The 55,906-nt window shown below is 72.1% G+C and carries 56 protein-coding genes and 1 pseudogene (1 of these 57 cut by a window edge); 24 read left to right on the top strand and 33 right to left on the bottom strand.

Annotated elements, in window-relative coordinates:
* The 9 genes from ACWDAK_RS25810 to ACWDAK_RS25770 all read right to left on the bottom strand — a co-directional run.
* Positions 1 to 300, bottom strand: partial view of an HIT family protein gene (locus ACWDAK_RS25810; protein WP_427394743.1) — the beginning only. Its footprint begins 807 nt before the window's first position; the window shows 300 of its 1,107 coding nt (coding positions 1-300); it begins with the start codon at positions 298 to 300; the stop codon falls past the left edge of the window.
* The gene (locus ACWDAK_RS25805; RefSeq protein WP_427394744.1) at positions 297 to 941 is read right to left on the bottom strand and encodes a RapZ C-terminal domain-containing protein; all 645 of its coding nucleotides are present in this window, start codon (positions 939 to 941) and stop codon (positions 297 to 299) included. The genes ACWDAK_RS25810 and ACWDAK_RS25805 overlap by 4 nt, the downstream gene beginning before the upstream one ends.
* A 121-nt stretch (positions 942 to 1,062) precedes the next feature.
* Positions 1,063 to 1,560, bottom strand: coding sequence for an AAA family ATPase (locus ACWDAK_RS25800; RefSeq protein WP_427394745.1), 498 nt, complete (start codon positions 1,558 to 1,560; stop codon positions 1,063 to 1,065).
* A gap of 26 nt (positions 1,561 to 1,586) precedes the next feature.
* On the bottom strand, positions 1,587 to 2,075 hold the full coding sequence (locus tag ACWDAK_RS25795; protein WP_427394746.1) for a hypothetical protein: 489 nt from the start codon (positions 2,073 to 2,075) through the stop codon (positions 1,587 to 1,589).
* Between the two features lie 123 nt (positions 2,076 to 2,198).
* A complete protein-coding gene (locus ACWDAK_RS25790; protein WP_427394747.1) occupies positions 2,199 to 2,597 on the bottom strand; it encodes an RRQRL motif-containing zinc-binding protein in 399 nt (132 codons plus the stop codon).
* A 20-nt stretch (positions 2,598 to 2,617) separates the two neighbouring features.
* Positions 2,618 to 2,788 (bottom strand): hypothetical protein, encoded by a 171-nt coding sequence (locus tag ACWDAK_RS25785; protein ID WP_427394748.1) that lies wholly within the window; start codon positions 2,786 to 2,788, stop codon positions 2,618 to 2,620.
* A 78-nt stretch (positions 2,789 to 2,866) separates the two neighbouring features.
* Positions 2,867 to 3,613, bottom strand: coding sequence for a hypothetical protein (locus tag ACWDAK_RS25780; RefSeq protein ID WP_427394749.1), 747 nt, complete (start codon positions 3,611 to 3,613; stop codon positions 2,867 to 2,869).
* A 14-nt stretch (positions 3,614 to 3,627) separates the two neighbouring features.
* The gene (locus tag ACWDAK_RS25775; RefSeq protein ID WP_427394750.1) at positions 3,628 to 3,870 is read right to left on the bottom strand and encodes a hypothetical protein; all 243 of its coding nucleotides are present in this window, start codon (positions 3,868 to 3,870) and stop codon (positions 3,628 to 3,630) included.
* A 135-nt stretch (positions 3,871 to 4,005) separates the two neighbouring features.
* On the bottom strand, positions 4,006 to 4,470 hold the full coding sequence (locus tag ACWDAK_RS25770; RefSeq protein WP_427394751.1) for a hypothetical protein: 465 nt from the start codon (positions 4,468 to 4,470) through the stop codon (positions 4,006 to 4,008).
* 85 nt (positions 4,471 to 4,555) lie between these two features.
* Between ACWDAK_RS25770 and ACWDAK_RS25765 the strand changes: the two genes are divergently transcribed.
* The gene (locus tag ACWDAK_RS25765; RefSeq protein WP_427394752.1) at positions 4,556 to 4,786 is read left to right on the top strand and encodes a hypothetical protein; all 231 of its coding nucleotides are present in this window, start codon (positions 4,556 to 4,558) and stop codon (positions 4,784 to 4,786) included.
* 15 nt (positions 4,787 to 4,801) lie between these two features.
* On the opposite strand, the gene ACWDAK_RS25760 is transcribed toward ACWDAK_RS25765, so the two are convergent.
* The 13 genes from ACWDAK_RS25760 to ACWDAK_RS25700 form a co-directional block, all read right to left on the bottom strand.
* Complete coding sequence (locus ACWDAK_RS25760; protein WP_427394753.1) at positions 4,802 to 5,368, bottom strand: hypothetical protein; 567 nt, start codon at positions 5,366 to 5,368, stop codon at positions 4,802 to 4,804.
* 111 nt (positions 5,369 to 5,479) lie between these two features.
* Positions 5,480 to 5,665 carry a hypothetical protein gene (locus ACWDAK_RS25755; RefSeq protein ID WP_427394754.1) on the bottom strand — a complete coding sequence of 62 codons (186 nt, stop codon included), beginning with the start codon at positions 5,663 to 5,665 and terminating at the stop codon, positions 5,480 to 5,482.
* Between the two features lie 90 nt (positions 5,666 to 5,755).
* Positions 5,756 to 8,071 carry a hypothetical protein gene (locus ACWDAK_RS25750; RefSeq protein WP_427394755.1) on the bottom strand — a complete coding sequence of 772 codons (2,316 nt, stop codon included), beginning with the start codon at positions 8,069 to 8,071 and terminating at the stop codon, positions 5,756 to 5,758.
* Positions 8,072 to 8,147: 76 nt separating this feature from the next.
* On the bottom strand, positions 8,148 to 8,570 hold the full coding sequence (locus ACWDAK_RS25745) for a conjugal transfer protein TraB (RefSeq protein ID WP_427394756.1): 423 nt from the start codon (positions 8,568 to 8,570) through the stop codon (positions 8,148 to 8,150).
* 14 nt (positions 8,571 to 8,584) lie between these two features.
* A complete protein-coding gene (locus ACWDAK_RS25740) occupies positions 8,585 to 10,927 on the bottom strand; it encodes a hypothetical protein (protein WP_427394757.1) in 2,343 nt (780 codons plus the stop codon).
* A 126-nt stretch (positions 10,928 to 11,053) separates the two neighbouring features.
* Complete coding sequence (locus ACWDAK_RS25735) at positions 11,054 to 11,257, bottom strand: hypothetical protein (RefSeq protein WP_427394758.1); 204 nt, start codon at positions 11,255 to 11,257, stop codon at positions 11,054 to 11,056.
* Positions 11,254 to 11,808: a hypothetical protein gene (locus ACWDAK_RS25730; protein WP_427394759.1), complete on the bottom strand. Its 555-nt coding sequence runs from the start codon at positions 11,806 to 11,808 to the stop codon at positions 11,254 to 11,256. The genes ACWDAK_RS25735 and ACWDAK_RS25730 overlap by 4 nt, the downstream gene beginning before the upstream one ends.
* A gap of 154 nt (positions 11,809 to 11,962) precedes the next feature.
* The gene (locus tag ACWDAK_RS25725) at positions 11,963 to 13,681 is read right to left on the bottom strand and encodes a DUF2637 domain-containing protein (protein ID WP_427394760.1); all 1,719 of its coding nucleotides are present in this window, start codon (positions 13,679 to 13,681) and stop codon (positions 11,963 to 11,965) included.
* Between the two features lie 81 nt (positions 13,682 to 13,762).
* Positions 13,763 to 14,011, bottom strand: coding sequence for a WhiB family transcriptional regulator (locus ACWDAK_RS25720; protein WP_427394761.1), 249 nt, complete (start codon positions 14,009 to 14,011; stop codon positions 13,763 to 13,765).
* A gap of 37 nt (positions 14,012 to 14,048) precedes the next feature.
* Positions 14,049 to 14,489: a hypothetical protein gene (locus tag ACWDAK_RS25715; protein WP_427394762.1), complete on the bottom strand. Its 441-nt coding sequence runs from the start codon at positions 14,487 to 14,489 to the stop codon at positions 14,049 to 14,051.
* A gap of 87 nt (positions 14,490 to 14,576) precedes the next feature.
* Complete coding sequence (locus ACWDAK_RS25710) at positions 14,577 to 15,071, bottom strand: ATP-binding protein (protein WP_427394763.1); 495 nt, start codon at positions 15,069 to 15,071, stop codon at positions 14,577 to 14,579.
* 347 nt (positions 15,072 to 15,418) lie between these two features.
* Positions 15,419 to 15,619: a hypothetical protein gene (locus ACWDAK_RS25705; protein WP_427394764.1), complete on the bottom strand. Its 201-nt coding sequence runs from the start codon at positions 15,617 to 15,619 to the stop codon at positions 15,419 to 15,421.
* 105 nt (positions 15,620 to 15,724) lie between these two features.
* The gene (locus ACWDAK_RS25700; protein WP_427394765.1) at positions 15,725 to 16,573 is read right to left on the bottom strand and encodes a hypothetical protein; all 849 of its coding nucleotides are present in this window, start codon (positions 16,571 to 16,573) and stop codon (positions 15,725 to 15,727) included.
* 437 nt (positions 16,574 to 17,010) lie between these two features.
* Between ACWDAK_RS25700 and ACWDAK_RS25695 the strand changes: the two genes are divergently transcribed.
* The 11 genes from ACWDAK_RS25695 (at position 17,011) to ACWDAK_RS25645 (ending at position 28,123) form a co-directional block, all read left to right on the top strand.
* Positions 17,011 to 18,165, top strand: coding sequence for a helix-turn-helix domain-containing protein (locus ACWDAK_RS25695; RefSeq protein WP_427394766.1), 1,155 nt, complete (start codon positions 17,011 to 17,013; stop codon positions 18,163 to 18,165).
* A 19-nt stretch (positions 18,166 to 18,184) separates the two neighbouring features.
* Positions 18,185 to 18,748 carry an isochorismatase family cysteine hydrolase gene (locus ACWDAK_RS25690; RefSeq protein ID WP_427394767.1) on the top strand — a complete coding sequence of 188 codons (564 nt, stop codon included), beginning with the start codon at positions 18,185 to 18,187 and terminating at the stop codon, positions 18,746 to 18,748.
* Entirely contained in the window at positions 18,745 to 19,656 is a 912-nt protein-coding gene (locus ACWDAK_RS25685; RefSeq protein ID WP_427394768.1) for an FAD-dependent oxidoreductase, read from the top strand. Before ACWDAK_RS25690 ends, ACWDAK_RS25685 begins: the two co-directional genes overlap by 4 nt.
* A gap of 143 nt (positions 19,657 to 19,799) precedes the next feature.
* Complete coding sequence (locus ACWDAK_RS25680) at positions 19,800 to 20,585, top strand: GntR family transcriptional regulator (RefSeq protein WP_427394769.1); 786 nt, start codon at positions 19,800 to 19,802, stop codon at positions 20,583 to 20,585.
* Positions 20,582 to 21,121 (top strand): GNAT family N-acetyltransferase, encoded by a 540-nt coding sequence (locus tag ACWDAK_RS25675; RefSeq protein ID WP_427394770.1) that lies wholly within the window; start codon positions 20,582 to 20,584, stop codon positions 21,119 to 21,121. Before ACWDAK_RS25680 ends, ACWDAK_RS25675 begins: the two co-directional genes overlap by 4 nt.
* Before the next feature lie 1,132 nt (positions 21,122 to 22,253).
* Positions 22,254 to 23,501: a hypothetical protein gene (locus ACWDAK_RS25670; RefSeq protein ID WP_427394771.1), complete on the top strand. Its 1,248-nt coding sequence runs from the start codon at positions 22,254 to 22,256 to the stop codon at positions 23,499 to 23,501.
* Between the two features lie 37 nt (positions 23,502 to 23,538).
* A complete protein-coding gene (locus ACWDAK_RS25665) occupies positions 23,539 to 24,378 on the top strand; it encodes a DciA family protein (RefSeq protein ID WP_427394772.1) in 840 nt (279 codons plus the stop codon).
* Positions 24,379 to 24,496: 118 nt separating this feature from the next.
* On the top strand, positions 24,497 to 25,057 hold the full coding sequence (locus ACWDAK_RS25660) for a Uma2 family endonuclease (RefSeq protein ID WP_427394773.1): 561 nt from the start codon (positions 24,497 to 24,499) through the stop codon (positions 25,055 to 25,057).
* 165 nt (positions 25,058 to 25,222) lie between these two features.
* Complete coding sequence (locus ACWDAK_RS25655) at positions 25,223 to 26,827, top strand: zinc finger domain-containing protein (protein ID WP_427394774.1); 1,605 nt, start codon at positions 25,223 to 25,225, stop codon at positions 26,825 to 26,827.
* 116 nt (positions 26,828 to 26,943) lie between these two features.
* Positions 26,944 to 27,231 (top strand): hypothetical protein, encoded by a 288-nt coding sequence (locus ACWDAK_RS25650; protein WP_427394775.1) that lies wholly within the window; start codon positions 26,944 to 26,946, stop codon positions 27,229 to 27,231.
* Positions 27,232 to 27,322: 91 nt separating this feature from the next.
* Complete coding sequence (locus ACWDAK_RS25645) at positions 27,323 to 28,123, top strand: DUF6042 family protein (RefSeq protein WP_427394776.1); 801 nt, start codon at positions 27,323 to 27,325, stop codon at positions 28,121 to 28,123.
* A gap of 46 nt (positions 28,124 to 28,169) precedes the next feature.
* On the opposite strand, the gene ACWDAK_RS25640 is transcribed toward ACWDAK_RS25645, so the two are convergent.
* The 3 genes from ACWDAK_RS25640 to ACWDAK_RS25630 are packed head-to-tail and all read right to left on the bottom strand — an operon-like array spanning position 28,170 to position 29,275.
* Entirely contained in the window at positions 28,170 to 28,388 is a 219-nt protein-coding gene (locus ACWDAK_RS25640; protein WP_427394777.1) for a hypothetical protein, read from the bottom strand.
* Positions 28,385 to 28,948: a hypothetical protein gene (locus tag ACWDAK_RS25635; RefSeq protein WP_427394778.1), complete on the bottom strand. Its 564-nt coding sequence runs from the start codon at positions 28,946 to 28,948 to the stop codon at positions 28,385 to 28,387. The genes ACWDAK_RS25640 and ACWDAK_RS25635 overlap by 4 nt, the downstream gene beginning before the upstream one ends.
* A gap of 48 nt (positions 28,949 to 28,996) precedes the next feature.
* Positions 28,997 to 29,275 carry a hypothetical protein gene (locus ACWDAK_RS25630; protein ID WP_427394779.1) on the bottom strand — a complete coding sequence of 93 codons (279 nt, stop codon included), beginning with the start codon at positions 29,273 to 29,275 and terminating at the stop codon, positions 28,997 to 28,999.
* 359 nt (positions 29,276 to 29,634) lie between these two features.
* On the opposite strand from ACWDAK_RS25630, the gene ACWDAK_RS25625 reads away from it, so the two are divergent.
* The gene (locus ACWDAK_RS25625) at positions 29,635 to 29,760 is read left to right on the top strand and encodes a hypothetical protein (RefSeq protein ID WP_427394780.1); all 126 of its coding nucleotides are present in this window, start codon (positions 29,635 to 29,637) and stop codon (positions 29,758 to 29,760) included.
* A 111-nt stretch (positions 29,761 to 29,871) separates the two neighbouring features.
* Here ACWDAK_RS25625 and ACWDAK_RS25620 read toward each other — a convergent pair.
* From ACWDAK_RS25620 to ACWDAK_RS25610, 3 genes and pseudogenes are all read right to left on the bottom strand, one after another.
* Positions 29,872 to 29,973: pseudogene (locus tag ACWDAK_RS25620) on the bottom strand (ribosome hibernation-promoting factor, HPF/YfiA family); the annotation flags it as partial.
* A gap of 707 nt (positions 29,974 to 30,680) precedes the next feature.
* Positions 30,681 to 31,046: a hypothetical protein gene (locus ACWDAK_RS25615; RefSeq protein WP_427394781.1), complete on the bottom strand. Its 366-nt coding sequence runs from the start codon at positions 31,044 to 31,046 to the stop codon at positions 30,681 to 30,683.
* 172 nt (positions 31,047 to 31,218) lie between these two features.
* On the bottom strand, positions 31,219 to 31,536 hold the full coding sequence (locus ACWDAK_RS25610) for a tetratricopeptide repeat protein (RefSeq protein ID WP_427394782.1): 318 nt from the start codon (positions 31,534 to 31,536) through the stop codon (positions 31,219 to 31,221).
* A 219-nt stretch (positions 31,537 to 31,755) separates the two neighbouring features.
* Here ACWDAK_RS25610 and ACWDAK_RS25605 point away from each other — a divergent pair, with 219 nt between their 5' ends.
* A complete protein-coding gene (locus ACWDAK_RS25605; protein WP_427394783.1) occupies positions 31,756 to 32,487 on the top strand; it encodes a phosphotransferase family protein in 732 nt (243 codons plus the stop codon).
* 62 nt (positions 32,488 to 32,549) lie between these two features.
* Here the strand turns inward: ACWDAK_RS25605 and ACWDAK_RS25600 are convergent, their stop codons facing one another.
* From ACWDAK_RS25600 to ACWDAK_RS25590, 3 genes are read right to left on the bottom strand one after another with little or no spacing between them, the layout of a single operon-like run.
* Entirely contained in the window at positions 32,550 to 32,807 is a 258-nt protein-coding gene (locus tag ACWDAK_RS25600) for a hypothetical protein (protein ID WP_427394784.1), read from the bottom strand.
* Between the two features lie 34 nt (positions 32,808 to 32,841).
* A complete protein-coding gene (locus ACWDAK_RS25595) occupies positions 32,842 to 33,327 on the bottom strand; it encodes a hypothetical protein (RefSeq protein WP_427394785.1) in 486 nt (161 codons plus the stop codon).
* Positions 33,324 to 33,833: a hypothetical protein gene (locus tag ACWDAK_RS25590; RefSeq protein ID WP_427394786.1), complete on the bottom strand. Its 510-nt coding sequence runs from the start codon at positions 33,831 to 33,833 to the stop codon at positions 33,324 to 33,326. The genes ACWDAK_RS25595 and ACWDAK_RS25590 overlap by 4 nt, the downstream gene beginning before the upstream one ends.
* 313 nt (positions 33,834 to 34,146) lie before the next feature.
* Between ACWDAK_RS25590 and ACWDAK_RS25585 the strand changes: the two genes are divergently transcribed.
* Positions 34,147 to 35,385 (top strand): hypothetical protein, encoded by a 1,239-nt coding sequence (locus tag ACWDAK_RS25585; RefSeq protein ID WP_427394787.1) that lies wholly within the window; start codon positions 34,147 to 34,149, stop codon positions 35,383 to 35,385.
* A 52-nt stretch (positions 35,386 to 35,437) separates the two neighbouring features.
* Here ACWDAK_RS25585 and ACWDAK_RS25580 read toward each other — a convergent pair whose 3' ends face one another.
* On the bottom strand, positions 35,438 to 35,887 hold the full coding sequence (locus ACWDAK_RS25580) for a hypothetical protein (protein WP_427394788.1): 450 nt from the start codon (positions 35,885 to 35,887) through the stop codon (positions 35,438 to 35,440).
* Positions 35,888 to 36,411: 524 nt separating this feature from the next.
* Here ACWDAK_RS25580 and ACWDAK_RS25575 point away from each other — a divergent pair.
* The 7 genes from ACWDAK_RS25575 (at position 36,412) to ACWDAK_RS25545 (ending at position 50,687) form a co-directional block, all read left to right on the top strand.
* Positions 36,412 to 37,956, top strand: coding sequence for a replication-relaxation family protein (locus tag ACWDAK_RS25575; RefSeq protein WP_427394789.1), 1,545 nt, complete (start codon positions 36,412 to 36,414; stop codon positions 37,954 to 37,956).
* Between the two features lie 1,168 nt (positions 37,957 to 39,124).
* Complete coding sequence (locus ACWDAK_RS25570; RefSeq protein ID WP_427394790.1) at positions 39,125 to 41,899, top strand: DUF6603 domain-containing protein; 2,775 nt, start codon at positions 39,125 to 39,127, stop codon at positions 41,897 to 41,899.
* Positions 41,900 to 42,013: 114 nt separating this feature from the next.
* The gene (locus ACWDAK_RS25565) at positions 42,014 to 44,275 is read left to right on the top strand and encodes a hypothetical protein (protein WP_427394791.1); all 2,262 of its coding nucleotides are present in this window, start codon (positions 42,014 to 42,016) and stop codon (positions 44,273 to 44,275) included.
* Positions 44,276 to 44,332: 57 nt separating this feature from the next.
* On the top strand, positions 44,333 to 47,812 hold the full coding sequence (locus ACWDAK_RS25560; RefSeq protein ID WP_427394792.1) for a hypothetical protein: 3,480 nt from the start codon (positions 44,333 to 44,335) through the stop codon (positions 47,810 to 47,812).
* Positions 47,813 to 47,883: 71 nt separating this feature from the next.
* Positions 47,884 to 49,041, top strand: a complete 1,158-nt coding sequence (locus ACWDAK_RS25555) for a hypothetical protein (RefSeq protein WP_427394793.1) — start codon at positions 47,884 to 47,886, stop codon at positions 49,039 to 49,041.
* A 362-nt stretch (positions 49,042 to 49,403) separates the two neighbouring features.
* Positions 49,404 to 50,186 carry a hypothetical protein gene (locus ACWDAK_RS25550; protein WP_427394794.1) on the top strand — a complete coding sequence of 261 codons (783 nt, stop codon included), beginning with the start codon at positions 49,404 to 49,406 and terminating at the stop codon, positions 50,184 to 50,186.
* A gap of 198 nt (positions 50,187 to 50,384) precedes the next feature.
* Entirely contained in the window at positions 50,385 to 50,687 is a 303-nt protein-coding gene (locus ACWDAK_RS25545) for a hypothetical protein (protein WP_427394795.1), read from the top strand.
* A gap of 326 nt (positions 50,688 to 51,013) precedes the next feature.
* On the opposite strand, the gene ACWDAK_RS25540 is transcribed toward ACWDAK_RS25545, so the two are convergent.
* On the bottom strand, positions 51,014 to 51,877 hold the full coding sequence (locus ACWDAK_RS25540) for a replication-relaxation family protein (RefSeq protein WP_427394796.1): 864 nt from the start codon (positions 51,875 to 51,877) through the stop codon (positions 51,014 to 51,016).
* 686 nt (positions 51,878 to 52,563) lie between these two features.
* Here ACWDAK_RS25540 and ACWDAK_RS25535 point away from each other — a divergent pair.
* Positions 52,564 to 54,183: a replication-relaxation family protein gene (locus ACWDAK_RS25535; RefSeq protein ID WP_427394797.1), complete on the top strand. Its 1,620-nt coding sequence runs from the start codon at positions 52,564 to 52,566 to the stop codon at positions 54,181 to 54,183.
* A 431-nt stretch (positions 54,184 to 54,614) separates the two neighbouring features.
* Positions 54,615 to 55,457: a hypothetical protein gene (locus tag ACWDAK_RS25530; protein ID WP_427394798.1), complete on the top strand. Its 843-nt coding sequence runs from the start codon at positions 54,615 to 54,617 to the stop codon at positions 55,455 to 55,457.
* The last annotated feature ends 449 nt before the right edge of the window (positions 55,458 to 55,906 follow it).

Below are 55,906 nucleotides of genomic sequence, written 5' to 3'. Positions count from 1 at the left end.
CGGGACGGTCTGCGTGGCCTCGGTGCCGACGCTGGTGATGAGGTTCGCCGCGCCGCCGGCGCTCTGCGCGAGTTCGGCGGCCCGGCGCATCGTCAGGCCGGTGACGACCGGCTCGGACGCGGCGTCGGGGACGTGGCGGGTCGGCAGGATGATGACGTGCCCGTCGGTGACCGGGTCCAGCGGGACGATGGCGATCGTCTCCGGCCAGCGGCGCACCACCTGGGCCGGGGCGAGGCCCGCGCTGATCGCGCAGAACACGCACCCGCCGCCGACGACGTCCTTCGCGGTGGTGGCGGTCACCGGGCGTTCTCCACGACGGGCAGGTGAACGTGGCGGTGCGTCACGCTGACGCTGGCACCCTGCGCCTGGCAGAGCTCACCGACCGTGCGGGCCAGGGCCACACTGCGATGGCGCCCACCACGGCAGTAGACGTGCAGGACGACCGGCTCTTCGGGCACGGCGGCGGCCTGGGCCAGGACGCGCAGCACGGTCCGCTCGGCGATCTCCAGGGCGCCGGGGGTGGCCAGGACGTAGTCGTAGACGACCTGGTCCAGGCCGGTGGAGGCGATCATCACGTCCCGGACCTCGGGGTCCTCCGGCGGATTCCGCAGCGCGGTCGTCAGGTCGAGCGTCAGGGCGTCCCCGGCCGGCGGGTCCTGGTGCAGGACGCCGTAGCTGGTGATCTCCACGCGGGCGTGCGGGGCGATCAGCGAGCCGAGCAGCCCGGTGGCCGTGTGGATGTTGTCGCGAATCCAGCTGGCAACGAACGCCGCGCTCTGGTGGGGGTAGTGGGCCAGGCTCTGCTCGAGGCCGGGGCGCTCCCCGGCGGTGCGCAGGTGGCTGATGGCAGCGGCGAGCTGGGTGATCAGCGGGGACTCCATCTGCGCCAGGCGCCGGGCGTAGCGGTCGCAGGACTCGGGTGTGGTGGTCTCGGGTGCCACGGTTCTCCGATCAACGGGGTTGGGGTCCGGCCGGGCGGCCGCGCCGCGCACCACTGCGCCCGTCGCCCGGCCTGGCTGGCTCGGGACGACGGGCGCGGTGGTGGGCAGCGTGATGGCCCGGTCAGGCGGTGCGGTGGTGGCGGATCTCGTCGAAGCCCTCGCCGGGCAGGCTCTGGCGGGCGGAGCGTGCCATCGCGTGCTGCCAGCGCACGACGTCCTCCGGGACACGCTCGTGGTCGGGGCGCGCGGCGTTGCGAGCGAGACAGGTCGGCAGAGGGGCGTCCACCCAGGCCGCAACCACGCGGCGGCCGTACTGGTGCGCCAGCTCCACCAGCTGCAGCCGGTGGAGCTGCTGGACGCTCGTGTTGTCCACGACCACCGTCTTGGCGCGTCGCAGGCGCATCGCAAGGATCTGGTGCTGGAGCAGGACCGCGTCGGCGGTACTGTCCTGGTCGCCCGGCTCGGACGCCACGGCGCGAAGCCGGTCCAGACTGACGATCTGGTGCACAGGGACGGAGCGCAACAGGGTCGACTTGCCCGACCCGCTGGCCCCGATCATCACGACCAGGGCGCCCGGTTCAACCGGGCCGAGCAGGGCTTCGGTGGTGGTGTGGTTCATGGGCTGGCCTTCCGGTGCCGGGGCTGTCAGCGGGCGAGGACGGCGGCGGAGACGGTCTCGAAGGCGTGGTGGACAGCTCCGTCCATGCAGTACGCGCCATTCATGCCGTGGTCGGCCAGGCGGAAGAAGTTGCCCTTGCCGGTGGCGTCGGCGAACCGCTGGAGCAGCCCGCCCGGCACCCTTCGATCAATGGCGTAGTGCGTCAGCCCGCTGATCGCGAGGGCGGCGGCAACCTGTCCCGGGCGCAGCTGCAGGCCCAGCGAGCGGGCGCCCAGGAGAAGGGCCGCGGCCTGGGTCGCCGAGTAGGTCAGGCAGTGGACCGCACAGGCACGGCGACCGGCGGCGGTGCCGTGGACGGTGCCGTCGTCGCCGGTGACCGGCGCCGCGTCCGTGGCGCCCTTGGTCCGGGCACAGAAATCGGACTGCACGAGGTGATCACCGACATCCGCCCCGACGCGCATCAGGGCGTAGGCGGCGGCGAAGCGGGCGGTGCGGGTGGACTGGGCAGTGTTCACGGGGTACCTCCGGGATCGGGCTCCGGCCGGGCGGCCGCGCCGCGCACCACGGCGCCCCGCTGCTCCGGCCTGGCTGGCCGGCGGGCGGGGCGCGGTGGTGGGCAGCGTGATGGCCCGGGCGGGTCAGGCGCTGGTAAGCGCGGTGAGCTGTTCGCGCTCCTCGTCGGTCAGCTCGGAGCAGGGCAGGCAAGAGCCGAGCGTGCGCAGCGGGAGGCAGTAGTCGTAGGTGACCTGGCACAGCGGGCAGGTCGACCTGGCCCTCATCGCGGCGGCCAGGGCGCGGGCGCGGGCCGGGGTCATCGGCCGTACCGGCTTGGCTCCCGCGACGGAGAAGAGGTGGCCGACACGGGTGCCGCCCCGGCACACAACCTGAGCGGCAACGGCTTGGCCGCCAGGGCGCAGTCCCATCTCGCGCAGCTGGCGGCGGGTGGCCATCCGGCTCTTCTCCGGGCCGAATCTCCACGGGTAGGTGGGGGTCCCGCCGTTCTTCTCGCCGGTCGGGTCGAGGTCGATCGCGCGCACTGCGCTGTCTCCTTCCTGGGTCAGACGGTGGTGGCGGCCCGCTGCTCGAAGTGGTCGGCGAGGTGGCGCAGGATGTCGGTCACGGTGGCGGCCGGGACCCGGCCGTGGACCTCGGCGACGCTGTTCTTGTCGACGGTGATGATCAGCGGGTAGTCGTCGGTGTTGATGACCTTGACGTCGAAGTCGGGCATGGCTGCCTCTCGGTGGTCTGGTCCGGGGGAACGGGTCGGCCGGGACCGCGCGGTCGGTCCCGGCCGAGGTGGGACGGGTCAGCGGTCGTCGTCGCCGTACGGGTCGTCGTCGGCCGGCTCCGGCCGGGCCGCCGGGGTCTCGACGGTGATCTGCGGCTTCACGCGGACCCGGACCGGGACGATCAGCGTCGGGCGCAGCCGCAGGCCGTGGAGGGCGAGGGTGCTGAGCAGCAGCCAGCAGGCGATGGCCAGGGCGGTGGCGACGGGCCGTCCGGTGTCCGGGGTGGCGGCCCAGACCATCGCGGTGGTCGCCGTGCCGTAGCCGACCCACAGGACGCGGAGGCTGGTGAAGCCGATCGCGGCGCCGATGAGCAGCGCCGGTCCGGCGATCTGCCACAGCGCCCATACGGTGGCCGTGTCGGCGGGCAGGCCGGAGTGGGCGGCGAGGTAGTCGTGGACGGGCCGGGTGATGGTGGCGAGGACGCCCTGGTGGTGCTCGCCGACCATGGTGTGCTGCCAGAAGCCGACCGCCAGCGGGGTCAGGCTGCCGACCATGCCGAACGCGAGCGCCAGGGCGGTGAAGTAGGCCGCGGCGCGCAGCCAGGCGGCGGTGGCGTCCCAGCCGCCGAGCAGGGCGGCCTCGATGTCGCGGCCGCGGCGGCGCAGCCAGGGCAGCGCGTACTCGGTGGTGAAGTCGGCGAGCGCGTCCAGGACGCGCTCCAGGCGGCCGTCGGGGGTGGCGGCCGGGTCGTGGGTGAGCTTCACCAGCTGGCCGTACTGCTGCTGGCGGTGCTGCTGGGTGCGGTCGGTGTGCTCGGTGGTCATGGCTGGTGTGCTCCTCAGTGCTGGGCGCCGGTGGGCGCGGGCGTGGGGCTGGCGGTGTGCGCGGGGCGGAGGCCGGGCGGGCAGGCCGGGGTGGCGTCGGCGGCGACGCCGAACTTCACGGCGAGCCAGAACCCGGCGATGACGCCGATGGCGAGCAGGACGAGGTGCCGGTTGCTCTGCCACCAGGTGGGCGGCGGCGGGGGGCCGGTGAGGACACCGATGACGGGCGGGGGAGCGGGCTTGCGCCACAGCGCCAAGGCGGGGCCTTCCTGGGTTCGGGAACGGGAGGGTGGTGCGTGCGGTGCGGGCCGGTCGGCCTGTCCCGACGCCACGGCGCCCGCCCTGCCGGGTCGGCGGGGCGGGCGCGGTGGAGACGAGGCGGAGCGGCCGGATCAGCAGCCGGCGGCCCGGGCGGCGGTGAACCAGGGCCGCAGGTGCGGGTGGCCGCGGAAGGCGTTGGTGCCCTCCTCCTCGATCGCGGTCTCCAGGACGCCGGCCTTGCGGCCGGTGCGCAGGATCCGCTCGATCAGCTCGGCGGTCTCGGGCTGCTGGAGCGCGGCGGGCAGGTCGGTGAGCAGGACCCGCACGGCGGGCTCGGCCTGGTGCAGGCCGGCGGCGAAGGCGGCGTCCTGGCGCTCACGGATGAGGTCGTTGGCGTCCTGCAGCATGGCGAGGGTGGCGTCCACGCCGGGGGCGTGCCGGTCGACGTGGGCGGCCAGGTCGTGGTGGTGCTCGCCGGGGTCGGCCAGCCACACCTTCGAGCCGTCGGTGCGGGAGTCGGCGACCAGGGCGTGGAGGTCGGGGCGGCCGGAGTCGGTGGCGGGCGCGGTGTGGACGGTGTGCTGGGGCTGGTTCACGGGGAACTCCTTGGGGTGAATGGGCTGTGCGGACCCCTGGCGGTGCGTCAGGCTGGTGCCCGCGCAGGGAGAAGAGGGGAGTGTCATGGGGTGGCTTTCGCCGCGTTGGGAGCCGGACTTCACGTTCGACGCCGTGGTGGCGGGCGGGATCGCCTACGACGTGTGGACCGACGAGGACGGCGTCGTGCACCTGGACGAGGACTACGACCCGGACCTGGTGATCGTCCCGGACGGTGTGGTGATTGGGGACTTCGTCTACCCGGCGTACCTGGGCGACGACGGCCGGCTCTACCTCGACGAGGACGACGAGGACTGAGCACCACGCGCACCGTCACTTGACGTTGTTGGTGACGCTGCCCTTCCACCCGGCGGACTGCTTGCCGATGTTGACGTCGGTGTGCCGGTGGAACAGCGCGTTGATCACGGTGCCGTCGCCGGTGGTCGCGGTGGTCATCTTCGACTTGAGCGTGCGGGCCGCCACGAAGGTCACGCCGACGGCGGCCGCGAGGAACAGCGCCGCCGCCCCGAGGAACTTGGCACCTTCGTGGAACCACGGCCCGGCCAGCTGCAGGCCCGCGCCGGCGAGGTAGAGCGCGCCGCCCGCCGCCAGCATCCCCATCGAGGCGATGCCGCCCAGGACCACGCTCTGGCCGACCAGGGGGCTGACGCCCTGCCAGGCCGGGGGCGCGGTGGCGGGGATCGGGTCGGGCTGCTCGGCGGCGTACCGCTGCGCCCGCTCCAGCAGGCTCGGCTCGGGCCCCGGCTGCGCGGGCGCGGTCAGCGGCGGCTGCTCCTGGGTGCGGATCGCGACGAGCTGGCCGGTGGCCGGGTCGAGGGCGGTGATGTAGCCGGGCGGCAGGATCAGGGCGGACTCGGCGGTGGCGGGGTTGGTGTTCATGGCGGCCTCCGTGGCTGCGGTGGGGCGGGCGAGGGGAAGCGGTGCTGCGGCGTCTTCTCCGGTCCTCGCACCGGCGGGCGGGGGCGAGGACCGGGGGAGGCGTCGCGGCGGTCAGACGATGTTGCCGAGCGCGGTGCCGATGCTGGTGATGAGGTTGGAGATGGTCGGCGCGAGGGTGCTGGAGGCCATCAGGAACCCGGCGACGAACGCGACCAGGGCGGCGGCGACGGTGGTGCGGCCCATGCGGACCAGGACGATGGTGAAGACCAGGAAGACCAGGGCGGCGGAGACCGTCATGGGAATGTGCTCCTTCGGGGTTGGGGTGCGGCGGGTGTGGCACAGGCCGCCGCCGGGATGTCCGGCGGCGGCCTGCCGAGTGGTGCGGGGTCAGTCCTCGTAGCCGTCGTAGTCGTCGTAGTCGTGTTCGTTGGTGCGCTCGATGCGGCGCCACACGCCGCGGCTGACCGGCTCGGCCAGGCCCTTGTCGCGCAGGGCGGTGGCGGCGTTGGAGACGCTGTTGGACTCGGCGTCCGGCAGGGCGTCGCGCAGCTCCTTGAGACTCATCGGCCCGTCGGCGAGCAGCTCGTAGACACGGTCCGGCAGGGTGGGGGCCTTCTTCTGGCTCCCACCGCCGGCCTTCTTTTTGCCTCCGCCGCTCTTCGCCTTGGCGAGGGCGGCGAACATCGCCTCCTCCTCGGGCGCCGCGCTGATGCCCTGTTCGGCGAGCAGCGCCTGGAGGACGACGGCCAGGTGCTCGTGGTCGTGGCGCCAGGTGTAGGCCTCGCTGGCGGCCGCGGCCTCGCCGGGGGTGAGGGTGGGCACCTCGCCGTCGCCGAACAGCTCGATCAGGTCGACGTACAGGCCGTCGACCTTGTGCGCGGTGAACGTCCTCATGAACTCCGCGCGGCCGTCGGTGAAGATGTACGCCATCCCGGCCGTCGACTCGCCGTCCTCGTCGTCCTCGCCGTCGAACAGCGCCTCGATCTGGCCGGTCTCGTAGATCCGCGCGGGGATGTTCTCCATCTGGAAGCCAAGCGGCGCGATGCCGTCCAGGCCCATCGACTGGGTGCTGGAGGACAGGGTCCGCATCAGCACGACCATCCCGGACTTGCCCTGCTGGCGGATCGCCTCCTCATCGCCCAAGTCCTTGAGGTGCAGGGACTGAACGGCCAACCTGACGCCGACGCCGACCTTGCGGCCGGTCTTCTGGATGTCGGCGATCAGGTAGGCGGCGATCGCCTTGATGACCTCGTTCGGGTGGGACAGGAGCCGGTTGATCTCGTCCAGGGTCAGGGACAGCAGCCGCCAGGGCTTGCCCAGGGCGAAGTCGCCGCGCTCCTTCGACTCCCGCTCGCGGTACTTCATCACCGCGTGCGCGGCGAGCAGCATCCCGAGGACCTCGTACTCGCCCTTGGCGAACCAGTCGACCTGGCCCTCGGCCTCCGGGAGGCTCTTGCCGCCCTGGAGGTCGCCGACCCAGGAGATGACCCCGGACAGCCGCTCGCCGACCAGCAGGAGCAGCTGCAGCACGCTCTTGCCCGCGCCGGTGGCGCCCGCGGTGATGCCGCGGATCGCGCCGAGCTGCGGGTCCCACAGCCGCACCTTGGAGGGCTTGCCGTCGTGCCGGACCCCGATGGAGATGCGGCCCTTGCCGTCCATCGTCAGGTCCTCGGCCGTCGCCGAGCGCACCTTCATCAGCGGGTTGCGCTTGTAGATGGAGACCAGGCCGTTGCGGACCCCGTCCGTCTCGATCACCAGCCGGGAGACGTCGTCGATGCCCAGTGCCGAGCAGACCTTGCCGTGCGGGAGGAAGATCTCCTTGCCCACCGGGGCCTGGACCTGGGCGACGATCCGGTCCTCCTCGGCACGCCAGCGGGCCAGGGTCACGCCTGGCGCGGCCCCGCCCGCGCCGGAGACCCGCTCCGCCCAGAACGCGGGGAAGTCCGCGGCCTCCGCCATCTCAGTGAGGGTGGGGCGGGCGGTCAGCCGCATCCGGCCCGGCCCGGAGCCGGGCACCGGGCGCAGCCGGATGCTGCCGACCGGCATGTCGAACACGGCCGCCAGCTGCTCGTCGGTGAGGCGGGGCACCTCGCGGCCGGCCTGGGCGACGACGACGGCCTCGAAGTCGGGGCGGCCGGGCAGGTACTGCTCGACGGCGACCAGGCGGGTGCCGGTGGTGCGCTCCGATCGGGCCCAGAGCCAGGCGAGGAAGCCCGGGTAGTCGCTCGGCGCCGGCGGGAGCGTTCCGTCGGGCCCGGCCGGGGCGGGCGGGGTGGGCAGGGCGGCGGGGACCAGGCCCTTGCTGCGGGTGAGGGGCGCGGCCCAGGCCATCAGGGCGCCCCAGGCGGCCGGGACGGCGATCTGCCACCAGGCGAAGCCGCCGTGCAGTTGCTGGACGACGTCGGCGAGGTAGGCGCCGCTGTAGCCCAGGAGCGGGGCGGCACGCTGCGAGGACCGCAGCAGGCCGAGGTAGTCCATGCCGTCCTCGCCCTTGGGCTTGGACTTGGAGTACAGCCACAGGCCGGTGGCGGTCAGCGCGCCGACTCCGCCGAGGACCGCGAACGGGCCGTCGTAGAGCTGGGGGCCGGCCGCGACGGCGGTGGCGGCGGCGAGGTGCCAGCCGCGCTCGCGGCGGACCTGGCGGTGGATCTCGTGGCCCGGGACCACCCGGGGGGTGGCGGGGGTCTGCGTGGTGGTGGCCATCGGGCCCTCTCCTTCTGTGCGAGGGGCCGCACCCCGAGGTTCGGGGTGCGGCCCTGGTGGGTGGTGCGGGGTTGGGTCAGCGGACGCGGTTGAAGCCGGGCTTCGGCTGCCGGTACGGCGAGGCGTTGACGGCCTCGTAGATGCCGCCGTACTCGCGCTGGTGGGCGTCGCGGAAGCCGCGGGCGCCCATCTCCATCTCGTCGGCGCTGGAGGCGAGCTCCCCGGACGCCTTGGCGACGCGGTGCAGGGCCTCGGAGACACCGGCGATCTGGGTGACGAACACCTGGTCGACCTCGGCCTGGTGGCACATCTCCGACAGAGTCGAGGCCTTGGAGGCGTTGCGGCTCATGTGCTGCTGAAGCTGGCGCATTCCCTCCTTGAGGCGCAGCGCCTGGGTGGCGAGGGCGGCGACGCGCCCGGCCAGCGACCGGAACCCGTTGTTGCCGGTGCCGCCGGGGGAGGTGAGTGCTCCGTCGGCGGCGGGGACGATCTCGGTCATGGGCTGGTCCTTCCTCAGTCCTCGTTGTGGATGCGGGCGGACGGCACGGCCAGGCCGGCGTCGGCGGTCGCCTGGGTGATGGGCCGGTAGGCGTCGAACATCGCCTGCTCGGCGACCTCGCTCAGCTCGGCGGCGTTCAGGGAGGTCACCTTCATCTCCTCCGCCTTGCGGGCGACCAGCTCCATCGCCTCCGCCAGGCGGTCCATCGCGGCGGCGGTGACGCGGCCGATCAGGTTGTGCCGGCTGCGCAGGTCGGCGGCCAACTCCTCGAGGGCGGCGCGGATACGCCGGGCGTCCTCCGCGAGGCGGGTGCAGACCTCGTGCGCGGCAAAGCTCTCGACGGTGAGCTGCTCCAGGACCTCCAGGGTGTCGTCGAGGGTGACCTCGGTGGAGTGCTCGCTGGACATGCCCGCGACTGCCGCGCCGCTGCTGCGGCCGGACAGCGAGGAGGACGTCATGCTGCTGGGTTCCTTCCTGTCGGGTGCGGTGGTGCCGGGCCGCTGGGTGTGCGGGGTCGGGGCGGGGCCGACCGCGCGGGCTCCGGTGGTGACCGGCGCCGCCGGGCCGGCGGGGGCGCGGCGCGAGCGGGCCGCGTCACCGGGCCGGTCCTCGCGCTCCACGGTGATGACCTCCTCGCCCGCGCTCGCCATGCCCGCGGACTCCCACGGGGTGCTGCGCCCGCTGTCGGCGGGCCGCCAGGTCTGCCAGAACTGGTCGCCCGGTCCGGCGTGGGCGGCGCGGCGTGCGCGGAACTTCGCGCGGGCTCGGCGGTAGACCCGCTGCCAGCCCCGGACGTTGTGCCCGCCCGGGCCCGAGCCCGGGCCGCGGCCGCGCCCGGTGGTGGCGGAGGCGGCCGGGCCGGTCCCGGCGGGGCCGGTCTTCTTCCCCTTCTTCTTGGCCTTGCGGCGCTGCTTCTTGGAGAGCTTGGAGATCACCGGCTGGTGGTTGCGCATCCGCTTGGCCCAGCGCCGCTCGAACTCCTGCTGGACCGCGCCCTTGAGCGTGTTGGCGCCGGGCGGGGTGGTGCGGTAGCGCTGGTAGGCCTTCATGCAGCGCCGGCAGCGGCAGTCGCAGTCCTGGTAGGCCTCCAGCGTGCCGTGCCGCATCCCGGGCCCGAGCTTCTCCTTGTGGCCCGGCTTGCTGAGCGTGGGGGCCGTCGTCCCGCCCGGTCCGGTGGGGCCGCCGGCCTTGCCGCGCTTCTTGCCCGTCGGCGGGACGGTCCCGCCGCCCTTGCCCTTCGGCGCGGTGCCGCCCGCTGCGCCCGGGCCGGTGCCGCCCGAACCGGACGGCCCGCCCTTGCCCTTCTTCGAGCGCAGCGTGCCCTTCGGTCCGGACGTGCCTTTCGGCGACATCCGGCGCTTGCCGCCGCCACCGGAGGCTCCGCCCGTGCTGCCACCACTGCCGGTGGTTCCGGCGGTGGTGGAGTTGTCGCCGGTCAGCGCGCCCTTGTGCTTGCGGTGCTTGGCGCCCGGGCCGCTCTGTGAGGTGCGGTGCGGGCCCCGGCGCGGGAGCAGGCTCCCGCCGGTGCTGTCGGTCGACCCCGACGAGCGGCCTCCTCCACCGCCGCCGCCCCGGCCGCCGCCGGCACCCAGGCGGTCCTTCACCCGATCCCTGCTGCGGGGCGAAGGGCCGTCAGGGCCGGTGCCACCCCGCCGGTCGCGCCCGGACGGCCCGGGCGTCTCGCTGTTGCGGCGGCGGGGCGGCGCATCCGCTCCGAGCGTGCTGGAGCCTCGGCGCGGGCCCGGACCGCCCGGCGATCCGCCACCGCTCCAGCCGCCGCCACGGCCGCCGCGGGGTCCGGGACCGGGGCCACCGCCTGCACCGCCGCTGCGCGGGCCGGGGCCGCCGGGGGCCCGGTCCCGGCCGAGCATCCGGCGGCCCCACTCTCCCGCGGACTGGAGCGCGCCCCGCCGCCCCTGCCCTTCACCGTCGGCCCGGTCCGGGCCGGTTCGCCGTCCGGTGAGGGCGCCGTGGACACCGCGCATCGCGGCGACGACGACGGCCAGGGCGGCGGCGAAGGACAGGGTGCCCAGCCCCGGCGTCGGGGCCTGGGCGTGCTCGGCGAGGTGGCTCGCCGAGCGGAACGTGTCGGGGACGACGCCAGGTTCGGGCAGCGGCCGGATCGGCACCGGGAGCGCCGGATTCTCCAGTGCGGCGATCGTCTCCAGCGGGGACCGGCGGGGTGTCGGGACGGGCGCCAGCGCCTCCAGCACACCCCCGGCGGGGGCAGCGGAAGGGCCCTGCGGCGGGTCTGCCGCAGGGCCCGGCGGGGGGTCGGCCGGGGGGTTGTCGGGCGGGTCGGCCGGCGGTCCGGCCGGGGTCATCACCGGGAACAGGCGGACGTTGTCGTCGGCCACGGCTCCTCCTTGAAGTTGACAGAGCGTGAGGAATGCGGGACCCTCGCGCGCGCACGTGCGCGCACCTGCGCCCGCCTTGGGGTCCTCATCGGGCTAGCTGGGCGGTGATGATGAGGAAGATGAACTTCACCGCGTGTAGTCGGCGTAGAACTTCGCCAAGACCTTGGCGAGCTCGCCCCAGACCTCGGGACGGCCGGCCATTTCGGCGGTGGAGGCGACCATCCGGCAGGCGTCGTACATGACCGCCGCCTCCTCCTGCTTGGTGGTGGCGGCGGCCTGCCGGCGCGCCCAGTGCTCGGCCCGGTTCTTCGCCCGGCGGGCCATGCTCACTGGCGGCCCTCCTGCCGCGGGAAGAAGTCGTTGACCGTGCGCGGGCCGCGCATCTGCTCGGCTCCGGCGGCCATCGGGAACTGGTGGACCTGGGCGTCCAGGTACTCCCCGCCCTGCCCGGCCGGCAGCGTGCCGTTGACGATGCCGTTGGCCACGCTCCCCGCGAAGTGCGAGATGGTCTTGTCCAGCGACTTCGCGGCCAGCACCGCCGGCCCCTGCTTGGCGGCCTTCTTCTCCGCCTTGCGGGCCTCCGCCAGCTCGCGGCGGGCCGGGAGCTCCAGGACCTGGTTGACGTAGGAGGCGTACAGGGCCTCGGCGCTGGCCGCGGCCTTGCGCGAGTGCTTCTCCATCGAGCGGATCTTCCGGCCGACCTTCCAGGCCCGGATCCGGGCCGAGAAGGCCCGGTCTCCGTCGATCTCGGTCTGCTCCAGGCGGCGGCTGATGATGTCGGCGAGCTGCCCGTACTGGCTGGCGTCGCTCATGTGCTGGTCGCGCTGGGCGTCCGTGAAGGCGCGCATCCCAGCGTCCGTGAAGAGGTTGTTGATGTCCATGGCGTCCCTCTGATCTGCGGTTTCGCGGGCGGGGAAGGGTCGGTCGGGGGTGGTGCGGGCGTCGGGTCGGCGCCTTCCGAGCGCCCCAGTCCGGCCCGGAGTGCGGGCCGTGCTGGGGCGCAGGCGAGCCGCCGATCGGCTCTGTGCGGGTGGGTCACGCCGCGTTCGGCATGTCGTCACGACCACCGGCGGCCCCGTTACGGCGGTCGGCGAGGATCTGACGGGCGCGGTCACGGCGGTCCTGGCGGGTGCCGCCGGTGACGCCGAGCGCACGCTCGATGTAGCTGAGCGTCACCTTCTCCTCGCCGAACCTCTCGATCAGGTCGGCGACGATCAGCGCCTGGCGCTCGGCCGGGCTACGGGTGGCGGACTCGTGGGCTACGGCCGCCGCCTCCAGGGCTACGGCCATCTCCCGCTCCAACTCGGCGGCCTCGGCCTCGGCCAGCGCAGCGAGGCGCTTGTCCTCGGCCGCGCGGCGCTCGGCCTCGGCCTCGGTCACGACCGCCTTGGCCCGAGTTACGGACGCGGCCTCCAGGGCTACGGCCGCCTCCCGCTCCGCCTCCGCCTTCTTACGGGTGGCCTCGGCGGCGGCCTGCTCGGCCTCCGCCTTCGCCTTGGCGAGGCGGGCCTGCTCGGCGTCGGCCAGGGCCTGCCGGCGGGCCTGCTCGGCCGCCGCCTCGGCCTTGCGACGGTTGGTCTCCAGATCGGCCAGGCGGCCATCCTCGGCTGCCTGCCGCTCCAGCTTGTCGCGCTCGATCTGCGCCTTGAGCTGCGCCTCTTCGGCACGAGCGCGGATCTCGGCCGCCTCGGCCTCCGCCTGGGCGGTGGCCTTCGCGGCCTCGGCTGCGGCCTCGGCGCGCAGCCGGTCGGCCTCCGCATCGGCCTTCGCCTGCTGGAGCTGGAGGGCCAGTTCGTGGTTCCGTACCACCGCGTCGGCGGCCGTACGGGCTTCCTGCTCGGCCCTGATCCGCTCGGCCTCGGCGAGCAGCCGCTCCGCTTCGGCGCGGGCTTTGGCGGAGTCGATGGCGGCCTGGCGTTCGACCGCGGCGAGGGCTTCCGTAGCCTCCTCCTCGGCCATCCGTAGGGCCAGCGCCCGCGTCCGTACCTCGGCCTCGTGCTTCCGTACGGCGTCCTTCTCGGTGCGCCGGGCGGGCTCACTGAGGGCGTCCTCGACCGTGACGCCGTACTTGGCGAGCGTGATGGGCATCAGCTCCGGCCGTGAGGCCGCCTTCCGCCACTTCTTACCGTGACGCTGGGTGAGCAGCTCGGCGTACACCTGACGGCTCTTCTCCAGCTCCAGCGCCTGGGTGTAGGAGGTGATCTCCCACAACTTCATCTGCCGGGCGATCTGCGCGGTGGCGATCGGGGAGAGCAGCCAGCGCGACGGGCGGATGCCGTCCATCCGCACCCGGCCGCGCAGGCGGCCGATGTGACCGGCGTACAGGTGAGCGGCGATCTCCGAGAACACCACCCACAGGGCCGCGAGGCCGGCGTGCCCTGCGGCGGCGGTCCCGGAGGCGCCGGCCTGCCAGTTCAGCCAGATCGTCAGCCCGGTGAGCGCGCGCGGCACCCACTTCACCCAGGCCGCCTCCCGCTCCCAGCGGATCAGCAGCAGGTTGACGATGCTGAACGCCAGGATCGCCAGGTCAACCGCGACCGGGAGCATCCACGGCTCTTCCCAGCCCCAGCCGCCCTCGGCGACCGGCAGCGCGGCCTTGGCCTCGACCGCCTTGTAGGAGGCGACCAGGCCGATGGTGGAGACGCCGACCGCCAGCGCCGCGCCGGCGCCCGCGAGCCACTTCTCCCACGTCGCCAGCACGATCCGCTGCGCCACCGGCGCCTGGTCGTCCTTCACGTACACGCTGTCGCTCACCGGAGCGCCCCTTCCTTCTTCTTCGTGGTGGTGGTGATGGTCAGCATCGGGTTGTTCCTTCCGGTCCGGTGCGGTGGCGGGTCAGGCCGTGCGGGCGCGGGTGCGGGCGTTGCGGCGCTTGATCGAGCGCCTCTCGTCCTCGCTGAGCCCGCCCCAGACGCCGTGGTCCTCGCCGGTGGCCAGCGCCCGCTCGCGGCATTCGGTCAGCAGGGGGCAGCGGCGGCAGACCGCCTTGGCCTCCTCGATCTGGAGCAGGGCGGGGCCGGTGTTGCCGATCGGGAAGAACAGCTCGGGGTCCTCGTCGCGGCACACCGCGCGGCTGTAGTCCATGACGTCGTTCTCCTTCTTCTCTGTGCGGTCGGTGTGCTCAGGCGTTCTGGGGGAGCCGGGCGGTGAGGGCGAGCTGGTGGAGCGCGGCGACGGTGGCGGGGTGGGCGGCCTCGTCCAGGACGTGGCGCTGCTCGAGGAGCGCGCCGCCCTCGGCCGGGCGGGCCAGGGTGTGCTCGGCCCAGAACTTGAGGGCCTGCTCGCCGGGCTCGGCGACGATCTGGTCGCGCTCGTCCCAGGCGGTGCAGTGCCAGCGGGAGGTGCTCTCGCCGAGCGTGCGAACGGTGATCTTCCACGTCGGCCACTGCGGGCGGGGGCCGGACTCGATGGCCAGGACCTCGTAGACGACGTCGGAGTAGGCGCTGCGGTAGAACCCGCCGACGGCGCGCGGGCCGATCTGGCGGGCGACCCACCGGCGGTAGCTGGCGGCGTCGTAGTAGGCGCGGCGGGCGGGGGAGGAGTTGCGGGCGCGGTGCTTCATCAGGTGGCCTCCGGCCGGGAGCGTCGAGGGGCGCCCGCTGCGCCCCGGGCCAAGGTCCGGGGCGCAGCGGGCGTGGGTGGGGGTTGGTCAGCCGGCTGCCGGGATGCGGCAGCGGATGCGCTTGCCGATCGCGGAGGGCTGGACGGTCCAGCCGGGGGCGAGGACGTCGAGGAGGACCAGGCCGCGGCCGGACTCCGCCTCGGCGCTGTCCGGGTCGGTCTCCGCGCGGCGGGGGCCGGTGCCGGTCAGCGGGTCGTGGACGGTGACGACCGCGTCCGTCTCGGCGCGGTGGACCTCCACGACCAGCGGGGCGTGCGGGCCGCAGGCCCGGACCGCGTTGCCGATCAGCTCGGAGAGGACCAGCTGCGCGGACTCGGCGGTCTCCAGGTCGACGCCGTGGGCGAGAAGGACGGTGAGGGCCAGGGCGCGGACGGTCTGCACGGTGTCGCGGTCGGCCGTCAGGTGGGCGGTGATCCCGCCGAGCCGGTTGGCCAGGTACAGGCCGGGGCGCGGTGCGGGGAGCATCGGCTCCTGGCCGGTGAGGCCGGGCGCGGTGCCGGTGCCGAAGGTGGTCGTGGTCATCACTTGCCGCCCTTCGGCTTGGTGGGCGCGGGCGGGACGGGCGTTCCCCCGCCGATGTAGCTGCGGCAGACCGCGCGGTCGGTGGCCTTCACCTCTTGCCTCCGCCCTGGCGGGCGCGGCGCAGGGCCTCGTCCATGTTCGGGTCGCTGTCGCCGTCGGCGCGGGCGGGTCGTGCAATGATGTTGTTCAGCAAGGTCGTTGCCTCCTACATAGGCGCGACGATGACGGCCCCGGGATTGCCCTCCCGGGGCCGTCGGCATGTGGTGGGCGGCTCCTGCCGTCCCCCCGCCGTCTCCGCACCCAGGTCGAGGGCGGAGGCGACGGGCAAGCTCGCAGAAGCGGTGCGGTCAGGCAGCGACGAGGACGGCCGGCTGGCGGGGCCGGTAGCGGGGGCCGGAGCGCAGCGGGCTCGCGGCGGCGACCAGCCTGTCCTCGGTCGGGGTACGCCGCTGGTCGACGGTGGCGGTGCCGGCCGGGCGGGGCTCCGGTGTGGTGAGCGCCCGGATGAGCAGCGGGAGCAGCTCGCGGGAGATGGTGGCGTAGCGCACTGGGAACCTCCAGAGATGCGAAGCGGCGGCCCGGAGTTCCGGGCCGCCGCGGGCTGGTGAGTGCTGTTCAGTTCTGGGACCGGGCCGGGCCCGGGGTGGTGCTGGTCAGGCCGCGCTGCGCCTCAGCGGGCTCGCCTCGCGGATCGCCTTCGCGGTGCGGGTCTGCGCGAGCGCCCGGGACTCCTCCCGCGTGTTGCGTTCCTCGCTCGGAAGGTCGGGGCCGTACACCCGGCGGCGGGTGTCAGCATGTCCAGCGGCAACCTCGACTCGACGCACCATGTCGTTGAAGTGGGCCGCCGGGACACGCTCGCCCCACTGCTTCTTGCGGCGCTGCAGCTGCTGCTTGGCCTGCTGGCGCTCGGCGAGTCGCTGCTCCTGCTCGGTGTGCGCCTGGGCCGCGCGCCGCTCGGGCTCCTGGCCCAGCAGCTGCAGGTAGGTGGCGAACAGGCGCCCGCCGTCGGTGCAGTATTCGCGGCCGGTGCAGCCGGCGCAGCGGGACCGGTGCGTCTCGTACTTCGCACGGGCCGAGTTTGCGGTGGGCGGCGCGGGGTTGAGCTGGTGAAGCGCGACCGGCTGCGGGGCCTTTACCTTTTTCAGCACGGTGGTCGGCCGGCGGGAGGTGGTCTCCTTGGCTGCGTCGGCCCAGCGGTCCTGCCATTCGGCGATCGTCAGGTCCAGGAGGACCCGTCGGTTGCTGCCGGAGCAGCGGCGGGCGCCGGGGGTGCCGGCGCGCTCGGTGTGGTGAGGGACCAACTTCGGAGTGCTGCCCTTGGCGCCGGTGATGGGGCACCAGGTGGTGCAGTCCGGGCACCGCAGGTGCTCGGTGCCGGGCAGCAGGTCGATGTCGTTGGGCAGCAGGGTCGAGACGGCGAGCGCCGGCCTGGAGGAGACGGTCGTGGTGCGGGTCCGGCGCCGACGCTGCTGGGCGACGGGGGCCTGAATCGAGGTGGTCATCAAGGGCTCCTCGGGTGCGGAGTTGAGATGGGGGCCGCGTCGCGGTGCTCTCTCCGCTCGCCAGGCCGCACGGAAGACCCGGCGCCCTGGTGAGCGGACAACGCATCAGCGCTGCGTGGTGCGAGCCGAGGGATTTGGTGGAGCTATCACCTGGCTGCGATGGAGCGATGGCATGCCGAATAAGCCCTGTACGGGAGTCATTCGGGGGCCTTGGAGAGCCGCTAGGCGGCCTCCTGATTTCACTAGTGAACAGGTTCGGGGCTTGACCGTCAAGGGCTTCGCTAGTGAAATTGCTTCAGCGGCGGCCTTGGGTGCTTCACCCATGACTGTTCGTCAATCAGGATCCACAGAGCCCTGGGTGGGCGCGAGCCTCCCGTGTGGCACTGCTGTGGAACCGAGCAAGGCCCACACCAGTGGGAAGAGACGGGGAGGTGGCCGTGGACACGGCGATCCGGTGGACCGGCCAGAGGGCACGGCTTCTCCAGGAGACGCTCGGGCTTTCGATCCGCGAGTTCGCGAGGAAGCTGGGAGTGGACCCCCGCACCGTCACCAAGTGGCGGAAGCATGGGGATAGCCTCACCTGCAACGATGAGATGCAAGAGGTGTTGAGCCGGGCTCTGGAACTGGCGTCCGAGGAGCAGCGCGAGACCTTCTACACCAGGCTGGCCAGCCAGCCAGTCGGCACTGCCGCGGAGGCTGAGCAGCACGCCGGACCGTTCGTGGTGGTGTCGCACAAGTTCATCCCGGTCTATGTGGGATCACAGCTCCAGGCCGTGTTCGAGAAGGCGTTGCCCCACCCGGAAGGGCCTGGTGGCTTGGAGCAGCGAGTCCTGCCGCTGGAACACCCGGTAGGGGGTTCCGCGACCGCGCACCTGCTGGCGTGCGGCGTGGCCGTGGTTCACCTGGCGGAGGAGCTGATGCTCGAGAGCATCACCCAGCTCGCTCTCTGGCGGTACCGCACCTATCCGACGGATCGAGCATGGGCTGGCGCCGGCCTTAACGCTCTCCTGGAAGCCGCGGTCCCCGGCCAGCCCAAGATCGAGGATCCGCAGTACGTCCTGTCGGTCTACGAGCTCCGCGAACACAGCTGGCCGCCGTCAACGCTTCCGACGGCACTGCACCTCCTCACGACTCCTTCTGTACTGGTCAATCGGCAGAACCCTGAAGCCGTCGAGCCCATCGGCCCCCACGTGGAGACGAAGAAGTTCACCTCGGCCTGGACCCACCCCGATGTCGTTGCCTTCCATGGCGGCTCATCGCCAGGCCTCGCCGGCTGGTCCGGCGTCACCTACCACCCTCAGCCTGACGAACGCGCCCTGACGGTGCGCGAGATCGTCGCGCTGGAGGTTGACGTCCAGGGCCTGTGGGCGCTCTCCTCTCGGGTCCTCGACTCCATCGAGGACGGAGAGGATCCGGTCATGCCAGAGGAGTACGGCTGGCGCTACCTAAGGGGCGCGTACTCTCGGCTTCGAGCGTCCCGCCCGGCCGAAACCGCACAACACCGGGCCATGCGAGAGGCGGTCTTGAGCACGAGCGATCTGCCCGACCGCCTCCGCGACGCCCAGGAGGCCCTCCGAGACAGTCGTGTGTGAGCAGGCGAGAGAGGCAGAGATGGACCCTCGAACCACGGCATTGATCGTCATCGACGTACAGCAAGGCTTCATCAACGCGCACAGCGCTGGAGCGGTCCCGGTGATCGTCCACATGGTCGAAGCGTGGAAGTCGGCGGGGGCCCCCGTCGTGTACGCCCGCTTCCAGAACCTGCCGAACTCTCCCTACGAGAAGATCAGCGGGTGGACGCGGCTGCGGACGCCGGAAGAGCAGGCAATCGTGGCGGAACTCCAGCCGCATCTCGGGGACGCAGCCGCAGTGATCGACAAGGGGACTTCCTCCGTCTTCGCCAACGGCGCGGGACTTGCCCTGGCGGAGGCCGGCTGGACCGACCTGGTCTTCGTGGGCATCGACACGGACTCGTGCGTCTACGACAGCGCCATCGACGCCTATCACTCCGGCTTCCGCCCGTGGATCGCCGTCGACGCCTGCGCATCAAGCGGTGGCGAGGAGTACCACTCGGCGGCGTTGTTGCTGGCCCGCCGCAACATCGGCAGCGCTCAGCTCATCACAAGTCACGATGCCATCGCGCGTCTGACCAGCACCGAAAGGGCCTACTCGTGAGCACTGCGTTCGGCGACCCTGATCTTGTCATCGTCGGCGGCGGGCCGGCTGGGTGCGCAGCGGCGCTGATGGCGGCCAGCCTGGGCCTACGCTCGGTGCTAATCGAGAGCAACGACATCGGCGGCCGGCTGCACGTCATCGGGGCGCTCTCGAACGTGCCCGGTGACTGGACCGATGGGCCGTCGCTCGCCAAGGCGCTTGCCCGGGATATACAGCGGATCCAGGGATCAGGGCACTGCACAGTCATCACGGGCCGCGCGGTCGCGGTATCCGCCGACAGCCAGTCGGCCAGCGTCACTCTGGCCGACGGTTCTGCGGTCACAGGGAACGCAGTGATCGCCGCTACGGGCGTCGCGTCCATCGCTCCGGCAGAGGCCGGCTGGATCTCCGCGCCAGCCGGCCTGGACCCGGCGCCGCTGTGGCGAGCCCGGCCCGCCGACCTGAAAGGCCGCACGTGTGTCCTCGGCGGTGACCGGCCGTTGGGCACCTGGCTGCGCGCCCATCCGGACGTCCAGCGCCAGCTCTTGGTCGTCCATCCCGCCACCGACGACTACAAGGTCGCTGAAGTGCAGCAGGACTCCCGCGTCCAGCTGCGCCGCGCTCGCCACGCCGCGCTCACCCCTGCTCCCGGCGGCGGCTACATCGTCGAGGTCGAAGGCGTGGACGGCTCGGCCACTGCCTACGCCTGCGACACGCTGCTGACGAACATCGGCAACCGGCCCGCCGCACTCCCCGGCCTGACTGCAGGCGAGGACGGCTACTGCCCGTCCGAGTCACAGGGGCCGTTCATCACGACGGCCGGTGACCTGCGGTCGGCCCGGTTCCAACGAATCGTCACCGCCCAGGGTTCGGGCGCTCAAGCCGTTCTGAGCTGCTACTACTCGACTGCGGTGCGGGCCACGGCGTAGCCGGGGTGGGCCTGATGCGAGTTCCACACCGAGTTCCACAGAGCCACCTGGAAGTCCAGGCGATGTCGGCACCAAGCTGGCTCTCGGGAACATCAGGCCCCCTCCCCGCAGACTTCGCTAGTGAAATCGGGTACTCTCCTCGCATGACTGCTGCTCGTGATCATCGGCGCCCAGGCGCAGCCGACATCGCGCAAGACCTGCGCGAGAAGATCGACTCCGGCGAACTGGGGCCCGGCGACCGCCTCCCGCTCACGCGGGAGCTGACGAAGCAGTACGGCGTCACAGGCGAAACGGTGCGGCAGGCAATCATCAAGCTCAAGGCCGCTGGCCTGGTCAGGTCCGTTCAAGGCTCTGGCGTGTACGTCCGCGAGTGGCGGCCGCTGGTCTACCGACCGCAGAGCGAATTCCGGCGCAAGCCGCCAGCCGTCGACATCTTTACGAACCTGCTCCAGACCGAGGGACGGGACGGCACGCAGACCATCGAAGTAGGCGTCGAGCTACCGGACGAGGCCGTACGGCAGCGACTGCAGCTCGCGCCGGGCGAGCCCGTCGCGTTCCGCCGGCGGACGAGCCTCGTCGACGACATGCCCTTCGCCACCGACGACTCCTACGTTCCCCATCGGATCGTTGAGGGCTCGGAGTGGATGACGCCAGGCAGCGTCGATCGCGGCACCAACCAGGTTCTGGCCGAGCTCGGCCATGAACTGGTCGAAGCCCTCGACGAGATCTACCCGCGGATGCCTCGGCCCGCCGAGCTTGAACGGCTTGCCCTCCCGCCCGGCACCCCCATGGCCGAGCTGATCAGCACCGGGCACGACCGCGAAGGAAAGCCCATCCAGGTGACGATCTGTCTGCTGCCTGGGGACCGCCACGTGGTTGTCTACGAGCGGCACAGGCGCACCGAGGAAGACTCGGAGGCCGCAGAGTGATCATCACGCACGCCGAGATCAGGGACCTGGCCCGACTGACGCAGTTCCGCATCGACGCTGCGGAGTGGCTGGCCGCGCTCGGCAGCGACCAGTGGTCGACGCCCTTTCCGAGCGAGCACATAGCGCAGAGCATCCTGTCCGGCGAGGTCTTCGTCGTGCGGGAGTCGGCAGATGCCGATGACATCGCGGCGACCATCACGCTCGACGGCGCGGCCGACCCCCTCCTCTGGACGCCTCAGGAGCGCCAGGACAAAGCGCTGTACGTCCACAAACTCACGGTCGACAGGAAGTTCGCCGGCCTGGACCTCGGGAATCGACTCCTGGACTGGGCTGGTGATCGAGCAGCGCGCCACGGAGCGCAGTGGCTGCGGTTGGACGCCTGGACCAGCAACATCCGGCTCCAGCAGTACTACACGGAGCGGGGCTTCCAGCACGTACGCACGGTTCACGACCCCGAGGTCGGAGGGTCGGGCTGGGTAGCTCAGCGCCCCGCCGCCCCGGCGGAGCACGGTCTCGACGACCAGGCAGTCGAGTAGGAGCGACGAACTTGTTGGCCATTCAGCTTGTCGGTACGTCAGATCGACACGGGGATCTTGCGCCTACTCCACGCGTTGTCCACAGGGGTAGTCTGGCCCCGACAGTGATCCAGAATGCACTTCGCCGCCCGGACCCGAGGGTCCGGACGGCGTTCAAGTGGATCGGCGCCCCTGGCCGGGGGCCCGTCCCGGTCGACCACGCAAGGGGTGGTGACGTGATGAAGGGTACCCGTGTCGGGGCCCCCATGAACGCGGCACCCCGCCGTGGAGTCGACCGGGAGTTCCCGGGTCTCGCTCCGGCGGGGTGCCGTCTCGTATGTGTGGCCGGCCACGGCGGCCCCCCTGGCTGGGGGTGTTCCGTGACCTAGCCCTCGTCTGCGGGGCCTGACCCTTCCCGGGGTCTGACTCCGCTGGCCGCTCCCCGGGCTATCCACCCGGATCGACGCGGCCGTCCTGCTCCACCTCGCTCTCGGGCTTCCCAACCGTCGAGCGGGGCTTGCTGGAGATCGGCTCCCACCGATTCCCAGCGGCACTACCTGGTTCTGAGCGAACCGAGCACCACCACCGGTCTTCCAACCGGTCGCAGTACCCGCAGTCGGGGCCCTTGCCGGGGCCTCGGCTGCACCCACCGTCAACACGCCGGTCCAAAGAGAACTGGAGGTCGCCGATCGGTTTTCGCCCCCTCGCGGGGGCTTCTTGCCCGGCCCCGAGGGGCCACCCGTCCCGCAGTTGCGGGCCGGTTCCTTGCCGTTTTGTGCGCACAGAAGGAGGCCCTGTCATTTTGCAGGAGGCCATGACCCTGTTCCAGTCCCGCCGTGTCCTTGTCGGCGAGGCCGTCACCAGGGGTTTCGGCTCGTTCGGTGTCCCGGAGGAGGGGGGAGAACTCTCCTCCCCCCTGTCTGCCTTGGGTTCTGTCGGCGGACCGGTTAGCGGACCGGTTGTCGGAGCCGCCGCAGCCCGACCCGCGCCTGTGACGGACATCACACCTTCGGGTGATGATCTCGGTGTCACACGATCGGGCCCGAACCATGTCATTCCGGTCGGTCCGCTGGTTCCCGGCCAGCGGCAGGGGGCGCCGGACGCTGCCGTAGTGGTCCCGGCCCGGGTGGCGTGGGTGCCGCAGGAGCAGCAGATGCTGTCCGGGACGGCCGGGCGGGTTGCGCTGGACGGCTACAGCTGGAGGCAGGCCGCGCACTGGGTGCACGGTGCCGGCTTCTACGTGCCGACGCACGGCCCGCGGTTCGGCGAGACGACGCTGCGCCTGGTGGAGGTGCTGTCGGAGCTGACGCCGTGCCGGCCGACCATCGGCTACCTGATGCGGAAGCTGAAGTGCAGCAAGCGGACCGTGCAGTACCACCTGGAGATCCTGCGCAGCACCGGCCTGCTGGCGTGGCGCTCGATCGGCACCCGGCTGCCGATGACGGAGGGCCAGACCCGGGTGGAGAGCCTGGCGTCGGAGTACGAGCGGCTGATCCCGGTCAGCTACGACCAGGCGCTCGGGATCCGTACCGCGGGCGAGGGCCTGGAGCGGAGGATGACCGGGATCTCCGAGGAGGGCCGGTCGGTCATCGCGGAGCTTGGGAAGAAGGCCGCGAAGAAGCTCCGCCGTGCTCGCCGTACGGCCCGTCACACCAGTGCTCAGCAGTCCTCGGGCACCTCGCGTTGCACCCCAATGGAGGGTGGTACCACTGACTGCCTGAGCTTCTCCTCTGTGGGTGATTCAAAAGCTACGGGCGCGGCCCGTGACACGAAGTCGATCACCAGGAAGCGGGCGGCCAAGCCGGCCGGGGAGCGGCGTCGGACGGTGCTCGGGCAGGTCGTCACGGCCGCGATGATGGCGGCCGGTGACCGGCTCGCCAAGGTCGCGTACCGGCGGGTGCCGTGGGTGCGGCAGGCCTCGCACGACCAGCTGCGGTGGGTCCTCAACGACGCCGCCGCCCGGGGCTGGGACGAGCAGCGCACGGTGGCCTGGCTGGGCGACGTCGCAGGTCAGTACGCGGGTGCCGGGTTGCTGTGGCGCCCCGAGCGGCCTCACGCGCTGATCGCGCACGCCCTGCGCCAGGACGTCGAGCAGGACCGGCACGACCAGCAGGTCCAGGCCGACGCCGCCGCCCGGGTCGACGACACCGACGTCGTCGCCGTGCGCGAGCGCACCGGCGAGCTGGAGTTCATGGCCGGCCTGTTCGGCGACGCCGCGGCCCAGGCCGCCACCCCGGTGACCGAGCAGGACCGGCAGGAGGCCTACTACCTGCCCGCCGCGGCCGCCGCCCGGATGGAAGCCGCCGGTGACCTGGCCTTCGACCTGTTCGGCGCCGACATGGTCGCCCGCTACACCGCGCTGGCCGCCAGCCCGCACGTCCAGCTCGGCGTCACCCGCTGAGCACCCCACCACGTCGTTCCGAATGGAGGTCCCCCGCATGACCAGCACCACCGACCCGGCGCCCGGCGGCGCCGACCTCGCCCGTACCGCCCTGCGCGCCGCCCGCCGCACCGCCCGGCTCGGCGGGAACGCCCCGGCGAAGAAGACCGGCCCCACCCGCCAGCAGATCGCCCGCGCCGGCCGGGACGCCCGCGAGCCCTCCGCCCTGGCGGCCGTCGTCCCCGCGATGGCCTCCGCCCACGGCTGGGCGCTCGGCACCGCCCAGGGCACCATGCGCGACAACTGGGCCCAGCTCGTCGGCACCGAGGCCGCCCTGCACTGGTTCCCGGCCGGGTTCACCGCCGACACCCGCACCCTGCGCGTCACCGTTGACTCCCCGGCCTGGGCCACCAAGCTCCGCCTGGAACAGCGCCAGATCCTCGACCGCCTCAACCAGGCCCGCCCGGACACCGTCCGAGCCCTGGAGATCCGCGTCGGACCGGCCATCAGCGCCCCGGTACCCGACACCGAACCGACCGTCCCGGCCCCCCGGCACAACGACCAGGCCGACGCACCGGCCGCTCCGCCGCTCGCCGACAGCGAGGCCTACCAGCAGCTCCGCCAGCAGATGCGCGAGAACGCCGCCGCCCGCCAGGCCGCCGCCGACGAAGCCACCGCCGCCCGCGAGGAGATCCTGCGCCGCCACTACAACAAGCTGCGCGAACCCGAGTACGCGCACCGCCCGCCGGTCGAGGTCGAGCAAGCCCTGGCCGACGCCGTCCGCGCCCGCCAGCTCCGAGAGAGCCACCGCGCCGCCCTCGCCGTCGCCCGCGGCCACGCCATCCCGCTGCGCACGACCCGCCAGCCGCAGTCGGCCCCCGCCCGCGGCGCTGCGTGATCCCCCGACCGTGACCGGCCTGCCAGGGCCGGTCCGCCGTACGAATCCGTGAGCCGGTACCGCCCGAGGTCCCCGCCGGGGACAATGAGGACAGGTGCCGGGTGAAAGGAAGGACGACGTGAGCGTTGCAGTCGCCGAGCACAGCGGGCCATGGACGGTCGAAGACGTCCTGGCCCTGCCCGAAGACACCCACCACCGGATCGAGCTCGTCGGGGGAGCGCTGCTGATGAGCCCGAACCCCGGCGTGCCGCACCAGCGCGCCAGCCTCCGCCTGGCCATGCTCCTGAGCCTGGCCATCGACAACGCCGAAGCCCCGTTCGAGGCGCTGGAGGCCGTCAACGTCATCGTGCCCGACGGCCTCCTGATCCCCGACCTGGTGATCGCCGACGCCGCTGCGGCCGCCGAGGCCGGCACCACCCTCAGCGCCGACGACATCGTCGTGGCCATCGAGATCGCCTCGCCCTCCACCCGGGTCACCGACAAGAAGATGAAGCCGTCCCTGTACGCCGCGGCCGGCATCGAGCACTACTGGCGCCTCGAACTCGACCCCGCCCCACGCCTCTACCTCGGCCACCTCGAGCGCGGCACCTACGTCGACCGCCTCGTCCAGGTCGGCGAGACCACCCAGCTCGCCCACCCGTTCCCCCTCGACCTCGACCCGGCCAGGCTGCGCCGGTAGTCCCGCACGGCACCGAGACGGTCTGGCCCCCGCCGATCCGGCGGGGGCCGATCTGTGCATTGCCCCGCCCGAGAGCCAGGCTCGGTGGCACGATGAGAAGTCCATGGTCAGGCGCCTGTAGGGGGGTTGTCGTTGCCAGGTGACAAGCGGCGTATCCAGACGGCGGTGCTCGGCAGCGCGGAGTCCGACGATCCGCTGCTCCTGCCCCTGGAAGCGATCGAGCTGGACGCCTTCCGCCGGCGGCACGCCGAGGACACCTTCTGGTGCGGGCTGCTACTCGGCGGCTGCGGCGAACGGCTCACCACCAAGCTGTACACCGACCGGGTCTGCCACTTCTCGCACCTGCCCGACCCGACCGGCCTGCACGTGTGCGAGCGCCGGGCGAGGGACGTGTCCAGCGCCGACCACCTCTACGCGAAGTCCGCCGCCACGGCCTGGCTCCGCGACCAGGGCCACCCAGGCACGGTCTACCTGCGGGAACCGCTCGGCTCCGTCGTCGACATCACCTTCGAGCACCAGGCCCGCGGGCTGCGCCTGCACCTGGACGACGCGGTGGCACCGGTGTGGGACGACGACGTGGTGGAGCCGGTCCTGGGCGTGTCGGTGCCGGTCGACGACGAGACGCTGGTGCGTCGCTGGTACGTCCACCGCATCCGGCTCGAAAGCCGGGGGACCGCCCGCGACGTGCGGATCGGAACCGAGGCATTCGCCCGCCCGACCCAGTGGTTCACCCTCCAGGAGTGCAGCATCACCGAGCGGGGCCTGAGCACTCCCGCAGTCGAGCAGATCACCGCCGCCCGCCGCGCTCCCCGATCAGGCCGCACCGGATCCCGGCCGGCCGTGGAGACACCCAACCCGGCGCCTCGCGCCAAGGCACTGCTGCGCCGCCTTGCCGATGGCCGGAAACTCGAGTCGGTGGTCATCGTCACCGGCGTCGTCGAGGAGATCCGTTCCCTCGGCCCGCTCGACCCGCTGACCCGCGCCCAGGTCGACCAAGCCCTCCAGGACATCGATCAGTGGTTCGCCACCCAGGCACAGGCCCGCCGGGACCTGTTCGCCCGTCTCGACCACGCTGTCCGGGAACAGGACAGCGACCGAGTGCACCAGCTGCTGCTCCTCGCCAACGCCAGGGCCTCCCATGAGCGCACCGCTTCTGAGGAAACGACCGCGGCGGCCGCGGCGGAGCACCTGGCCGCCGTCGCCGCGCGCGCCCGGGCGGTTCCCCGGCCGGCGCTGCCGGGTGAGGTCGTATTTGCCCGGCAGCGGGTGGAAAAGCTCCTCGCCAACCTGGAGGGCCGGCGCACCATGATGACGGCCGAGATGTGCGGGCTGGTGGACAGGCTCGTCCGGGAGGCGGCCACGGCAGGCGACGCGCTCAGCCCCGGGCACCAGGCGCTCATTCAACGCTGGGTCTCCCGTGCCGAAGCCAGTAACAACCAGGCTGCCGCACGGGAAACCCAGTACCGCCTCGTGAACGGGGCGTGGACCGCGAAGGAGAAGGTCTCCCGCCGCTTGTGGATCGCGCGCCCATGCTCTCGCTGTGGCGCGCAATCCGGCCAGGACTGCCGGAGGGACCATCCACGCGGCCCGGGCCAGCGCTACCTGCGGCCCCACGACGAACGGCTCCAGCCGATCCTCGACGAACGAAAGGCCCGCGAACGACAGGGAACCTGTCCGATCTGCGGCCGTCCCCCCGGCGAAGCGTGCGCCACCCTGAACGGGGGCCCGCACTCCGAGCGCATCGCTCGCAAGAACACGGCCACCAGCTGAAGCCACCCGCGCCGTTCGTGCGACGTGATCGGGCCGGAGGCCTGGGACGGCCCTGCACCGGATCTGCTTTCGGCGACCTTCGGCGCTGCTGTGTGACCACGCCGTAGGATCCGGGCATGGAGACCGTTCGCCCACACCACCAGCAGCCTCAACACGGGGAGGCCGTCCGGGAGGAGACGGAGGTCACCTCCCGTCTTGCCACCCAGGCAGAGCTGGAGGCTCTGGGCTACACCGGGGACGTCATCGTCACCCAGACGGTCCGCACCACCTTCCGGGCCGACGGCACGCCCATCGGGAAGACCCTGACCATTCAGGGAGGCAGCACCCCGATCGTGCTGCGCGTGGAGCCAACCGACCTCGGCCCGGACGAACCCGTTGTTGCCCCGGGTGTCACGGGGCCCTGACGTCCCGCGCCTGGGCGGTCGCGATACCAGGACTGCACCAACAGCGGCGTAGCCTACGGTCAAACGGCATACCAACGATCTTGGGGGAGCCATGGCCGAGACGGCCTCGCTGATGGACTGGTCGGACGACGAGATGCGCGGGGAGCATCTGCGCCGGGCCGCACGAGGAGGCTGGTCCAGGATCCGCCCGATGGCGACGATGATGCTGCTCATCGGTGCCGTCATGGAGGGCGCGCCTTTCACCCGCGAAGAGCTGGGACCGTTCGTCGCGACGAAGGCCAACCCGGCCGGCACCCTCACCCACTCCTGCTGGGACACCGGAGACGAGCCCGACGAGGACGAGCTGGCCGCCCTCCCCGGCCAGATCGCCGAAGTCACCCGGTACGCCGCGCACTACGGCTTGCCGCCGCTGGAGACCATCGACGACGTCATCACCCTGCTCGTCGCAGCGAAGGTGCTGCACGAGATCCCGGACAGCTCCGGCCAGCTGCGCCTGCACCCGGCCAACCCGCTGCCGTTCCCGAGCGAGGTTCTGCCACTGAGCGCCGAGGAGGAGCAGGTGCAGCGCGAGCTGCGGATGAGCCTCATCTACTCCGAGGACTCGTTCGAGATCATCGCCCTGTTCGAACCCGACGGGCGCCGCATCGACGAGGTCACCACCAGCCTGCAGCGCCTGGCCCGTGTCATCGACGGTGATCCCCATGACGCCCGCCAGGCGGTCCTGCTCCTGCTCGGCGAAGGCGACTTCACCGCCACCGAGGACGTCGCCGCGATCCCTCCGCACAAGGTCTTCCGGCTGCGCTGCGACTGGGAAAAGTTCGACCGCAGCCGCATCGCCATCCACGGCGTCAACGACGAAGGCCAGATCGTCGTGACACTTCCGGAGGACTGACATTCGTACCCCTGGCGAGGACTGAGCCGCCGACCGGAAGCCGCTGCTACCAGCCGTCCATCGCCCGGACGTCGCCGGCGATGGTGTAGCGGCGGCAGGCGAGGATCTCTTCGGTGGTGATGCCGATGTCGTTCGCGAGGCGGGCGAGACCGGCGTCCTCGGCCTGGCGGTCGCCGATGTAGGCCGGGACGGTCTCGAGGGCGAGGATGCCGATGCGGTGTTGGGCGGCGCGTTGCTGGGCGACCAGATCGCGGCCGGCGCTCACGTGGCGGCGCCAGGCCTCGGTGGTGATGCCGTCCGGGGCTGGGCCGATTTCCAGCTCGGCGAAGCCGGGATGTCGGGGCGGGCGCGGACCTCGGCGACTGCGGCGGCGACGATCCCACCGACCGCCTCGGCCGGAAGCACGGTGCCGCCGGTGTCCTGGTGGGCGTCGGTGAGGCGTTCGGCGATCAGGTCGGTGAGTTCGGCAGTACGGCCCTTCAGGTCGACCACCGCGCGCACCGGCAGGACCAGGTCGGTGCTGTCCCACGCGTGGGACACCCCGAGCTCGCGCTGCACCGTGTCCTCAATCGCCTCGGCGACGGCCGCCAGGTCGAGCAGCCGGTACGCCGTCGAGCGGCCGATTCCGAGCTCGGCGAGCGCGTACGCCGACCACGACGGGTACCCGGGGACGGTCCACACCCGGGCCTGGTGGGCGGCGCGCACCCGGCGGGCGAGGACCAGGACGGCGGCGCGGACGTCCTCGATCGCGGTGCGCAGCTGCTCGGTCAGTTCCCGGGCGCGTGCCGCGTCGACCGGGCTGGCCTGCTCCTGGTCCTCGTCCATGTCCGGCTCATTCCCGCAGTCGGCCGGGGGGGAACGCATCGGCTGGGGCTACAGGAACGGGCGGGCGAGGATGCGCAGCTGCTGCTCGGCGATGGCGCCCATGGGTCCGGCGGTGCCGAGGTGGGCCACGATGGTGGTCTCGAACAGCTCCAGCATCGACTGGGCCTCGTGCACGGACTGCAGGGTGAAGCCGGCGTGCTTGCGTCGGTCGCCGTCCAGGGCGGGGATGCGGCCGGTGATCATCGCGCTGTGGATGCTCTCGCTGGTCTGGATGCTGCGGCGGTACTTGTCGCGCAGGAAGTCGACCATCGCCTGGGTGTCGTTCATCGCGTCATCGTGGCGCACCGGCCGCCGGAGCACACCCCTTGTGACGAGGGCAGTTTCGCGGCCTCGCTCCTGTGTGCGGTGTCGGCCGCGAGGCTGGGACAGGGGCTGTCTCAGGTGTGTCCCAGCCCCGTCCCATCGTGTCCGGTTTCGACTGTTTCGCTAGGACGGTCCCAGGTCATTTCCCCTGGTAGCGGCGTTCTGTGCGCAGGCTGAGACAGAGCTGGGACAGGCGGCCGGCTACCGGCCGGGTGTCCGCTGGCGCCGGACCTTGCACCACCTGCCACTGAAGTTCGACCGATGGCTGAAACCCGGGGAATTGCATTGGAATCCGCGCCCGCCACGCCCGCAAGAGCGCGCTGATGTACCTCGCTGCAGCGGTTGTCGTCAGCCGACTGCTCGGCTACCACCAGAGCACCGCCGACGTATGGCAACGCGAGAGCAGCGGCCTTGGCTCGGCGCACGCCCAAGACCTCGTCCGCCGCTGAGACAACATTGATGGAGGCATCACAACCTGCCGAAACGCAGCAGAAAGGGCCCCGCTGGTAGTGACCGGCGGAGCCCTTCGTCAAAGCCGGACGGCCCCGCTCGGCACGGGCCTACACGCCCAGCGCGCCACCGGCTCCTCCGGGCTCTGCCTCGAAGAGCGGGTCCGCGTTGAGGCGAATGACGCCGTAGTCGTAAGCGTGGCGCCTAACGGCGCCGTCGGGGCTGAGTGGTGCAGCAGAGGCCGCCGTGTAGGCCGCGATAGCGTTGCCCGATCCGTCCACGACCCTGAGCCCCGCCGGGATGTACTTCCCGCCGCTGACGACGATGACGGGCTGACCGTCGCGGTACTCGATCGACAGAGTGCGAAGGGAGACAGATTCACTAAGGACGTCTCCTTCCTGTACGGATGGGGTGACGTCAGAAATCAGAAGATTCGAGAGTTCAATCTCGAAGTACTTAATGCGTGCCGAGTACGCCGCGACGGCATTGTTAGACCCGTCAACGACCTGCAGACCCGCCGGGATTACCGTCCCGCCGCTGACGACCAGCTCGGGCGTGCCGTCCGCGTAGCGCAGGCTGAGCGTGCCTACGTCCTCGGGCTTGACCTGGTCGGCCGGGATCAGCGTGGGTTCGGTCGTTTCGGGCGTGAGCTGGACCGGGGCTGGTCCCTTGGCCTGCGGAGTGGTCTCAGACATGGCTGGCTCCTCACTGGCCGGCTCGTTGCCGACACGCGTGGATCTTCCCCATGGCGTGGCGTCAGTACACCGTCACGCTCAGACAAGAGTGCCGACCGGCCCACGGCCTGCTGCAGGCATTCCGCAGGTTCTGATAGCGGAAGTTACCCATAAGACCCGATAAAATCGCAGAACAGATCGGCTCCGGCTGGGTAGCCAGGCCGATCTGTCAGCGAGCGCGCTCACTACTCCAGCAGCTTCACAAGGATTTCCGACGCTTGCGCCGTCTTCGATCCCTCCGGGGCGTCCTTCACGAGCGCAATCAGCTTCTGCCGATCGGTTTCTGGAATTTGGGCGAGGCGATAGGAGAGCAGGTCAACCTGTTGGGCGGCGGCTTCGATGAGAGTGACTCCGGGGTCGGAGACGTTGTGGTCGGTCCATGTCGGAGTGAGCCCGGGAAGCGCACGCTTCGCTTCGTCCACCAGCGCCGCGAACTTCGCGTCCGATTGCGAAATGTCCTCGGGCTTGACCTCGGATGGCGGGATCAGTCCCGTTGGGGTCTGGACCTTGGCCGGGCCCTTGGCATTGGGCATGACTTGCTCGTCAGACATCGCTGTCCCTCCTCCAGGCCGGCTCGGTGCCGACACATGCGGATCTTCCCATGACGGGGCGTCAGTACACCATCACAGTGACAGACCTGGGGTGCCTGGTAGCCGCCGACCTGTGGGCATTCCGCAGGTTCTGATAGCGGAAACTACCCATAGAGCCCGGGGAATCACTCCCCTACCGAAAGAACACCTCGGCGTCATCAAGCCGACCCTGGTTGTAGAAGTCGTAGGCGTAGGTGTAAATGCCCTTCTGCGCAGGCCCCGCGTTGTACGCCGCTACAGCGTTTCCGGCCCCGTCCACGACCGTGAGCCCTGCCGGGATGTACTTGCCTCCGCTGACGACGATCACGGGCTTACCTTCCCGGTACTCGATCGCCAGTGTGCCCGCATCTTCGGGCTTGACCTGGTCGGCCGGGATCAGCGCCGGTTCCGTCGTCTGGGGCGTGAGCTGGACCGGGGCTGGCCCCTTGGCCTGCGGAGTGCTCTCGGACATGGCTGTCTCCTCACAGTCGGCTCGGTGCCGACGCGCATGGATCTTCCCATGACGGGGCGTCAGCATGCCATCACAGTTGCCAGAGCTGAGGTTCCTGGCAGCTGCCGACCTGCGGGCATTCCGCAAGTTCTGATAGCGGAAGTTACCCATAGAACTCCGTAGGCGGCGTCGGACACGAAGGGGTAAACCATGGGGAACAGGACCGTGCAGCATGGAGTCATGGACAACGAAGTGCCGTTGGCTGGCGGGCGTATCACCCCTGGCGTCGTCAAGGTCGGCGATACCGTCCGCCGGCCGGTCACCGCATCGTCCCCGTTCGTCGCGGAACTGCTCGGTCACCTTCAGCAGCACGGGTTCACCGGGGCCCCACGCCACCTCGGTTCCGATGAGGCCGGCCGTGATGTCCTCAGCTACCTGCCCGGCTGGGTGCCCGCACGCTTCCAGCGCTGGACCGACCCCCAAGTCGCCGCTGCTGGGGTCTTGCTCCGGGGCCTTCATGACGCCACTCGTGGCAGCCGCCTCACCGGTCGCCATCCCGTGGTCTGCCATCACGACCCGGGGCCGAACAACACCGTCTTCTCCAGCGATGTACCTGTCGCCTTCATCGACTTCGACACCGCCGCCCCGGGGGACCCGCTTGAGGACGTCGGCTACATGACGTGGACCTGGTGCGTTTCCTCCAAGCCCGAGGCGCCGCCTGCCATCGCCCAAGCTGCGCAGGTACGCGTCCTTGCGGACGCCTATGGACTCGACGCCCCATCCCGCGCCCGCCTCACCGACGCCATGCTCGACCGCCAGGCCCGCAACGCCCAATGGTGGCGCGACCACCTCACGCGTCCGGGCCCCCGTGTCGCCGACGATCACCAGATCAACGAGCGCATCCGCTGGTCCGAGCGGGAGCACGCTCACACGGCAGCCAACCGCAAGGCCTTCACGGCAGCCCTGCACTGACGACTACGGGAACCGCCCAACCCCCTGTGCAACCTCCAGTGGCAAACGGTCAAAGGTCGGCGTCAAAGGACACCGGGCGCGGCGTCCTCGATGGCGGCGAGCAGGTGGGCGTGGACCGCGCCAGCGGCCTCGCGGGTAGCCGGGTCCGGGTCCTCCAGCTGTCCGGCGATCAGCGCGGCGGCCGCGGCGAGGACCGGCACCGGGACGGTCGCGGTGCGAAGGTGCAGCAGCTGCGCGGCGGCCTGTTCGCCGGGCGTCGCCGGGGCGCTGCGGGTGGGGATCAGGGAGCCTATGCCGCGCGGCTGGGTACTGGAGGTCACCCGGCCCATTCTCCCGTGCGCGGACCGGTGGTGATCACCACGGCCGGTCGTCCGGCGCTCCGGCCGGGAGAGCGCCGTGGTGGTGGCGGGCGACGGCCTCGAGCAGCGCGGTGCGGGCCTGGCGCCAGCGGACATCCTCGGTGCGGCCGACATCGGCGGCCCACCCGGGCAGCGGCCGCCCCTGCGCGGCTGCGGTGAGGTCGCGGCCGAGCGCGCCGATCGCCTGCTGCCAGTCGGTCAGCTGGAGCAGCAGGGAGCGCACCAGCTCGTCGACCGCGGCCGCCGGGTCGGTGCCGAAGGCCCGCGCCTCGGCGGCGGCCTCCGCGAACACGTCTTCGTCCAGGTCCTCGAAGGCGTCGCGCCACGGCGCGGCCGTCTCCTCGTAGGCGGCCAGGATGGTGTGCAGCCCGGCGTCGAGAGCGGCGGGCGACCACGGCAGCGGGGTGCGGGGCGGGCGGACGGTGGTGGACAGCACCCGCCCGGCACCCGGGGCGAGCCCACGCCGGGCGGTCCTGCTCATCCGGTCGGCAGCTCGGCGGCGGCCCGGCCGGCGTCGGTGGCGGTCTCGAGCTCGTCGGCCAGCACCTCGAGCTCGCGGGGCAGGTCGCCGAGCACGCAGGACGGGAAGGCGGCGGCGATCGCGCAGACGGCGATCAGCGGCATCCGCTCGCCGGCGTGGAGCTCGGGCAGGGCGCCGGTGGTGTGCGAGGCGCCGAGCACCACGTCCGCCGCCAGGGTGTAGCGCAGCTCCTCGGTCAGCAGGCCGTCGCTGCCCGGGATGATCTCGCGGCTGCTCACCTGGACGAGCGCCTCGGCCACCCGCTCCAGCAGCCGGCCGTGCTCCTCCTCACCCTGGCGGCCGGCCAGCTCGCGCACCCACGCGGCCGCCGCCTCGCCCGCGTCGGCGGCCCGGTGCAGCGCCGCCAGCTCGGCCGCGTGCTGCGCCTGGTCCTCACCACCGTCGGGGGCCTCGGTCTCGTGGGTGTCGGAGTGCAGCGGCAGCGCGGACAGCGCAGAGGTCGTCATACCGGTGCAACCGACGCGGGGCCCGGCCGGTCACGGGTGCAGCAGGGGCACCCTTGCTGCACCCGGACGCCGCTGCACTTGCGTGTAGCAAGGTGACCCTTGCTACACGGAAGTGCAGCGCTGCGCAGCGCGCCCGCCCTCGCTGCGCAGCACCCGTTGCGCATGCGCAGCGCGGGACAACCTGCTGCGCAACGGGGACAACCTCGCTGCGCACGACTCCGGCCGCTGCGCAACGGCGCGGTGCAGCATCCTGCTGCCCGGCCGTTTCACCCCAGGGGGAAACGGCGGCAGTCGCGGGGCTAGCATCCCGCTCATGAGTTTCTCCCCGGGGGTTAATGCGGTGTCCGAGCCGATGCTGTTCGGCGCGCCGACCTGCATGGTGTGCGGCAAAGAGATGGAGCCGAGCGGCACGGGCCGCCCGAGGAAGTACTGCTCGAAGAAGTGCTCGTCGAAAGCCGACCGCGCCAGGGAGAAGGAGAAGCAGGAAAAGGCCCTCGCCGCGGCCACCGAAACGCCCCGGGGCGAAACAGAGCTGCCCGACGGCCTGGCCGACGACCCGCTGGCGGCCGAGCTCCTCGCCCTCGGCGAGGAGCTGCTCCGGCACGACCGGCTGCTGCTGCTCCAGCTGGAACGCGCCGCCCGGGACAACGACCCGGCCCTTGCGCGCCAAGCGGTCAGCGACGTTCTCCACACCGCCCACCTGGTGATGCAGCGCCACCGCGAGCTGGCCGAGCGGCTGCTCGCCGAGCACCCGACCCAGGCCCCGGCGGCGGGACAACCTGCCCCGGAGCCCACCGAAACGCCCCGGGGCGAAACCCGCCCCGTCCTCGGCGGTGCCCCGGGGGCGGCTGGCACGGCGACGGCCGCCGCATCCGTTCCCCGCCCCGAAGCCGTCGCCCCCGATCCGGACGGCAGACCCGCCGACCAATCCCCCCGGGGCGAAACGACCACGGGACAAGGTGCTGCCCACACCGCGGAACAGGCCCCGGCGGCGGCCGTTGTCCCCCGGGGAGAAAAGGCGCCCGCCACCAACACCCCCGAAATCGCGCCCGCTGCGCCCCGGGGAGAAACCCCGGCCCCGCCCGGCGGCGCCGGGCCGCGCGACCAGGCCGGCCCGGCTGCGGAGGGCGGCCAGCTGCGCGACCTAGTCGACCGGCGCCTGGCCCAGCAGACCACCCCCGCCCCCGAGCCCGCCGAGCAGAAGCCCGTAGCCGGGCCCGCAGACCGGGAGGACCGGACGGTGTCGGTGCCGCGCGACCCGCTGCTGCGCGGCCTGCCCCGCAGCATGGATGTCCACATCCCGCTCGACCCGGCGGTCTTCGGCTACAACTGGGCGCTCGCCGGTTGGACGGTTCAGCCCGATGTCCTGGTGGTCCTCGGCGAAGGCCACCAGGTCGGCTGGGTCGAGCGCGGCCTGGACGGCGGCGACGGCTGGGTCGCGGTGTACGCGGGCTACTTCCTCGGCGACGCCGTCACCCAGCAGGCTGCCCTGCGCGCCACCGCGCAGGAGGCCGCCCGCACTGTTCACCAGGCCTACCTGGAAGACCTCTGACGGCTGAGGAACAGCAGACGGCGGCCTGACGCACGGGTGGGCTCGGGCACGTTCACTCGGCGGGCGGTGCCGGGCGGAACTTGGTCAGGCACACCCCGCACAGCAGCGGTCCCTGGTCGAAGGTGAAAGGCGTGATCTGGAGCCGCCGGGGCGGCGAGCACTCCGCGCACACGACGGCGAACCGGCTGCCGGAGCGGGGACTGCGAGGGGTGGCGGTGGACTGTACGAGGGCCTCGAGCTGGACGCCCGCCGCCGCGTCCAGGAGCGCGATCACCTCATCCCACCGGGCGGCCTCGGCATCGCTGAGCCGGCAGTCGGTCATCCCGACAACCGGGGTCGCGCGCCGGGGCGGGGTGAGCCCGAGATCGCGGGCGATGCGCGCGAAGTGCTTGTTGTGCCAGCGATAGCCGCTGCTCACCTCCTTCACGCCGCGCCGCCGGGCCACGCCGTGCGCGGCGTGGTGCAGCAGCGCCTGCAGATTGGCCCGGCCTCCGTGACGCAACGCGGCGGGGGGAGAACTGGAGCTCCATGGTCAGCGCACCGTCGCGGGTGAACTCGCGGCCGGTGCGCAGGGTCGCGCAGCGGGTCGGGTCCGCACCGTCGCCGCCCGCGGTGGTGACCGCGAGATGCGGCACATCCGGGTGGCGGCGCCGGATCTCCTGCCAGGCGGTTTCCACGGTGCTGATGATGACCGCACCGTGGACGAGCGCGGCGGTCTCCGGCTCGTTGGGTCCCACCGGCGCGGGGTGAGGGAACGTCATGCCCGGTGAACCCGCACTGGCCCCGGCCGGTTACGACTGCGCGGGACGGATCGTGATTCCGGTCACGGACAAACCGGGAGGACAAGGCCCTTGACCTGGGCAAACCGGGCGGGACAACGTGCTGGTCAAGGGGTCGGACAAGGGGTGTGGTCAGACCGCGGACAAGGGGTCGGTGGGCAATGTCGGCGGCACCCGGGCGAGCGCCCGGGTGCCGGGGCCGGCCACCGCGCCGCTCCCGGCCTCCCGCTGACGGAAGGCCACCTCGATGACCGCCACCGCGCTTGCCGCACCCGACCCCGACGACGACCAGGCCGCCGACCACCACCTGCCGGAGCTCCCGGGCGAGGCCTCGCCCGGCCGGGACAACCGGCCCGCCGCCACCCCCACCGGCACCTCCGCCCGCACCTCCACGCCCCGCCCCGCCGCTGCCCGCGTTCCGGCAGGCCAGCGGCCCCGGGCAAGGGGTGCGGGGCGTGGCGACAACCCTCTTCTGCTCGCTGCTGATGTGCGCTGGAAGAGGGGTTCGACGTCGTCGGTGCGAGCTGGGGTCTTGGTGGCACTGGCTCTGTTTCAGCGCTGCACCGCACGAGAGATCTGGATGCTCGCCTGCGCGGGGCAGGCGAACGACCGGGCGGTGCGGGACGCGCTGCTGGACCTCCGGGAGGCGGGGAGGGTGCGCCAGGAGCTGCGGCTGCCGGACGGCCGGAAGCTGTGGTGCCTGACCGCGGCCGGACGCCGCGAGGCCGCGGTACTGCTCCCGGCCGGGGCCAAGCTGTCGGCGCTGCGCCCGGAGCGGGAGGGATCGGCGGCGGTGTTCTCCGAGCACGCCCTGGACGTCGCCGCCGTCGCCGGCCTCCTCGCCCGCGCGGGCATCGGGCACCTGACCGCGTTCTCCACCGAGGTCGAGCACGCGCTGCCCGGCCGCCGCTCGCTGTTCGCCGACCTGGTGCTGCGCGACGCCGGCGCCAAGGTGCCGCTGCTCCTGGTGGAGGTCGACCGGGAGAACGAGAGCACCGGCACCCTGGTCGACAAGCTCACCGCCTACCGCACCTGGTGCGAGCTCCCCGCCAAGGGCGCCACCAGGGCCGCCTTCGAGAAGGCACTCGCCCGCAGGGGAGAGCGCACCCACGCCCTGCGCCTGTGGCCCACCCTCTACCCGGCCACCGGCCGCGAGGGCCTGCCGCCCGTCGCCCTCATCTTCGAGGCCGGCCGCAAGCGCGCCCCCAGGCCCGGAGCGGGGCCCCTCACCGACGAGCAGAAGAAGCACAAGACGCAGACGGACCACCGCCGGCTGCTGCGCCGCCTCCAGGAGGTGGAGGCTGCCTCCGAGGACACCTGGCACGCGCCCGTCTACCCCACGTACTACGACACCGCCACCGCCCGCGACCACCACCGGGCCCTGCCGGTGGTGGCCACCACCCTGCCGCTGCTGCGCCGCTTCGGTGCCGACGCTCCGGTGTGGCGCCGGTTCGGCCGCCTCGGCTGGCACACCCTCGCCGACGCGCTCGACAACCCGGACGGCGACCAGCTGCTCGAAGCCGAGCGCGCCGCCGCCGAGCAGGCCCGCCGGGCGAAGGCGGAAGCGGAGCACGAGCGTCGCCGCCCGGCCTGCCGCCGCTGCTCGGCGAAGTTCTCTGACGAGCGGTGGGCCGAGAAGGAGAAGGCCTGGAACGACGACGGGCTGTGCGCCGGCTGCCGCCAGGACGTGGCCGACCAGCAGACCCGCCAGGAGGCCGAGCGCGAGCAGGCCGCCGCCGAAGCCGCGGCCGCCGAGGCGAAGCACAGCCGCCCCTGGTGGCGCCGCTCCTGACCCGCCGCTCACCGGTCCAGGCTCCTGACCTGGCGGTGAGTTCCGTGTCCAGGGGCGGTGAGTTTCGCTCCTGGGCCCGGTGAGTTTGCCCGGCCCGGGCGGGCGGCGGCCGGTGAGTTTCGGGGATCTGCGCAGGTCAGAGGCCGGTTAGAGTCGTTCTAACCGGCCTCTGGGCTGCTCCGTCCGGGTGGCTGCGCGGTTGGACGGCCGGGCGGGCTGGGCAGAGCCTTCGGCATGACGACACCTTCGACTGGGCGACGTCGTCGTCGTCGCCGCCGTCCGGCCGCGCCCGCCGTCCCCACGCCCGCTGCGCCGGTTCGCGCCGTCAGGCCGCCGGCCCCGGCCCGGCCGGGCGGTGGGTGCTGTCGGACCTGGTCCAGCGAGCACATCACCCCGGGCGGGATGGTCGTGAAGACCACCTGGCACGAGCCGGCCTGCCGGACCTGGGGCCGGCCGTGACCACCCCCGTCGTCGGGCCGGCTGTCCGAGTCCGGCGCCACGGTCGTGCGCCGCGACATCCACGCGGGCAAGGTGTCGTCCGCCCAGCCCTACCGGGCACTCGCCGACACCAGTACTGGGGCTGGGGCCTTCTCTGCGCCCTACGCGGCGAGGCGTGGATGCGTCGCCAGCGCAAGGCCAAGGCCCTGACCAAGGGCCAGGTGTCGAGCGCGTGGCCCAGCCGGTGACCTCCGGCTGGGCCGCGCTGCTCCATCGTCAGCGTCGCTGTCCACAGCCGGCCTCGGCCGGGGTGGCGCCATGACGACGACGAAGAAGACCGCAGCGCCCTGCCAGGCCCACGTCCCCGGCAGCTGGGGCAACTGCCCGGCGGATCCGTCCGGCGAGGTCCGGCAGGCACCGTGGGGCGGGTTTCGGCTTGGCTGCGCCATGGTTCTCCAGGCGCTCGGGGCGGTTGGTGGTCTCGGGGGTCGGTGAGGTGAGGCCGCGGGGGGCGGTTCGTGGGGCTGGGTGTGGCTGCCGTTTCGGGTGTGGTGCCGGGCTTGTTTGATCACGGATTGTTTCCGGCCGATTGCCCGGCTGCTTCGCGCCGGTTGCTGTGCATGGATGACATGCCGGATACGATCCGTGACTGAATGATCACTGGCCCGGGCGCGTTGTTGTCCCGGGAGGCCTCGGCATGCCCACGCGCGGTAGGGAAATGAGGACGGCTGTGACGATCCACGTGGACGAGTTGCGCAAGCTGCTCGATTCCGGCCCGGACGAGCGCCTGCCCGGGGAGGTGCTGGGCTTCGGTGAGGCTTTCCGGCCCCTGTTCCCCGATGGGGTGGCGGGGTTGGCGGCAGGCAATGGCGACCCTGGTGCCCTGCACGTGTCCGGTACCGCTGTGACGCCGCTCGCGGGCGGTCCGGTGCCGGTGGTGGTGACGTTCAGCCATGACGGCAGCACCGTCACGGGCGTTGCCCTGGACGCCGAGCTGCCGGCGCCCGGCACGCGCGCGGACCACCTCGCCCGCACCCTGGGCATCGACCTTCCTCGCCTGCCCGGTCCCGATGTCGACCGGCTCCTGCTGGTGCGGGACGGGTCGGGGAGCAGCCTGACCGCGACCGGACCGCGGGGGCGCGCGGCCCTCTCTCACGGAGCGCGGGTGTTCACGGCGCAGGCCGACGGCTGGCAGCTGGTCCACTGCGGGCACGACCTGACGGCTGAGGAGCTCACCGGCCTCGGGGTGCGCGCGGGCGGCGCGGCCCTGCCCGCCGGCTCGTGGGTGGTGGTGGACGGACGTGCCCTGCGACTGACCGCCCGCACGCCCGCGCCGCCGACCGAGACCGTCCCGGGGCGTCTGGACGGCTTGGGGCGGCCACTGCCGGCGGCGCGTGTGCGCACCACGGCCGAACGCGAGGCGGACCGTGTCCCGCAGGCGCTGGTCACCGAGCACGGCATCCTCACCCCCCGCCCGGGACCGCGCCGCCGCAAGGGCGTGCGGGTCCTGGAGTCCCCGGCGGTGCGCGGCTGGTCGCCGATCGGCACACCGGGCGGGGAGAACGGGTTGAGCGTCGACTACTACAGCCCGCCGCTGCACATCGCCGGCGCGCTGACCGCGCTGCCGGCATCCCCGCCGTACAAGACGGTGGTCGGCGGGATGCTGCTGGTCGACACTGGTGCGTTCAACGGCTCGGCGATGGGCGCCTATGTCGTCCCCGACGGCTCCGGCGCGGATCCGTCGCTGTTCGCCTACGGCTCCCTCGGCAGCCGGACCGGTTTCGGGCCGCCGCTGTTCCAGGTACGCGGCATCTCCGCCGGGTTCGGCTGGAACAGCCGCGTGCGGGTCCCGGCGGCGGACGCGCTGGGCGACTTCCCGTTCCTGATCGCACTCGACAACCCGGGTGAGATCGGCGCCGACGACGAAGAGGTCGACCCGCTCAAGGTCCTGGGCGAGCTGATCAGCGGCCCCAACCCGTGGGTGCGCCCGCAGCAGGGCGACCTCTGGTTCGCCGCGGGACTGGCCTTCGACTGCTTCGAGACGTTCAGCGGCCGCGCCATGGCACTTGTCCAGACCGGCTCGGACCTGACGATCAGCCTGCTCGGCGCAGCCGGGATGCAGCTGCCCACCAAGAGCGACAAGAAGATCGCCCGGGTGGAGATCGGAATCGAAGCCACGTTGCGTCCGACGGCCGGGGAGCTGAGCATCGGCGCGGCGTTCACCGAGAAGACGTTCCTCATCGACCCGAACTGCAAGCTGCGCGGCGGCGTCGGCATGAAGTTCTGGTTCGGCAACCACCCGCAGGCCGGCGACTTCGCGTTCATGCTCGGCGCGATCCCCGCAGGCCGGCAGCTGCCCGCCCGCTACCCCCGCCAGCAGCCCGCCGGCATCACCTGGGGCGTCGGATCCACCGTCAACATCACCGGCAACGCCTACGCCGCGTTCACCCCCAAGTCCCTGATGGCCGGCGGCTCCCTGGACGTCGTCTTCCAGTCCGGGATGCTGCGCGCCTGGCTCACCGCCCGCATCGACGCGCTGCTGGAGTGGAACCCCTTCTACTTCGACGTCGGCATGGGGGTTCGGGTCGGCGTCTCGGCGACCATCAAGGTCTGGTTCGTCAAGATCAGGATCTCGGTCGAGGTCGGCGTCAGCGTCCGGGTCTGGGGCCCCGCGGTCGGCGGCGAGGCAACCGTCCACCTGTGGTTCATCTCCTTCACCATCGGCTTCGGCGCCAAGCGCCGCAACAAGATCCCCGCGCTGGACTGGGGCGGCTTCCAGGGCATGCTGCCGCCGCCGGAGAACATGGTCCGCACCACGGCGATCGCCGGATACACCGGAGAGGGCGCCCCGCCCACCCGCGGCGCGGTCAAGCCGTGGCTGGTCAGCAACGGCGGCTTCACGTTCACCGCCGACACCCAGGCCCCCGTCAGCAAGGTCTACCTGAACCAGGGCGGCGACACCGTCGAGGCCGCTTCCGGCACCGCGGTGGACATCCTGCCCATGCACCTGCGGGGCAAGGGCAGCGAACTGCGTATCTGGCTCACCTACAACGGCCAGGCCGCGACCATGACGCCGTGGGGCCGCTCCGTCCAGCGCGGCAACGTGCCCAACGGCCTGTGGGGCCAGCAGCCGGACGCGCCGAACGACGGGATCATCGCCAACCGGATCCTCGGAATCCGGCTGACCTCGCCGCCGGTCGACCACGGCACCTCCACCGGGTTCCTCGACGAGCAGGCCATCTCCTTCGACCCGATCAACCCCGACGGCAACCAGCCGCTCTCCGGGGAGCCGGCCACGGGCCCGGTCCCGACCCGTCCCGGCGGCGTGATCGCCGCGATCCGGGACGGCATCGACACCGACACCACCCGGGGCAGCCGCACCGCCCTGGCCCAGGCACTCACCGGCCTCGGCGCGAACCTCGGGGCGCTCGACACCGACCTGAGCGGCTACGCGACCGCCGCCGGCACCGCCTTCACCGCCGAGCCGATGCTCGTCGCGGGCTGACCCGACGCGCACCAACCGGGCCGTCCCCAGGCTGGGGCGGCTCGCAGCGCCACGCGCCTGCGCAAGGCGCCCCCGCCCCTCGCCCTTTGCCGCGTCCTGTCGAAAGGCACGCCCGTGACCACCACCTCCGAACCCGGCCCCGCGCCGCGTACCAGCACTCCCGGCGCCGAGCACCGCACCCGCTTCTTCGACCACCGCATCCCCTCCCTCTACGCCGGCCGCTACGCCATCGACAACCGGCAGACCCTCAAAGACGTCGGCGGAGCGGACCGCGTCATCGACGCTACCCCGCAGCCCTTCGACGTCGTCCAGCCGCGCTTCAGCGTCGACCCGACCGCCATCAACGCCCAGTTCCCCGTTCCGAACGCGGTCGGCACCTACAGCCAGACCCTCGCCCACATCAACCTCGACGTCCCCGGCCTGCCCTGGAACCGCCCCCTGGGCCCGGGCCGGCCGGGCGCCGTTCCGTGGATGGCCCTGCTGCTGTTCCGCGAGGACGAACTGCCCGAAGACCCCGACGCGGTGGGCCTGGTGACCGCCGGCAGCGTGCGCGAGCTCCTGGACGGAGACCATGGCCCCGGAGCGGTACCGGTCATCGCCCCGGAGAGCATGCGCCCGGACGAGTACGACGAGCAGTGCGCCAGCGTCCTCGTCCCCGCCGCGCTGTTCGACGCGGTCAAGCCCCTGCCCGCCGAGATGGGCTACCTCGCGCACCTGCGCGAGGGCGGGCGCCCCGACGCCACCCGCGCCGGCACCGACCCCGAACCGGATGAGGGCGAACTCAACGCCGTCCTCGTCGCCAACCGCTTCCCCACCGCCGCTGGCGGGCGCCATGTCGTCCACCTGGTCTCCTTCGAAGGCCACGACCGGTACCTGACTGCCACCGCGCCCGCCGAGGGTCTGCGCCTGGTCTCGCTCGTCTCCTGGTCCTTCACCACCGAACTCGACTCCGGCATCGGCTTCGGCGACCTTGCCCAGCACCTGGCCACCACCGACGGCACCACCCCGCGCCCCGCCGATCAGCTGCGCCTGCGCGTACCCACCCATGCCCCCGTGAACCCGACTGGCCCGCAGGCCGAGGCCGTGGACCGGATGGACGGGGGCGCCGTGGCCCTGCCGCAGCGCCTGGAAACCGGCGAGCGCACCTTCGCCTTCTACCGCGGCCCGCTCACCGCCCGACCCGCCCAGGAGCTTCCCGAACCCGCTGCCACCCGCCTGGACTCCCCGGGCGAGGCGTTGATCTACCTGCAGCAGTACGGCGTCTTCGACACCGCCTACGCCGCAGCTTTCACCACCGGCCGCGCCCTCGCCCTCGCCGACGCCGAATTCCGCAGCGCCCTGCTGGAGTTCCGCTCCGCCGCCCGCACCGCGGCCCGCCGCCTCGCCTCCCACCCGGAGCTCGCTGGCCGCGCCGCCACCGCCCTGACCGGCCGTCACCTCACCGCACCGCTGGCCTTCGAGGCCTTCGACCGCCTCCTCACGGACGCCAACGAGCCCGGCGACGGGCGAGGCAGGGGCGGTGCGCGGCTCACGCAGGCCCTCGACCAGGCCGGCCCCCAGCTGCGGGCTGGCCACCGCCGCACCGCGGCCCGTGCCCGCCGCAGCCCTGGCGACGCACGTGCCGTCCTTGCCCAGCCCGGCGTCGCGAACCTCCTCACCCAGGCCGCCCCCGACCAGTTCGCGAAGGTCACCGCCTGGCTGGACGCGCTGCGCCGCCTGGAGCTGGTGGACCTGTCCCACCTGGTCCCCGACCCGCGCGCGCTGCCGTCGGAGAGCATCCGCTTCGCCTACGTCGACGGCGACTGGGTGCGGGCGGCCGTGGACGGTGCGCTGAGCGTCGGGGTGGGCCACGCCCTGGACGCCGACCTCAACAAGCTGGCTACCGGCGGCGGTCCCGTGCCGAAGTGCGCGGTGCTGATCAACTCCAGCCTCGTCCCGAACTGGCCCAACACCATCGTCACCGCCTATGTGGGGCAGCGCACCGTCGACCCGGTGCGCGACGCGGTGTTCGGCACCGAGGTCCGCCTGCTGCTCTTTCCGGAGGTCATCGACCGCTTCGAGCTGGCGGAGCCGCCGCGCGGCCTGTGCTTCGGCATCGGTGACCGGGGCACGATCGAGCTGCGCGAGATCAGCGGGGACCGGATCGGTCACCCGATGGGCGAGTTCCCGCCGCCCCCGCCGCTCGATGACAGTCGCTTCCGTCGCTTCCTGCGCCCCGGCGGCCGGGATGTCCTCAATGTCGACGGCACGGGCGACGCCCTGGTGCCCGCCCTCTCCACCGCCCACGGGCTCACCGGAGGCCAGCGGATCTCCTCGGCCCAGTTCGCCCTGCAGATGATCAACGCCCCGCAGGTGCAGACGTTCTCCCGGCCCTGAGCCGCGCCCCTGTTCCCGCGCCGTACTGCCGAGCGCTGAATGAAAGGACCCCGGGCCATGTCCGTGGACACCACCCTCGTCGTGCCGGTCGAGGTTGCGGCGCTCGCCGTCAACCGGGCCACCCGCGACACCGGAACTCCGCACGTCTTCAACCGCTGGATCACCAACTTCAAGGACATCGGCCGGGGTGTCGCGCCGGAGCCCGCGCCGTTCGAGAGTCCTGAGGAGTGGAAAGGGCGGGAGGAGCGCCTCGGTGTCTACCTCCAGTGGGAGCTGCCCGCCGCCCTCACTCGCGGCCGCCACGACGAGGAGGAAGGCGTCGGTGACTTTCCCCTGGTGCCGAACCGGTGGCTCGTCGTGCGCCACCGCGAGAGCACCCGCGCGCTGAAGGCCTGGATCGTCGAGAGCGACTACCTCGACCCGATGGACGGCAGCGTCTCCTTTCAGAACCCCGGCTTGGACCCCGACAGCGACAGTGAAGAGCCCGCCGCGACCCTGATCGGCAGGTGCCACGAACTCACCGGCCCCTGGCGGGAACCGGTCGGCCGCCGCGAGCCGTTCCTGACCGCGCTCGGCCCCGGCCTGCCGGCCTTCTCGGTCTTCCAGCCCTACAACAGCAACGTCTTCTCGATGCACGACACGCTCCTCGACAGCCCGGAGGGCGAACTCCCGTCGCAGGAACGGCTCAGCTACCTGGTAGCCGGCTGGTACGCCCAGCCGGACAGTGACATCCTCGCCGACACCGATGACCTCGCCGCGCTGCTGGAGCACCTGCAGTGGACGCCACCCGTCGGCTCCGGCAGCGGCATCCGCTCCTCCGTCTACTCCGGTACGGTCCTGGGCCTGGACTGGGACCTGACCGGCCCCGTTCCCGAGTCAGAGCCAGCCTGTCCCAGCCCGGACAAGGTCACCGCGATCGTGTCGAACAGCATCGCCGAAGCCGTCGCCGAACTCGGCGCCCAGGCCGACGGCGAAGGCGCACTGTCCGGCGACGAGGCCGACCTGTTCCGGGCCTTCCTCCTCGGCGGCATCGACGCCCTGGAGGAGCGGGACCGACCCGAGGCCGACATCCTCACCGACCGCCGCGCCCACGACAGCGCCTTCGGCCCCGTGCACGGTGGCTACCGCTGGTTCATCGGCGAACGCGGCGAGGAGACCGGCCGGACCACCTCCCGCGCGGCCCGGGCGGCGGAGGCCGAGACCGTCGCCGACCTCAACCGCCGCCAGGCCGCCCACGACGCCACCGAAGCCGACCTGGACGCCGCCCGCGAACACCTCTACCACTTGTGGTGGCTCACCCACCTGAGGGAGAAGCCCTCGGAGTTCACCGGCCGCATCGACGACGAACTCGAACTCACGAACCCCGACGGCGCCGCCGGACGCGTCGTCGCCCTCGCCCGCCGCCTGGCCGAACAGCGCGCCGAACTGCCCTGGGGCAAGAGCGAGGCGGACCTGGCGGCGCGCATCGACGCCCTGTACCCGGCCTACGGCGCCCGCGCCGCCCGCCGCCTGATCCGCGTCCCGGCCGAGGACTTCGAGTACAGCGCCGACCCGGTCCTCACCCTTCAGGGCGCCAACCTGCACGCCCCGCTCACCCGGGACACCGCCCTGCCCTGCCGCACCCCCGAACGAGTGGTCACCCGCGCCTCCGGCATCACCACCACCGACGTCGCAGGCACCGCCGCCCAGATCGACCTCACCGGGCAGCAGCCGCCATGCCTCCCCGCGTTGCTCAGCGAGTTCCTCATCCTGGAGCGCGCCCTGAAGACCGGTGCGATCCGGGACGTCACGGGCACCCTGCCCGAGTACGGAATCACGCCGTGGGCGATGCCCTGGCAGCCGCTGTTCCTGTTGTGGAAGGCCGAATACTTCCCCCTGCCGCTGCGCGACGGCGACACGGCGCACTGGGACTTCGTCGACGGTTCCCGCTACCAGTGGAAGGGCACCGGAGAGCCCGGCACCCCGCTGGTCGTCTCCGGCCGCCAGCTCCTCGCCCCAACCGCCGGCCACATCGTCGACGGCACCTTGCAGACCTACGCCCGCGTGCGCGCCCAGCTGCCTGCCGACGCTCTGCGGCACGTGCGCTCCCAGGTTCGCGAAGCGGACTACCTCTCCCAGACCCTCGACGGCTTCGGCGCCGCCATCGCCCAACGCCAGCCCCTGGCCGGCCTCCAGCCCGCCGGCGACCTCGCCGACCTCATCGGCAACGGCGACTACCCCCCGCCGGACCCCGGCGGCATGCCCGCCAGCGACTGGGACGAGTGGCCCGACTCCACCTTCCAGGACCTGCGCGCCGGCCAGCTCGCCTTCCTCGACCTGGCCGTCGTCGACCGCTTCGGACGCTCCGTCAACCTCATCACCACCTCATCCCACTTCCGCCCCGAGATGCCCGACACCATGCGCCCGGCCCACCCCGTCAGCGACTACGACAGCGACCGCCTGGTCGAACTGGGCCCCCGTCTCCTGCAGCCGGCCCGGCTGCGCTTCGACTTCCTCGCCGCCACCACCGACGACGACACCGACCTGACCCCCGGGGCCAACCCGGTCTGCGCCTGGCTGCTGCACAACCGCCTCGACCAGTCCCTCGTCGTCCACGCCCCCGACGGCGCCGCGCTCGGCGAACTGCGCGTCACCCTGAACCCCAACGGCCAGCGGGAGGTCTCCTGGTCCGCCCTGCCCGGCTCCCAGGTGACCCGCTTCGAGCAACTGCGGGACATCTCCAAGCACGCCTACCGGCTGCTGAACGCCGTCAAGACCCGCGGCCCGCAGACCTTCGACGCCTTCCGCGCAACCGTCGACCGCGCCCTGGAGACCATCGACCCGGACGGCCCGGCCGACCCCGGCCTCGGCTTCCTCCTCGGCCGTCCCCTCGCCCTGGTCCGCACCCGCCTCACCATGGACCTGCGCGGCCCCGTGCGCACCGACGTCAGCTGGCAGAACCTCTTCGACCCGCCCACACCGGAGCTGCCGACCTACCCGTGGACGATCCGCCTCGGCGAGGCGCAGCAGACGGATGACGGCCTGGTCGGCTACGTCCTCGACGACGACTACGAGTACTTCGAGACGGTCGTCGACCCGGCCGCCGGCGGCGGGGAGTACCTGCGGCCGATCGGCGACCGGCCCAGCCTGGAGCTGGACTTCGGCGAGAACAGCACCGCGGTCGCCACCGTGCTCCTGGACCCGCGCGCCGCCGTGCACGCCACCACCGACATCCTCGCCACCAAGACGGTGTTCGTCCCGCAGGAGTTCACCGATCCGGCGATCGCCCGCATGAGCGTGAACTTCCGTACCGGACCGCTCCTGGCCGCCACCACCGCCCTGCGCGGCCCTCAGGGCGAGAGTGAGGAGACCGTCCTCATGCCGGCCCCGGCCTGCGTCGTCGGCACCTGGACCTGGTCCGAAAACCGCGGCGGCGCCTGGGAGAAGCTGCCGATCCTCAGCCAGGACCAGTACGACCTCCCCCTCGCCGAACCCGAGATCCGCTCCGGCTTCCTCACCCTCGACGACGCCGTCGCCCACAGCCGCACCGACCACTGACAGCCCCGACCTCCGACCATGCGCCGCCCCACCCCGGGGCGGCGCGGCCCAAGAAACCAAAGGACTGCCCTGTGACCGTCGTGATCCAGACCAAGGACCCGGCTACCGCCCCCGACGACGAGCCGCTGCTGTCGTATCAGATCACCACCACGCCGAGCCCGCTGAAGGCGTCACCAGAGAACCCACAGGCTCCCGAGGAGATCGGGGAGGTCGTCATCTCCGTCTCCCGGCAGAGCGGCACCCCGGCCGACGTCGAGTGGATCAGGGTGAAGGTCCCGGCCGGCACGATGTCACCCGACCTCGCCACCGACCTGAACAAGATCAGCCCGCGGATCAGCCTCACCGACTGGACCGTCCGGCTGGACTCCGCGGCCAAGGAGTTCGTCTGCGCGCCCACCGCCAGCCACGCCCCGATCGGCCCGGACACCGGCTTCACCATCCAGCTCTCCGACATCCCGATCAACCGGAAGGTCGGCACCGCCCCGGTCACCGTCACGGAAAGCTCCCGCACCGGAAACGCCGCATTCAAGGACAGGGCGACGATCTTCCACCTGGGCAAGTTCCCCGCCGACTTCTACCTGCGGAACTTCCAGTGCGAGCCCTCCATCATCCCCAACGGCGGTGACGTACTGCTGACCTGGGAACGCTCCGCCAACGCCACCTACGAACTGCTGTACCTAGGCTTCGACCGGGACGTCACCAACCGCACCAGCCTGCCCATCGAAGGCATCAAATCCGACACCACGTTCTACCTCCGCGCCACCACCGGCGACGCATCCAACCCCGTCGTACGGATCCTCTCCACCCATCTCACCGTCATCAAGCCCGACCTCGACATCGGCAGCATCACCGTCAACGACACCCTTAACGCCGGTGGCAGCGTCGACTTCTCCGGGGCACAAGTCAACGCCGCCGGAAGCAGCGTCGACTTCTCCAGGGCACAAGTCAACCTATTCGGATACGATCGTGGAATCGACTCGGGAACAGTTTACTTTCCCAATAAATGGCGCTACGAATTCCGGTGCGACGGCTTTTTCATCCTGAATTTCCAAGTCAATGCCACATGCAGCGTCCAGAAACCCACAGGACCAGGCGAATGGTCCACTCTTTTCTCCCCGGCGGAGAAAATTCCGCACTTCGTGCGAAAAGGCTGGCGCCTCGAGGTCGGGGTTCCGAATAACCTCGGCCGTGCGAACGGGGACTTCTACCCCTTCGGAACCTGGCTGTGACCGGACGAAGTCGGGCGGCATATTGTCCGCCTACGGCCGGGTTCTCCTCGGCCACCAGCCGCAGGTCCGCCACCGTTCTCGGACGAGCGGTGGGCCGAGAAGGAACGGGGCTGGAAGGACGACGGGCTGTGCGCCGGCTGCCGCGAGGCCGCCGCTTACGAGAAGGCGCGGGAGGAGGCCGAGCGCGGGCAGGCCGCCGCCGAAGCCGCTCTGGCCGAGGAGAAGCGGCGCGGCTCCTGGTGGCGCCGCTCCTGACTCCGCCTCTCCCCGGCGCAGGCCGCTGACCTGTGCCGGGGAGTTTCGGCACCCCCGCTGACCAGCGGTGGTGAGTTTCGCCCCGAGGCGCTGGTGAGGCGGGGAGGGTGCGCCAGGAGCTGCGGCTGCCGGACGGGCGCAAGCTGTGGTGCCTGACCGCGGCCGGACGCCGCGAGGCCGCGGTACTGCTCCCGGCCGGGGCCAAGCTGTCGGCGCTGCGCCAGGAGCGGGAGGGATCGGCGGCGGTGTTCTCCGAGCACGCCCTAGACGTCGCCGCCGTCGCCGGCCTCCTCGCCCGCGCGGGCATCGGGCACCTGACCGCGTTCTCCACCGAGGTCGAGCACGCGCTGCCCGGCCGCCGCTCGCTCTTCGCCGACCTGGTGCTTTGCGATCCGGGCACCGACCTGCCGCTGCTCCTGGTGGAGGTCGACCGCGAGAACGAGAGCACCGGCACCCTGGTCGACAAGCTCACCGCCTACCGCACCTGGTGCGAGCTCCCCGCCAAGGGCGCCACCAAGGCCGCCTTCGAGAAGGCACTCGCCCGCAGGGGAGAGCGCACCCACGCCCTGCGCCTGTGGCCCACCCTCTACCCGGCCACCGGCCGCGAGGGCCCACCACCCGTCGCCCTCATCTTCGAGGCCGGCCGCAAGCGCGCCCCCAGGCCCGGAGCGGGGCCCCTCACCGACGAGCAGAAGAAGCACAAGACGCAGACGGACCACCGCCGACTGCTGCGCCGCATCTGCACGGTGCAGACCGACTCCGAGGCCGCCTGGTACGCCCCGCCGTACCGGGAGGACGGCATCAGCGCACGCGACCACCACCGCGCGCTGCCGGTCGAGGGTTATCTGGTGGCCCGGCCCGTTCCCGCTGGTCAGAGCCTCGGAGAGTAGTAAGCCAAGTAAGGCAATCGGGTCGGGGCCGGGCGGCGGCCACGGTGGTGATCGCCTCGGGTACCGGAGCTGCTTGCCGCGCAATGTTGCTGTTGTCGTGGTGTCGTTGGCGCTGAGCGGAGACCGTGATTGATTGGCCACGCTGGGTTATGGGAAGCTCGCAGTGGCCGGCAGGAAGCCGGTCGGTGAGGAGAGACCATGTCGGAGAACACGCTCAACTCCAAGGGGCCGGCCCCGGCGACGCTCGGGACCGAAGCAACCCAGCCTCCGCTCATCCCGGCCGATCAGGTCAAGCCCGAGGACATCGCGACGCTGGCAATCGAGTACCGGGATGGCGTCCCGGTGATCGTGGTCAACGGTGGGACGGTCGTTCCGGCGACTCTCCGCGTGGAGGACGGGTCCGGAAACGTAGCCCGCTCGGCCGCCTACTCGGCTTTCGATCCGACCAATCTCGGCTTTACCTTCCAGAAGGAAGAGACCTTTTGGCGGCCGTTCTCCTAGGACAAACGCCGCTGGTCGCATACCTTGCCGGTCGCACCTTCGCTGGCAGGCGGAGAGGGCCCCGCCGCGACGTCGCGGCGGGGCCCTCTCCGCCGTGGTGCAGTGACGCCGGGATCGAGCACCAGGGGAACGTCCTGGCCCGCGCCGAGCAGCACGATCGGAGCATGCTCCTCGGCGTCCAGGAAGTTCTCGAAGCTCACTTCCAGCGGCAGGACCCCGGCCCCGACGCCTGACAACCCACGTGACGAACTTGCCTGACGAACCCCCGGATATCTTGATGCCCCGCCCGGAGCGCTCCGAGCGAGGCACCAAGGTGAGGGCGCCGGTCAGGGCTGCAGCTGTGTCCAGCCGCGCGGGCGCCGGCCTTCGGCGCCGAGCGGGTGCCACACCGCAGCGGCGGGGCCGTGCTGGACCAGGTCCTCGAGGCGGGCTGCGCCGGTGGGGACGGCGGCGAGCAGTTCGGCGACGGCCGGCCGCTCCTCGACGGCCAGGCGCAGCTCCTCCACCGCCGCATCGACGGCGGCGGCCGTGGTGCCGACCAGGACGACCAGCACGCTCGGGAACGCCCTCCAGCGCCGCTCCCACGCCCGGCCCGAACCGCCGGGGACCGCCTGCTCCCACAGTGCGGCGCAGGCCGCCAGCTGCTCCGCGGTGTGCTCGGTGCCCGTGCCGGGGCGGTGGAGTTCGACGAAGGCCCGCAGCCGTCGCCGGCCGCCGGTGGTGGTCGCGGTGTAGGAGAGCTCGGCGGCGGGCCGGTAAGCCTCCCCAGCCGGACCGGTGGGGTGTTCGGGGGCGGGGACCAGGTCGAGCGGGCCGCAGCCCTCGCCGCGGGCACGGGCGTCGGCGACGAACGCGGTGTGCACCCGGCCGAGGTCGAGCAGGTGGCCGCGCCCGTAGCGCAGGGCTGCCTGCTCGGCGGGCGCCGCCTGATGGCCCGGGCGGCGGGCCTCGGGGAAGGTCGCGGCGGTGGCCACCCCTTGGCCGGTGAGGTGCCAGGCCTTCGCGCGGCCGGCCTGTGGCAGGGTGACGAACTCGGCCAGGCCCTCCTCGTGCAGGCGGGCCATGCGCTTCTGGGTCTGCTTGAGGCCGGCCTGTCCGCCGTGCAGCTGGTGGAGCTGCTCGGCGGTGGCCAGCGTGAAGCGGGCGAGCGTCACCAGGACGTCGTGGTCGGTCTCCAGTTCCCCGTTCACGAAAGGGCTCCTCGCGGGTTTCGTGCACGGGGCGCTCCCGTGCTCGGGGAATGAAACCTCGCGTTTCTCACCGGATTTCTTGGTGAAAGAGCCGCTTTTTATAACGATTGCATAACTCCCGCTACCAAGGTATCCCGCGTTCTAACCGGCCTTCTCACCGGTCCGGTAACGGGTCCGTTATCCAGTCCCTTGCAACCTTGGAGACGTGCCCCTGACCTGCGGAGATGGCAATCAAGGTGCCGGTGAGTTTCCTTGATGGACCATCAAGGAAACTCACCGATACCTTGGTGGCCCCGGTGAGTTTGCCCGGCGTACTTCCGCCGCCCCTGCCGTTTCCCCCTCCGAACCCCCTACCGGACCTTGCACGCCGAAAGCGGGAAAACCGGCAGCTCAGGGCCCGGATCCGCCCCCGGCCGGGATTCTGACAACCCTCTTCTCCCGTCTTTCTGGTTTGGGTTGTGGTTGTTGGTGTCGGTTGGTCGGTTCGGGTTTTCCGCGCCTGCGGCGGGCTGTTCTTCTTCTCGCGTCCGGCTGGTGCCGGCCGCTCGCGGATGGGGCGGATCGGCGGCGGCACCCGGGCCCGGGAGGGCCTGGTGGTGGGTGGGGCGGAAACGGGGCTGACGGCTGTCAGGGGAGCGGGATATCCCGGAGAGGCAGCACTCGACCACCACCCCCGGGAGAAGCCCGTGAGCACCCCTCAGCGCCCCACCGGACCCGACGACCACGACTACGACGGCCAGGGCGATGCCGTCGAACCCACCCAGCCGTCCCGGCCAGGCCGCACCGCCTACCGGCGCGGCGCGGCCTGGCCGAACGGCTCCACCGCCCGGCTGCGCGCGGACGTCCTCGGCGCGCTCGGCGTCCTCAAGGTCGCCACCGCCGACCAGCTCCAGCGCCTGCTGCGCCCCGGGGCGGCGTCGAACACCGTGATCCGGCAGGCGCTGCGCGATCTCGCCGGGCACGGCCTGGTCGCCTCCGACGGCAACACCAGGACGGGGCACAAGACGTGGCGGCTGGAGGGCACGGCCGGGCTGGAGGCGGCCGGGCAGGTGCTCGGCCTGCCCCGCTCCGACATGGGCGGGGCGGCCCGGGGCGCCGGTCGCTCCGGTGCGCAGCACGCGATGGCGGTCAACGAGACCGTGCTGGCCTTCGTCCTGGGCGGCACCGCGCCGGGTGCCCCGGGCGGGGTCGGCACGGTGGAGGACTGGGCGACGGAGGTGGAGTTCCCCCTGCCCGGTGGGAAGCGCAAGGTGCGCCCCGACGCGGTGTGGCAGGCACCGGAGATCGGGGTGCCGGTGCTGATGGTGGAGGTCGACCGCTCCACCATGGCGCCGGAGCGGGTGGCCGCGAAGTTCACCGCCTACCGCGAGCTGTTCCGCACGAAGGTGAAGACCACGGACCCGGCGCTGGCCGACGAGGACCCGGCCGACCGGATGGTCCACTGGTGGCGCAGGACCTGGCCCGGCCACACCCGGCCCGGGTACCCGCCAGTCGCCCTGGTCGTCACCGGTGCTGGACCGGTGGCGCTGGCCAACCGGCAGCAGGCGGTGGCGGACCTGGCCCGCGACGCCTGGGGCGGCAGCTGGTGGACCATCACGCGGCACGACAACGACGGGGACGGCTGGCGCGAGTACGACGACGCGGTGCCGGTCATCGCCACCACCCTGGAGCTGCTGGCCGAGCACGGCCCGCTCGGCCCGGTGTGGTGGCGCTACGGCCGCGACGGAGCCCGCTACTCCCTGCTCGATGCGCTGGAGAGCCCCGACACCCGCGCCGCCTACGACGAACGCCAGGAAGCCCGGGAGAAGAAGGCCCGCCAGGAGCACCGCGAGCTGATGCGCACCCTCGCCTGCGCCGACTGCGGCGACGTGCCGAAGCAGGAGAGCACCCTTGAGTACGGCCCCCAGGGCCGACAGGAGTGGACCCGCCGCCCCGGCGGCCGCTGCTGGTCCTGCCACGAGAAGCACCATGAGCAGCGCGAGCAGGAGGGGGAGGCCAAGGCCCAGGCGCGGCTGGAGGCGGCCCGCACGGCCAACGCGCAGCTGCGCCCGTGCTGGACGTGCCGGGGCTCCATCGGCGGGGAGGAAGGCTCGTTCCTGGAACTGAAGGAGAAGGCCGGCCCCGACCGGCTGGAGTGCCCGCAGTGCGACAGCAAGCGGTCGATGAACCAGCGGGGCCCGCTGGTGCTGCCCGCCCCGACCAGGCGGGAGCTGCTGGCCGCCCGCCTCTCGGCCCCCGCCGACCCCTGGTGGAAGGATCGGGTGCGGCACGCCGAGCTCTACCCGGTGAAGGACCGCACCCCGTGAGCTCCGGTGCCCGGAGTGTCCTGTGCCACCGGACCTTGACCGACTGCCACTAAAGGTTGACGGACGACGGTTTGTGCCACCGAAGGTTGACCGCCCGGTGGGAGGACGGCCGTTATGAGCGAACCCCCCAGCAGCCCTGGTTATGAGACGGATACAAGGAGCGGTCCAACGCCCCGGCGCCTGCCCGTGGGCCAGGCTGTCCGCCAATCCCAGGAACAGATCGCAGCGGGCAAGGGGCGGTCAACTGCGGTGCGTTGGCTGGCGGAAGTGACCGGCGCGACCCACGCGGGCGCGGCCGGTCTGCTCAGGCGGACGCTTGAGCAGATCCAGCGAGGCTACGGCCATCTGGACCATGCGGTGATTCTCGGGTGACGGGGTGGGTAAGTCCGCGCGAGGGCAGGACCGCCTGCCTCTGGCTGATGGGAGAGAAGATGACTGTCTCAGTGTTCTCCGACCCTGGTTCGTTCCCCTTCACCGTTCCGCAGGGCGTCACCTCGATCACCGCGACGGTGCTGGGCGGGGGCGGCGGGGGCGCGGGCGGCGGTGGGGGAGGCGACGGAACCACGTTCATTTCTGCTGGAAGCGATTTCACGCCCGGCATCGGGGGCGGTCATGGCGGGAGTCGCGGGGGCGCCGGCGGCGGGGGTGGCGGAGGCGGCGGAGGAGCCGCCAACCAGGGCTCCGTGGCGGTCCAGCCCGGTGAGACCCTGCTGATCAACGTCGGTGCCGGAGGCGCGGGCGGGGCCGGCGGCGTGGAAGCCACCTTCGGCGCCAGCGGAAACCTGTTGCAGATCGCAGCGGCAGGCAGCCCGGGCTCCAACGGCGGAGATTCAAGCCTGGTCCAGAAATCCACCGGGAGTGTGCTGACGGGCGGCGGTGGGCCGGGTGGCGCCTCGGGCGGCCAGTGCGGCGACAGCACCACCAGCGGCTCTGCCAGCGGAGGAGCCGGCGGCCAGGGCGGGGAGGGCGGAGAGGCCAGCGGCAGCGGTGAGGCGTTCCGTCAGAACACCACCAACCCCCAGCCCGGCAACCACGGCAGCGACGGCGGTGCCGGAGGCAAATACTCCACTGACGGACCCCAGTGGGGGAAGGCGGGCACCGGCGGATCCGCCGGCATGATCGACACACTGCAACAGGCCCCCAACGGCAACAACGGAAACGGCGGAGACGGAGGCCAGGGAGGGGGAGGCGGTAGCCCCGCCGGCGACGTCCCCAGCTCGCCAGGACTCCCCGGCCGGGATGGCCAGCCCGGCTGCGTCGTACTGACCTACTGACGCTGCGCCCGCCTTCTGCCTCGCTGAGCCAGTCCTTCGGCGAGGCGGAGGGCGAGGGGGGCAGCGCCCGGTCATCCTCTGCGGGCCGCTGCACGGCTAGCCCGCCACCGCCAAAGCCGCCGGCACGCTGCACGGCACGCCGCCCGCTCCCTGAACTCGTGGCCGCCGCCCACCAACCGCGGTAACCGGGCCGGCTGAAGTTCAGTGGCACGAAACGCAGTCGGTTCAACTTCGGTGACACGAAATCGCATCGGTCAATCTTCAGTGGCAACAGGTCAAGGTCCGGTGGCACAGGACACGGAGGCTGTCGCGGGGGTTGTCGCGACCCCCTGTCGCGTTGGGGGCTGTCGCGGCCTGTGAGTGTGTCCTGAACGTGAAAGGGAGTTATTGGTAGTGAACTTCTAATTGCGGTGCTGTGCGAGAGATGAAGGTTTGGCCCTTCGGAGCCG

The sequence above is a fragment of the Kitasatospora sp. NPDC001175 genome (assembly GCF_053598215.1).
The sequence above is the reverse complement of the archived record's forward strand: the minus strand, read 5'-3'. Positions and strand labels throughout refer to the sequence as shown.

What these genes read in the sequence shown, in the direction of transcription:
- ACWDAK_RS25800 (WP_427394745.1), bottom strand. Translation starts at nt 1,560, where the DNA reads ATGAACCACACCACCACCGAAGCCCTGCTCGGCCCGGTTGAACCGGGC.
- ACWDAK_RS25785 (WP_427394748.1), bottom strand. Translation starts at nt 2,788, where the DNA reads ATGCCCGACTTCGACGTCAAGGTCATCAACACCGACGACTACCCGCTG.
- ACWDAK_RS25780 (WP_427394749.1), bottom strand. Translation starts at nt 3,613, where the DNA reads ATGACCACCGAGCACACCGACCGCACCCAGCAGCACCGCCAGCAGCAG.
- ACWDAK_RS25765 (WP_427394752.1), top strand. Translation starts at nt 4,556, where the DNA reads ATGGGGTGGCTTTCGCCGCGTTGGGAGCCGGACTTCACGTTCGACGCC.
- ACWDAK_RS25760 (WP_427394753.1), bottom strand. Translation starts at nt 5,368, where the DNA reads ATGAACACCAACCCCGCCACCGCCGAGTCCGCCCTGATCCTGCCGCCC.
- ACWDAK_RS25755 (WP_427394754.1), bottom strand. Translation starts at nt 5,665, where the DNA reads ATGACGGTCTCCGCCGCCCTGGTCTTCCTGGTCTTCACCATCGTCCTG.
- ACWDAK_RS25750 (WP_427394755.1), bottom strand. Translation starts at nt 8,071, where the DNA reads ATGGCCACCACCACGCAGACCCCCGCCACCCCCCGGGTGGTCCCGGGC.
- ACWDAK_RS25745 (WP_427394756.1), bottom strand. Translation starts at nt 8,570, where the DNA reads ATGACCGAGATCGTCCCCGCCGCCGACGGAGCACTCACCTCCCCCGGC.
- ACWDAK_RS25730 (WP_427394759.1), bottom strand. Translation starts at nt 11,808, where the DNA reads ATGGACATCAACAACCTCTTCACGGACGCTGGGATGCGCGCCTTCACG.
- ACWDAK_RS25720 (WP_427394761.1), bottom strand. Translation starts at nt 14,011, where the DNA reads ATGGACTACAGCCGCGCGGTGTGCCGCGACGAGGACCCCGAGCTGTTC.
- ACWDAK_RS25715 (WP_427394762.1), bottom strand. Translation starts at nt 14,489, where the DNA reads ATGAAGCACCGCGCCCGCAACTCCTCCCCCGCCCGCCGCGCCTACTAC.
- ACWDAK_RS25710 (WP_427394763.1), bottom strand. Translation starts at nt 15,071, where the DNA reads ATGACCACGACCACCTTCGGCACCGGCACCGCGCCCGGCCTCACCGGC.
- ACWDAK_RS25700 (WP_427394765.1), bottom strand. Translation starts at nt 16,573, where the DNA reads ATGACCACCTCGATTCAGGCCCCCGTCGCCCAGCAGCGTCGGCGCCGG.
- ACWDAK_RS25690 (WP_427394767.1), top strand. Translation starts at nt 18,185, where the DNA reads ATGGACCCTCGAACCACGGCATTGATCGTCATCGACGTACAGCAAGGC.
- ACWDAK_RS25680 (WP_427394769.1), top strand. Translation starts at nt 19,800, where the DNA reads ATGACTGCTGCTCGTGATCATCGGCGCCCAGGCGCAGCCGACATCGCG.
- ACWDAK_RS25670 (WP_427394771.1), top strand. Translation starts at nt 22,254, where the DNA reads ATGCTGTCCGGGACGGCCGGGCGGGTTGCGCTGGACGGCTACAGCTGG.
- ACWDAK_RS25665 (WP_427394772.1), top strand. Translation starts at nt 23,539, where the DNA reads ATGACCAGCACCACCGACCCGGCGCCCGGCGGCGCCGACCTCGCCCGT.
- ACWDAK_RS25650 (WP_427394775.1), top strand. Translation starts at nt 26,944, where the DNA reads ATGGAGACCGTTCGCCCACACCACCAGCAGCCTCAACACGGGGAGGCC.
- ACWDAK_RS25645 (WP_427394776.1), top strand. Translation starts at nt 27,323, where the DNA reads ATGGCCGAGACGGCCTCGCTGATGGACTGGTCGGACGACGAGATGCGC.
- ACWDAK_RS25635 (WP_427394778.1), bottom strand. Translation starts at nt 28,948, where the DNA reads ATGGACGAGGACCAGGAGCAGGCCAGCCCGGTCGACGCGGCACGCGCC.
- ACWDAK_RS25630 (WP_427394779.1), bottom strand. Translation starts at nt 29,275, where the DNA reads ATGAACGACACCCAGGCGATGGTCGACTTCCTGCGCGACAAGTACCGC.
- ACWDAK_RS25625 (WP_427394780.1), top strand. Translation starts at nt 29,635, where the DNA reads ATGTACCTCGCTGCAGCGGTTGTCGTCAGCCGACTGCTCGGCTACCAC.
- ACWDAK_RS25615 (WP_427394781.1), bottom strand. Translation starts at nt 31,046, where the DNA reads ATGTCTGACGAGCAAGTCATGCCCAATGCCAAGGGCCCGGCCAAGGTC.
- ACWDAK_RS25610 (WP_427394782.1), bottom strand. Translation starts at nt 31,536, where the DNA reads ATGTCCGAGAGCACTCCGCAGGCCAAGGGGCCAGCCCCGGTCCAGCTC.
- ACWDAK_RS25605 (WP_427394783.1), top strand. Translation starts at nt 31,756, where the DNA reads ATGGACAACGAAGTGCCGTTGGCTGGCGGGCGTATCACCCCTGGCGTC.
- ACWDAK_RS25595 (WP_427394785.1), bottom strand. Translation starts at nt 33,327, where the DNA reads ATGAGCAGGACCGCCCGGCGTGGGCTCGCCCCGGGTGCCGGGCGGGTG.
- ACWDAK_RS25590 (WP_427394786.1), bottom strand. Translation starts at nt 33,833, where the DNA reads ATGACGACCTCTGCGCTGTCCGCGCTGCCGCTGCACTCCGACACCCAC.
- ACWDAK_RS25585 (WP_427394787.1), top strand. Translation starts at nt 34,147, where the DNA reads ATGAGTTTCTCCCCGGGGGTTAATGCGGTGTCCGAGCCGATGCTGTTC.
- ACWDAK_RS25575 (WP_427394789.1), top strand. Translation starts at nt 36,412, where the DNA reads ATGACCGCCACCGCGCTTGCCGCACCCGACCCCGACGACGACCAGGCC.
- ACWDAK_RS25560 (WP_427394792.1), top strand. Translation starts at nt 44,333, where the DNA reads ATGTCCGTGGACACCACCCTCGTCGTGCCGGTCGAGGTTGCGGCGCTC.
- ACWDAK_RS25545 (WP_427394795.1), top strand. Translation starts at nt 50,385, where the DNA reads ATGTCGGAGAACACGCTCAACTCCAAGGGGCCGGCCCCGGCGACGCTC.
- ACWDAK_RS25530 (WP_427394798.1), top strand. Translation starts at nt 54,615, where the DNA reads ATGACTGTCTCAGTGTTCTCCGACCCTGGTTCGTTCCCCTTCACCGTT.